The 42082-nt window shown below is 59.9% G+C and carries 38 protein-coding genes and 2 pseudogenes (1 of these 40 only partly in view); 20 read left to right on the top strand and 20 right to left on the bottom strand.

What is annotated here, in order from left to right; all coding sequences use genetic code 11:
* Positions 1–570: 570 nt before the first annotated feature.
* Complete coding sequence (locus QRM57_RS19970) at positions 571–1389, bottom strand: SDR family oxidoreductase (RefSeq protein WP_284987912.1); 819 nt, start codon at positions 1387–1389, stop codon at positions 571–573.
* 150 nt (positions 1390–1539) lie between these two features.
* Complete coding sequence (locus tag QRM57_RS19965) at positions 1540–4104, bottom strand: flavin-containing monooxygenase (RefSeq protein WP_284987911.1); 2565 nt, start codon at positions 4102–4104, stop codon at positions 1540–1542.
* A gap of 876 nt (positions 4105–4980) precedes the next feature.
* Here QRM57_RS19965 and QRM57_RS19955 point away from each other — a divergent pair.
* Entirely contained in the window at positions 4981–5847 is an 867-nt protein-coding gene (locus QRM57_RS19955) for an alpha/beta fold hydrolase (protein WP_284987910.1), read from the top strand.
* A gap of 110 nt (positions 5848–5957) precedes the next feature.
* Here the strand turns inward: QRM57_RS19955 and QRM57_RS19950 are convergent, their stop codons facing one another.
* Complete coding sequence (locus QRM57_RS19950) at positions 5958–6527, bottom strand: helix-turn-helix domain-containing protein (RefSeq protein ID WP_284987909.1); 570 nt, start codon at positions 6525–6527, stop codon at positions 5958–5960.
* Positions 6528–6674: 147 nt separating this feature from the next.
* Between QRM57_RS19950 and QRM57_RS19945 the strand changes: the two genes are divergently transcribed.
* The gene (locus QRM57_RS19945; RefSeq protein WP_284987908.1) at positions 6675–7487 is read left to right on the top strand and encodes an IclR family transcriptional regulator; all 813 of its coding nucleotides are present in this window, start codon (positions 6675–6677) and stop codon (positions 7485–7487) included.
* Between the two features lie 413 nt (positions 7488–7900).
* Positions 7901–8272 carry a DDE-type integrase/transposase/recombinase gene (locus QRM57_RS19940; protein ID WP_284987907.1) on the top strand — a complete coding sequence of 124 codons (372 nt, stop codon included), beginning with the start codon at positions 7901–7903 and terminating at the stop codon, positions 8270–8272.
* A gap of 102 nt (positions 8273–8374) precedes the next feature.
* Here the strand turns inward: QRM57_RS19940 and QRM57_RS19935 are convergent, their stop codons facing one another.
* Genes QRM57_RS19935 through QRM57_RS19905 form a run of 7 tightly spaced genes read right to left on the bottom strand, consistent with a single transcriptional unit; the run spans position 8375 to position 14871 of the window.
* Positions 8375–8836: a GNAT family protein gene (locus QRM57_RS19935; RefSeq protein ID WP_284987906.1), complete on the bottom strand. Its 462-nt coding sequence runs from the start codon at positions 8834–8836 to the stop codon at positions 8375–8377.
* 6 nt (positions 8837–8842) lie between these two features.
* On the bottom strand, positions 8843–10417 hold the full coding sequence (locus QRM57_RS19930) for an acyl-CoA synthetase (RefSeq protein WP_284987905.1): 1575 nt from the start codon (positions 10415–10417) through the stop codon (positions 8843–8845).
* On the bottom strand, positions 10414–11265 hold the full coding sequence (gene hcaB / locus QRM57_RS19925; protein WP_284987904.1) for a 3-(cis-5,6-dihydroxycyclohexa-1,3-dien-1-yl)propanoate dehydrogenase: 852 nt from the start codon (positions 11263–11265) through the stop codon (positions 10414–10416). Before hcaB ends, QRM57_RS19930 begins: the two co-directional genes overlap by 4 nt.
* Before the next feature lie 55 nt (positions 11266–11320).
* On the bottom strand, positions 11321–11890 hold the full coding sequence (locus tag QRM57_RS19920; RefSeq protein ID WP_284987903.1) for an aromatic-ring-hydroxylating dioxygenase subunit beta: 570 nt from the start codon (positions 11888–11890) through the stop codon (positions 11321–11323).
* Between the two features lie 37 nt (positions 11891–11927).
* A complete protein-coding gene (locus tag QRM57_RS19915) occupies positions 11928–13160 on the bottom strand; it encodes an NAD(P)/FAD-dependent oxidoreductase (protein WP_284987901.1) in 1233 nt (410 codons plus the stop codon).
* The gene (locus tag QRM57_RS19910; protein WP_284987900.1) at positions 13160–13501 is read right to left on the bottom strand and encodes a bifunctional 3-phenylpropionate/cinnamic acid dioxygenase ferredoxin subunit; all 342 of its coding nucleotides are present in this window, start codon (positions 13499–13501) and stop codon (positions 13160–13162) included. The genes QRM57_RS19915 and QRM57_RS19910 overlap by 1 nt, the downstream gene beginning before the upstream one ends.
* Positions 13498–14871: an aromatic ring-hydroxylating oxygenase subunit alpha gene (locus QRM57_RS19905; protein WP_284987899.1), complete on the bottom strand. Its 1374-nt coding sequence runs from the start codon at positions 14869–14871 to the stop codon at positions 13498–13500. The genes QRM57_RS19910 and QRM57_RS19905 overlap by 4 nt, the downstream gene beginning before the upstream one ends.
* A 584-nt stretch (positions 14872–15455) precedes the next feature.
* Here QRM57_RS19905 and QRM57_RS19900 point away from each other — a divergent pair.
* The 5 genes from QRM57_RS19900 to dmpG all read left to right on the top strand — a co-directional run bounded on the left by QRM57_RS19900 (position 15456) and on the right by dmpG (position 19793).
* Positions 15456–15908, top strand: a complete 453-nt coding sequence (locus tag QRM57_RS19900; RefSeq protein WP_284987898.1) for a PaaI family thioesterase — start codon at positions 15456–15458, stop codon at positions 15906–15908.
* Positions 15909–16025: 117 nt separating this feature from the next.
* Entirely contained in the window at positions 16026–16967 is a 942-nt protein-coding gene (locus tag QRM57_RS19895) for a 3-carboxyethylcatechol 2,3-dioxygenase (RefSeq protein ID WP_284987897.1), read from the top strand.
* Positions 16967–17812, top strand: a complete 846-nt coding sequence (locus QRM57_RS19890) for a 2-keto-4-pentenoate hydratase (protein ID WP_284987896.1) — start codon at positions 16967–16969, stop codon at positions 17810–17812. Before QRM57_RS19895 ends, QRM57_RS19890 begins: the two co-directional genes overlap by 1 nt.
* An 8-nt stretch (positions 17813–17820) precedes the next feature.
* Positions 17821–18759 (top strand): acetaldehyde dehydrogenase (acetylating), encoded by a 939-nt coding sequence (locus tag QRM57_RS19885; protein ID WP_284987895.1) that lies wholly within the window; start codon positions 17821–17823, stop codon positions 18757–18759.
* Positions 18760–18761: 2 nt separating this feature from the next.
* On the top strand, positions 18762–19793 hold the full coding sequence (gene dmpG, locus QRM57_RS19880) for a 4-hydroxy-2-oxovalerate aldolase (RefSeq protein WP_284987893.1): 1032 nt from the start codon (positions 18762–18764) through the stop codon (positions 19791–19793).
* Between the two features lie 344 nt (positions 19794–20137).
* Here dmpG and QRM57_RS19875 read toward each other — a convergent pair.
* The 4 genes and pseudogenes from QRM57_RS19875 to QRM57_RS19860 form a co-directional block, all read right to left on the bottom strand.
* Positions 20138–20364, bottom strand: a pseudogene (locus QRM57_RS19875) (helix-turn-helix domain-containing protein); the annotation flags it as partial.
* Positions 20357–20590: an amidohydrolase family protein gene (locus QRM57_RS19870; protein WP_284987916.1), complete on the bottom strand. Its 234-nt coding sequence runs from the start codon at positions 20588–20590 to the stop codon at positions 20357–20359. The gene QRM57_RS19870 and the pseudogene QRM57_RS19875, both read right to left, overlap by 8 nt.
* Before the next feature lie 92 nt (positions 20591–20682).
* Positions 20683–21909, bottom strand: coding sequence for a serine hydrolase domain-containing protein (locus tag QRM57_RS19865; protein WP_284987892.1), 1227 nt, complete (start codon positions 21907–21909; stop codon positions 20683–20685).
* Entirely contained in the window at positions 21906–23366 is a 1461-nt protein-coding gene (locus QRM57_RS19860) for a purine-cytosine permease family protein (protein WP_284987891.1), read from the bottom strand. Before QRM57_RS19860 ends, QRM57_RS19865 begins: the two co-directional genes overlap by 4 nt.
* 107 nt (positions 23367–23473) lie before the next feature.
* Between QRM57_RS19860 and QRM57_RS19855 the strand changes: the two genes are divergently transcribed.
* Complete coding sequence (locus QRM57_RS19855) at positions 23474–24121, top strand: TetR/AcrR family transcriptional regulator (RefSeq protein ID WP_284987890.1); 648 nt, start codon at positions 23474–23476, stop codon at positions 24119–24121.
* 73 nt (positions 24122–24194) lie between these two features.
* On the opposite strand, the gene QRM57_RS19850 is transcribed toward QRM57_RS19855, so the two are convergent.
* Both QRM57_RS19850 and QRM57_RS21085 read right to left on the bottom strand, forming a co-directional pair.
* Positions 24195–24599 carry an MBL fold metallo-hydrolase gene (locus QRM57_RS19850; RefSeq protein WP_502868672.1) on the bottom strand — a complete coding sequence of 135 codons (405 nt, stop codon included), beginning with the start codon at positions 24597–24599 and terminating at the stop codon, positions 24195–24197.
* An 80-nt stretch (positions 24600–24679) separates the two neighbouring features.
* A pseudogene (locus tag QRM57_RS21085) lies at positions 24680–24862 on the bottom strand (MBL fold metallo-hydrolase); the annotation flags it as partial.
* A gap of 56 nt (positions 24863–24918) precedes the next feature.
* On the opposite strand from QRM57_RS21085, the gene QRM57_RS19845 reads away from it, so the two are divergent.
* The 5 genes from QRM57_RS19845 to QRM57_RS19825 all read left to right on the top strand — a co-directional run bounded on the left by QRM57_RS19845 (position 24919) and on the right by QRM57_RS19825 (position 31802).
* A complete protein-coding gene (locus tag QRM57_RS19845; RefSeq protein ID WP_284987888.1) occupies positions 24919–25371 on the top strand; it encodes an Lrp/AsnC family transcriptional regulator in 453 nt (150 codons plus the stop codon).
* 52 nt (positions 25372–25423) lie between these two features.
* Complete coding sequence (locus QRM57_RS19840) at positions 25424–26068, top strand: TetR/AcrR family transcriptional regulator (RefSeq protein WP_284987887.1); 645 nt, start codon at positions 25424–25426, stop codon at positions 26066–26068.
* 196 nt (positions 26069–26264) lie between these two features.
* Positions 26265–27728 carry a purine-cytosine permease family protein gene (locus QRM57_RS19835; protein WP_284987886.1) on the top strand — a complete coding sequence of 488 codons (1464 nt, stop codon included), beginning with the start codon at positions 26265–26267 and terminating at the stop codon, positions 27726–27728.
* Positions 27725–28504 carry an MBL fold metallo-hydrolase gene (locus QRM57_RS19830; RefSeq protein ID WP_284987885.1) on the top strand — a complete coding sequence of 260 codons (780 nt, stop codon included), beginning with the start codon at positions 27725–27727 and terminating at the stop codon, positions 28502–28504. Before QRM57_RS19835 ends, QRM57_RS19830 begins: the two co-directional genes overlap by 4 nt.
* Positions 28505–30692: 2188 nt before the next feature.
* Complete coding sequence (locus QRM57_RS19825; RefSeq protein WP_284987884.1) at positions 30693–31802, top strand: ATP-binding protein; 1110 nt, start codon at positions 30693–30695, stop codon at positions 31800–31802.
* 247 nt (positions 31803–32049) lie between these two features.
* On the opposite strand, the gene QRM57_RS19820 is transcribed toward QRM57_RS19825, so the two are convergent.
* The 4 genes from QRM57_RS19820 to QRM57_RS19805 form a co-directional block, all read right to left on the bottom strand.
* Positions 32050–32748 (bottom strand): sensor histidine kinase, encoded by a 699-nt coding sequence (locus QRM57_RS19820; RefSeq protein ID WP_284987883.1) that lies wholly within the window; start codon positions 32746–32748, stop codon positions 32050–32052.
* A 70-nt stretch (positions 32749–32818) separates the two neighbouring features.
* Positions 32819–33115 carry a GAF domain-containing protein gene (locus tag QRM57_RS19815; RefSeq protein WP_284987882.1) on the bottom strand — a complete coding sequence of 99 codons (297 nt, stop codon included), beginning with the start codon at positions 33113–33115 and terminating at the stop codon, positions 32819–32821.
* Positions 33116–33470: 355 nt separating this feature from the next.
* A complete protein-coding gene (locus tag QRM57_RS19810; RefSeq protein WP_284987881.1) occupies positions 33471–34721 on the bottom strand; it encodes an IS256 family transposase in 1251 nt (416 codons plus the stop codon).
* Between the two features lie 143 nt (positions 34722–34864).
* Complete coding sequence (locus tag QRM57_RS19805) at positions 34865–35962, bottom strand: ATP-binding protein (protein WP_284987915.1); 1098 nt, start codon at positions 35960–35962, stop codon at positions 34865–34867.
* A gap of 531 nt (positions 35963–36493) precedes the next feature.
* On the opposite strand from QRM57_RS19805, the gene QRM57_RS19800 reads away from it, so the two are divergent.
* From QRM57_RS19800 to QRM57_RS19775, 6 genes are all read left to right on the top strand, one after another.
* Positions 36494–38983, top strand: coding sequence for a molybdopterin oxidoreductase family protein (locus QRM57_RS19800; protein ID WP_284987880.1), 2490 nt, complete (start codon positions 36494–36496; stop codon positions 38981–38983).
* Positions 38980–39441: a hypothetical protein gene (locus QRM57_RS19795; protein ID WP_284987879.1), complete on the top strand. Its 462-nt coding sequence runs from the start codon at positions 38980–38982 to the stop codon at positions 39439–39441. The genes QRM57_RS19800 and QRM57_RS19795 overlap by 4 nt, the downstream gene beginning before the upstream one ends.
* Positions 39442–39579: 138 nt before the next feature.
* Positions 39580–40125, top strand: a complete 546-nt coding sequence (locus tag QRM57_RS19790; RefSeq protein ID WP_284987878.1) for an HPP family protein — start codon at positions 39580–39582, stop codon at positions 40123–40125.
* A gap of 358 nt (positions 40126–40483) precedes the next feature.
* Positions 40484–40690, top strand: coding sequence for a ribbon-helix-helix protein, CopG family (locus tag QRM57_RS19785; protein ID WP_284987877.1), 207 nt, complete (start codon positions 40484–40486; stop codon positions 40688–40690).
* A complete protein-coding gene (locus tag QRM57_RS19780) occupies positions 40687–41055 on the top strand; it encodes a type II toxin-antitoxin system death-on-curing family toxin (protein WP_284987876.1) in 369 nt (122 codons plus the stop codon). The genes QRM57_RS19785 and QRM57_RS19780 overlap by 4 nt, the downstream gene beginning before the upstream one ends.
* A gap of 113 nt (positions 41056–41168) precedes the next feature.
* On the top strand, positions 41169–42082 hold the 5' portion of the coding sequence (locus QRM57_RS19775) for a tyrosine-type recombinase/integrase (protein ID WP_284987875.1). It continues 223 nt past the right edge of the window; the window shows 914 of its 1137 coding nt (coding positions 1–914); its start codon is at positions 41169–41171; the stop codon falls past the right edge of the window.

Genomic DNA, 42082 nt, shown 5'->3' with positions numbered 1-42082 from the left:
ACCTGAAGCGGCGGCGGTGGCCTGGGTTTCTACTGTCATGATGACTCCTTTGTCTCTGAACGTTTCAGCCATGCTTGCCCGGCCGCCGGTAAAAGCAGGCTCTTACGGGAAGGGTTACATCGCTGCTTATTGATCAAGGTAGAATTTGAGTTTTGTTTCACGGAAAGAATTATTGGACTCATATTGAAAGTTTTTCAATATGATTCTGTTAAACTTCGACCGTACGTTGCTCGAAAGCGGACGGATTCATGGCGAGCTTGTTGATGTAATGTCCGGCCTACTGCCGGCATCCGTATGGCATTAGGGCGGCTTCAGCTCTGTTGAGGGCTTGATCGAGTAAATCCCCGGTTAAACGACAACCTAAAAGCGTCGGGATCCGAGAGCACAATCAAATTTGTTCATTGCTGTCGTTCTGGTGAATGCGTCTTGGTCTTCCGGTGACTTTACGTTTGCCAATTCGAACGGCTTTTAGGTAGTAGCTGTCTTTTGCCGCTTTCGACGCCCGACGGACATTATTTCGTCGCGGAGGTTACTTTGCCAGGGTTGTACTTGGTCAACTAAACCAGGACATCAAACAGCATGAACGCTCGGTAAGGATGAAAAGGCTGCCTCGATAGACCGGTGTCTCGCCTGGACCATAGGAAGGGTTTCGGGATGGGTAACGATGTACAGCGAGCCACTGCGAATGGCGTCCACCACCATGTCACCGACGTCCTCGGGTTCAAGCCGCCGGAGGGGAGGAAGGCGCTTTTCATTGTTGCTTTCCGCCTCCGGGTCTTTGTTGCCGGGACGATTTACTGCGTTCTTGTTGATATCAGTATTGACTTGGGCGGGAACCAGTACAGATGCTCCAACGGCTGACCCCTCTTCGGCCAGCTCGCCCGCCAGCACTTCAGTGAGTGCCAAGACGGCGAATTTGGAGGGCGCATAGGCACCCATCCAAGGGCCCGTAATGATCCCCGCCATAGACGACACGTTGACTAGGTGACCGCCATCCAAGTTTGCCTTCAGTAAAGGAAGGAAAATTTTGGTTCCTAAAATTACGCCGAAGAGGTTAACCTCCAACACCCACCGGAAGTCTTCAATAGTCAACTCATCGATAGGAGCCATTGGCCCGACCCCCGCATTGTTAATCAGGATGTCCACCCGCCCACAGGTGTCTATGACATAATCCGCAAGAGCGCGAATGGAAGCTTCGTCAGTCACATCGGCACGGAACCAGAATGCTCCGATTTCTTCTGCCGATTCAACTAGCGGCCCTTCATCGGGGCCAGCGATCACCACCTGGCAACCAGCAGCGACAAGTCGTCGGGCCACGCCCTTGCCGATCCCCGAAGCACCGCCCGTTACTACTGCGACCCGACCAGTCAGGTTCTCCAACCCGCTCATGTTTCTCTCCTTATCAATACGAACTAGTTATGGTCCTACTTTGTGTAATTGTCTTTAGAAGGCCGAGACCTCTTGTTTTCGAGTGGGTTGGATACCCAATTGCGTCCCAATGACATCGGCGATTACGGCACGCCAGTCGGCTGAAAACGTCTAATGGGCGACGACGTTGGCGGTTATGAGACCGCGCTCCAGAAGCTGGTCAGATAGGAACTTCGCAACGATGTCCTGCATCTCGGTTGCCTGCGGGATGACCGCCGTAAGTGGGAAAACTGCGTGCATCTGCCCTGGAATACGGTGCGTCACAACCGGTACGCCGGAAGCTTCCATAGCGCGCCCGTAGTCTTCCGCCTCGTCGCGCGTGGGGTCACATTCGACGGTGATAATGATCGCCGGAGCAAGTCCTGCGAATGATTCTGCGCGCCCTGGGGCCGCATAGGCCGTTATTTCGGCCCCCGAAAGATAGGCCGCCCATATGGCATCACCCGCAGCAACTGTGAGGAACGGCCCATCGAAGAACTCATTCTTGGAAGCGGTCTGTGCCTCGGGGTCAATGGCAGGGTTGACGAGCACCTGGCCAAGCAGGTCGATGCCAGCGTCCCGTGCACGGAGTGCGGCAACGGCGGCGAGGGTAGCGCCGGCGCTTTCGCCCATGACCATGATCCGTTCCGGATTGCCCCGGAACGCACCGATATTTTCGACAGTCCATTGCAGTGCCGCGAACGTGTCGTCAGTAGCGGCAGGGAACGGGTGCTCGGGAGCTAGACGGTACGCAGCAGAGACGACGATGGCCCCAAGCTTGTCGGCCAGCTGTCGACAAGGAGCGTCCGCGACTTCAACAGACCCAGCCACCCACCCCCCACCGTGGTAAAACACCACCACAGGGAACGGACCATCGCCATCAGGAATATAGATCCGCGCATTCGGATCCTCTACTTCAATGACTTGGAGGTCAGGGCCGGGAACCTGCATTTTCGTCATAGCACCGACCAATGCACGCATCTCTTCCGGCGTGCAATTTTCGAGCGGTTTTACCCCCTGGTTCAACATGCCAGCCAGAACCGCCACAGCCGACGGGTGCAGGCGAACGAGCGGAGGGATCCTCAACGGTGCGCCACCGTCTAATGCGAAACCGGCGAATGTCCGGTCCTGGACCTGATTGAGGATCGCCCGATACATCGGTGTCCCGCCCGCAAAGTAGTAGGCCGCCCGTGCCTTACCTGGAATATTGTCGCCGTTGAACCACGAGTTGGTCGCCTTAGGCACAAGTGTCATGTTGAGCATCCCTGTAACCAGCGCATCCCAGGTCTGCTCTGCTTCCGCGGATGCCTCGATGGTCTTCGCCCCGGATTTTAGAGTGTGGGATATAGCCTTGGTAGCAAAATCGACATGATCCTCGATCGCCAGAGGGCTGTTGTACTGCGCTGCGGCGCTTTGGGGTCCGTTAATCATGAAGAGGTTTGGGAAGCCAGCTGTGCTAATACCGAGATAGGTGGCGGGACTTCCCCCCCACTTATCCTCAAGGCGAATCCCTTCCCGCCCGATCAATCCGAGGTTCAGCTGGGGGCGCGTAAATACGTCAAATCCGGTGGCGAGGATGATCAGATCAAACTCGTAGTGGGCAGCAGTGGTAGCGATCCCTTTGGGCGTGATTTCCTCAATGGGCGCCGAACGCAAATCGACAAGATCCACGTGCGGGAGATTAAAGGCTTCGTAATAGCCCGTTTCAAAAGGGGGCCGTTTCGTAGCGTACGGGTGGTCATCCGGGCACAGCAGTTCCGCCGTGGCCGGGTCGTTGACCCTCTCCCGTATGCGACCCCGGATGTAGTCGGCAATGGTGTCGTTGGCACGTTCATCGAAATACAGATCGGTGAATGTTGAGGCAAGCATGCGGAATCCGCCTTCAGCCCAGTTCTTGTCATAGACGGCTTTGCGTTCTTCCTCGGATACCTCGAGGGCCGATTGACGGGCCGGTTCGTAAGGAACGCCCAGAAGGCTCTGCCGCGAACCTGCGCGGAGCTCTGCGTGATTTTTTGCGTTCCATTCCTGCCGCTCCGGTTCAAGTTTTTCGTTGCCAAGGGGGGCAGCGAAATTGGCCGTCCTCTGGAAGACTGTCAGGTGCGCGGCCTGGCGTGCGACTTCCTGAATGACTTGGATGCCAGTCGAGCCTGTACCCACAACCGCAACGCGCTTGCCTGCCAAGTTGACCTCATGATGAGGCCAGCTGCTCGTGAAGTACAGTTCACCCTCGAAGCTGTCCGCGCCTGCAAACTCGGGCTCTTTGGGCACTGAAAGCCCACCGACGCCCGAAATGACGAACCGTGCGGTGCATGTGGAGCCGTCTTCGGCCGCGACTTGCCAACGCGAATTATCCTCGTCCCAGATTGTTGATGTGATCCGGGTTCCAAAGCGGAAGCTACGGCGGACGTCTAGCTTGTCCGCTACCCATTCTAGGTACGCGAGGATTTCGGGCTGGGACGCGAACTTCTCCGTCCACTTCCACTCACGCTGCAGCTCTTCAGAGAACGAATAAGAATAATGCACGGACTCGAAATCACAGCGTGCTCCCGGGTACCGGTTCCACCACCAGGTGCCTCCGACGCCGCCGGCAGCTTCGAACCCCTGAACGTCCAGCCCCAACTCATCGCGCAATTTGTGGACACTGTATAGTCCTGAAAATCCGGCTCCGATCACCACAACGTCGTGATGTTTGGTCATTTGCTAAATCCTCTCTGTCGTCGGCTGGGAGGTGCTCACACGAATACCTGGTGAGACGAGGGGCAAGACCCTCGAATGTGATCCCCGCCATGGACTACATTGACTGAGGGAACGCACGACGTCTTCGGACGTTTGACTGACAAGAACAGAAACAATTGACCATTTGGCGAATCGGAACGTGTCATTTCCATCAATGCCCAGAATCTGGCCGTGTTAAAAGGGGACGGCACCGTGGTGGTGCTCGTGGCGACGGGATAGCAACGCAACAGGGGAGGCTTTAGTAAGTACATGGCCGCAGGCGTATACCCGAGCTCTGCCGCCTCGGCGCCGTTGAACTCGCGAAAGCGACAGGAAGCATCAGATGGCCCCACTGAGTCATGCCCTGACACTGGTTCCCGTCGGGTTCCCCAATTAATTAACTGGCTCATCACATTTGAGGGTGTAGTTGTCGTATGAATCCGACGGTCTCGAGTAGCGATAAGCGATGTAGTTGGCAAGGCTTCGTAGGCCGACGACGGAGCCCCGGAGGTTTTGGAGCAAGCCATTGAGCGCTTCGGTGGGCCAATTACTGGTGCATAGATTCAGCGGCCGTAGCCGGGGCGACCCCGAAGCAATTAAGGTTCGATGCCAAAGCTTTTTGGGCCCACTACCCGATCCTCCACGTATCCATCTTGGACGTTCCCAGCAATAACTGGAACAGGAAAACCATCAGATAGGTTAGGTACGGACTTGCTGAGCACGTAAGGTGACGTGCCGCATGGCGGAACGCCGACTCCCAGCCCCGCGCGGATTGGCCTAGCTTGATAATGACGCCCATGCAGGGTTCTGCCCCCACCATTCCCGAACGCCGGGACGACCATTTTTGGAGCCTCAATTATGACCACACAGCTGCAAGTTCCGAGCTACACTACTGACGCATTTTTCGGACTGGAGGACAAATGGCTCGAGACCGCTGACGGCGAGCTTACCCACTATCACGAACTCGGCGAGGGTACTCCCATCCTTTTTCTTCACGGGTCCGGCACCGGAGTCACGGCAGCTGCTAACTGGTGGCTCAACCTTCCGCAGCTCGCGGAACAAGGGCGGTGCATCGCAATTGACTCCATCGGCTACGGCCAGTCCGTGGTTGCTGAAGGAACGCAGTATGGCATCCGGGAATGGGTGCGCCATGCCGTCCGCGTCCTTGATGCACTCGGCATCGAAAAGGCGTGGATCGTGGGCAACTCGCTGGGTGGGTGGCTGGCCCTTCAATTCGCCATCGATTTCCCCGAGCGCCTGTTGGGCGTCGTCTCGATGGGTACCGGCGGCGCCAAGCTGACGGGCGCTCTGGCTGGCCACTCCAAGCCAGACCTTTCGGAAACCGGCATCCGCAAGACCTTGGAATTGTTCGTTGTGGACACGTCTCTGGTCACCGATGAACTCGTCTCATTGCGCTACCAAGCGGCCATGAACGACACGGCCTCAGACCGCTTGGCGGAGGTGGTTGCCGCACGCGACCGCGATCGAGAGGAGCTGCCGCTCGACTTCGATGTGCTCTCCAGGCTGGAGATTCCTGTCCTGCTCATTCATGGTGTTCAGGACGTTGTCATTCCTGTTTCGCGTACCTGGGAGCTGCTGAATGTCATCCCCACCGCCGACGCGCACATCTTCAGCCGGTGCGGGCACTGGTCACAGGTCGAACGTGCCGAAGAATTCAACACGATCATCAAGCAGTATTTGGCCGCCCGCGGTGTAACCCCCTAAGCAGAAAACCTCTGATGAGCTGTGGCCGTCTCCCGGAGGAGGCGGCCACACGTCATTAGGTGGCATATGCGCCGACACGGGAAGGGCCGGGCTGCTAAACACTCATAGCCCTACTGGGCGGTTGTAAATTGTGGCACCTCGGGGGCAGTCGTTGTTAGGTGAAAGACAGCTCGACCACCCAGGCTCCGGAATCCGTGGTCCACGTCCCCAGGGAACCGGCCGAAGTCGCCCGTGCTAAGTACCAGCATCTCGTTCTCCGGCCCTGTCTCCAACCGCCCTTCGATGACATACACCTGGAACAGCGTTCCCGGGCTTCGGGCCGGAACAAGCTTTGCGCGATGGCTTCGTTCAACTGTGACGACCTGCGTGTGGACGTAGCCGGTTCCGTAGATCCTGTCGAGGCTTCTCTCTTCGCCCAACGCGGTCCGCACCCAGGCGGCGTCACTGGCGCGGGAGACAGTTGTCTTGGTTCCCCACTCGGTCACCAATTTACGGAAGCTAAGACCCAACGCTTCGCCAATGGCCTCCAGTGTCCCTACTGTGGGGTTTCCTTCGCCCTGTTCGATCTTGGATAACGTCTGCTTCGAAAGGGAAGCCTTCCGGGCCAGATCCCCAAGGGTGAGGTTCCGCTCTGCACGGAAGCGACGGATGTTGCGGGAAACAAGATCATTGATAGCCACATCACTATTGTCACTTATAAATGACGAAAAGTCATGTTTGACATACCCTGGGGGGAGTTGCACACTGGAATTGCCGGCTATAGAGGGACGGGCCCAATTCAAGGGGTTCTGCTCCCGGGACGGGCCGCCCCAGCGTTGGAGGAAACTATGGCATCCAGTGTTGCTGCCACAGCTCGTGATGATCGTGCCGCCGTAGATAAGGCCATGGCCCTATTGAGCGTGTTTGGGAATGATGCACTAACCGGCGTCGGTGTCAGTGAGCTTGCACGCCGGTCGGACATGTCCAAGTCGACAGCATTCCGGGTGCTGGCCATGCTGCAGCGCAGCGGTGCCGTCGAGAGGGCCGGAAACGCCTACCGGCTCGGCAAACTCATCCATGCTCTCGGAGCCAGCAATGAGACCGCTGCCCACGGCCGGATCCGGGATGCACTGACACCCTACTTGGCAGATCTTTACGAGATGAGTCGCCAAACTGTCCACCTCGCGGTGCTTGTAGGCACGGACGTGGTCTATCTGAACAAGCTCTATGGTCACCTTCAGGTCCGGAGTCCCTCACGCATCGGCGGCCGGGCTCCCGCGTATTGCACAGCAGTGGGGAAGGTTCTGCTGTCTCATAACCCGGACGCTACAGAACAGGTCCTGGGGTCGGAAATGGCAGCGTGGACTCCTGCGACGATCACTGATCCGGATGCCTTCCGGGCCGAACTCGCCACAATCAGGAAGGCTAATCTGGCGTTCGACCGCGAGGAAATTCTCACAGGGCTCAACTGTATTGCAGCACCCATCATGGGGTCCGATGGCCGGCCCGTGGCCGCGATGTCGGTTTCGGGACCGGCCGGAAAGTTTGCCCCGGAATCACAGGCTAGTGCACTGCGGAAGGTCTGCTACGCCGCGGGCCGTGCTGTCGCCGCAGCAAATGCACAGCGTCAGCACCAGCTCCGCTTGGTCCGGGGCGCCTAGGTGTACTGTCCCGGTACGTTGGTGACACGGGGTGGGAATTGACATAGTGAAGAGAGGACCTCCGGGTGTTGTGTGGAGCCTCGAGAGAAACACAGATACCAGGAGGCCCTCGTGTCCCACTTCAACGCGATCCTTGCCCCTGCCGGGCGGTTGAAGCTCGCTCAATGTTTGGCCCGGTGGTTCAAGCGTAACGTCGAGCTCGGAGCTGCTGAGATGCATTACCTGCCCAGCCGGCAGTTGAGATGCTCACACTGCAGTGCCCTACGGACAGAACAACCGGTCGATGGGCTGCGAACCCCCAGGCGCTTGGGGCCGGCAAAAATTGCATACCACCTGCACTTGAACATCTCCACAGTCCATCGCATCCTCCACTGCTACCACTGCCCGCGGCTGCGCTTCACGATCCTGCAACCGTGGCAAGGGTCCGGCAGGAACGAGTCCGCCGCTATGGATCGGCCTGGCCCGGTGAAGTGATCCACGTTGAGGTGAAGAAACGGGGCAGGACCCCGTACGGTGGAGGCCACCGCAGCCTGGGAAGAGTAGCCGGGGATGCGAACAAACGAGCGCGGAATCTGGTTGAAGGCGCCCGCAGGAACCGGGGGCTGCTTCGGGGTTTCACGTCTATTCACCATGCTGTCGATGACCACTCCCGCTACGTCTACTCAGAGATCCTGCCTGACGAGACCAAAGAAACCGCCGCCGCCTTCATGCGCAACGCGATCGCCGCGTTCTCTGCCAACGGGGTTGAAGATCCAGCGTTCTACCAGGACTTCATCGAGCACTAAAATCAGGCCGGGCCTCACGCTGCACTCAAAGGAGCCTCACCCGCCAGCCGCGCCACAAGCAACCGGGGTAGTACCCCTAAGGGCCACTGACCAGGGACGTGTCTACGAGGTGGGAATATCGTCCAGATGCCGGGAACTTTCCAAGACCGCGTCCGGCTCGGCAGCGAGCAACGATACGGAACCGTCCGGAAGATCAACGTCCAGAACGTACCGGAAGCCGGCCCTTTCACCGCGGGCAATTCCGGGAACATCCCCCGCCCTAACCGCCAGGACCAGGCGCCGGCAGGCGGGATCACTCGCCATGACTTGCTCGGAAACCAGCTGAAGGGCTGCGGCGCTTGTCTCTGCGTCAGGTATGAGGAGCCGGTCCCGCGCTCCTGCAGGGTATGCTGCCCCGATTGGATGTGCGACAGTAAAGACCACGCGCACCTCGCCCGCCAGCTTATTGTACTTTGTCACCTGGTAGGTGGATTCACGGCCCGCGGGCGCGTCGGTCCGGACGCACTGCCAGGACGACGGCAGTGGCTCGGGCCACTTCAGCATGTCGACTTCGTCTGTGGACATTTCCGTTTACCCTTCGTCCTTGACGAGCTGCCTGATGCTGTGTCTGTCCAGCTTGCCCGAGCCGTTGCGGGGGACGGACCCGGTGAGGACCAGCCGCTTCGGGAGCTTGTAGCGGGCGAGGTAGTTGCTGGTGAACTCCCGCACTTCTTCTACGGTGGGCACAAGGCCATCCTTGCAACTCATCACTGCAACTACACACTCGCCCCATTGGGAATCGTCGACTCCGACGACTGCCACGTCCAGGACGCCGGGGTATTCCATCAAGGCACGCTCCACCTCGGCGGGATAGACGTTCTCGCCGCCGGTGATGATCATGTCCTTAAGCCGGTCGACGATGAAGAAGTACCCTTCCTCGTCGACGTATCCAATGTCACCCGTGCGGAACCAGCCCTGGTGAAAGGCTGACGCTGTAGCTTCAGGGTTGTTCCAGTACCCGGGCGTAACGTTGGGGCCCCGAACCCACAATTCTCCCGTCTCACCCGGGTCACTGACGTCCTGAAGGGAAAAGGGATCAACGATACGAACATCGGAGTATGGCATGGGGATACCGCATGAACCGGCCTTGCGGTATGTCAATTCGGCAGGCAGATAAGTGGCGAAGGGGGATGTTTCCGTCAGGCCCCAAGCCTGCTGCACAGCTACGCCCTTTGACTCGTACTGTTTCAGTAGAACAGGCGGAACAGGGGCGCCCGCGCATATCAGTGCACGCAGGCTGGAGATGTCGTGCAGCTCGAATTCGTCCGTCTGGTGCATCGCCGAGAGTTGGGCAGGCACCAAGAAGGCCTGTGAGATGCCGTACGCCTCGATGTCTTTGAGTGTCCGTCTCGGGTCGAAGGTCCGGCGGACCACCGTTAGTCCGCCGCGGACCATCAGCCGAATGGTCAGAGCATTCAGAGCGCCGATGTGGAACAGCGGCGCAACCACCAGATTGGCATCCCCCCTCCGAGTGTCGACGAGTGAGTCTACGTTCACCGAGTTCCACCAGATGTTTCCGAAGGTCAGTTGGACGCCTTTAGGTTCACCAGTGGTGCCTGAAGTGAACATAAGGATGGCAAGGTCATCTTCATGCGCCGGGGCTGGGGTGACTGGTTCCACTGCCGCTCCAGAAGCCAACAAGGCACTCAGCGGAGTCCAATTGTTCGGGACCTCCCCGTGCAATGGGGCAGCGGCGTCGTTATCCACAAGAACAAGTTCGAGGGCGCTGCGGTCGATTCCGTCTGCTCGGTCGATGACTTCTTGGTGTGCGGGCTCAACGATGAGAAGTCGCGGGGTCGATTTGGCTATAAGACGTTCGACTTCGCGCGGTGCCAAACGGAAGTTGAAGGGCTCAAAAATGGCGCCCACCCACCAGGCCGCCATCATGGTTACCAAGAAGGTACTACTGTTCAGCCCGAGGTATGCGACGCGGTCACCGCGCCTGACGCCGCGGCCGACCAAGGCTCGGGCCTGTTCTTCGATCGAGGCGGCCAAAGCCGCATAATCGAAGCTCTCATCTTCGTATATCAGGGCAGTCTGACCAGGGAAATAGCGGGCCTGCCGGAGGACGCCGGTGACTGGATTGATGTCTACTTCGTTCGTCACAGGGTGTCTCCTCCTGCAGCCGTGGCTCCGAAGCCCCTGACGGCGATGCCACCGTCGGCCGGGATGATGGCGCCGGTGATGTTACTGGAATTAAGGCGTGACCCCAGCAGGACGTAGGATCCGGTGAAGTCACGGGGATCGACCGATGCGTCGTGCAACGGAATCAGGGGGTTGTTGCCGGTGACTTCTGAGCGGGCGAAAGAATCGGCGATGGAGCGCTCATTCAGGCCGATCGCCTCCGGCCCGCGGAGGTCAGTGTTCATTCCCCCTACAGCTACGCCGTTGACCCTGACTTTTGGCGCCAGCTCGTATGCGAGTTGTGTCACCAAGCCACGGCAGGCGAACTTGGACGCGGTGTAGATGGGACCGCCACCAGCTGAGTGGAAGGACGCGTTAGACAAGGTCATCACAATCGATCCGCGGGACTTGACCAGTTCGCGCCAGGCCGCTTCGACGGTCAGAAGATAGCCTTTGACGTTGATGGCGAACAGTTCATCGAATGCCTCGGACACTTCTGTGCCGCTGAGCCTCGTAATGGATCTGTTGTAGTCCCAGATGCCTGCGTTAGGAACCAGGACGTCAAGCTTGCCAAAATTATCGACGGTTTCCTGCACCGCCAAATGAAGTGAATCGGGATCTCGGACGTCGCCGGCTACTGGGAGAACCCTGTCTCCGGCGCCTGATTCTTCAGCTACGACTTTCAGCTTGTCATAATCCCGGCCGAACAGGGCAACAGACGCGCCTTCGGCCAGAAAACGTTCGGCCACGGCCCGGCCGATGCCGGATCCGCCGCCTGTAATAAGGGCGACGTCACCGTTGAGCCATCCCGCGGAGGCATTTCCGCTCATGTTTACCTCACTGTCATGTGGGGCAGCCAGCTAAGGGCTGCCCAGAATGGGTTGGTTAGAAGAATGTGGTGAGATTTTTCGCTTGGAGGACGTTGGCGTCAAAGAGTAATTCGCGTTGGGCCACGCGAAGGCTGCCGTCTGCTTTGACCCTGATGACGTCCGTGCGGCCGCCGGCGTAGATGTCCGTTTCCGTCTGGAGCCGGTTGCGGTATACCAGGAACGCTGAACGGACGGTGAGCTGGTCCGGTCCGCTGTGACGGACGGTCACGTTGGACACGAGGTGTCGTGTCCGGGAGGGCGGGTCCTCGGCCCAGGCCATGCCGGAGTCGTATCGCCGGATGCGCCAGGCCAAGGAGTCCTTGGTTTCATCAAAATATGCGGCTTCCCCGCGGGCTCCAATGGACAGGGCAGCCTGACGGCGAAGCCGGTTTGTCCGCAATGGCGCCCAATATGTAAGGTCCTCATCGAAGATTTCCAGCCAGTCCGCAAACCGGCCGTCGTCGAGAAGTTCAGCCTCGTAGAAGTAAAACTGTTGAACGCGGTAGGCAATCTCGGCATCGGCCAGCCTGCCCTGGATTTCGTCTACGGCCGTGGCGGCAGCCGCGGCTACAACATGTTCTGTCATGGTTCCTGTCTCGCTTCCTGCATTGGAGCGGGTGCTGCTACTTCGTGAGCTTTTTTAGGTCGACGGCAGGGTCAGCTAATTTCTGGGGGTCCACGAGAATCCTGCGGTCGATGAGGCGCCGTGCGGCCCGAACGGACATGCCTCCGTCGATGGCTGCGCAGCCGGCCAAATAGCCGTCGGGATCGAGCCGGAAGAACACGGAGGGCTTTCCATCCTTTTCCCTCACTACTGTGGTGCCCTCGCCTGTCATATTGCCGACGCCCTCGATGTGCACGCCGTGACGGTCGGACCAAAACCAGCTCGCGCCGTGCTTGGGCAGGTCCTGCCCCAGCAGCGCGGCAGCGGCCGTGGCGCCCGTGTTGAGGGCGTGCTCCCAATGCTCCGCACGGCGAAGCAACGTGCCATCCGAGCGGCGGATACGCGAACTGTCACCGACTGCGTAAACGTTCGGATGGGCGGTGCGCTGGGACTCGTCAACAATGACGCCATTGTCCGTCTCGAGCCCGGCTTCTTCGGCCAGCCCTGTTTCGGGAATGATGCCGATGCCGACCAGCACCGCGTCGGCATCGATCCTTTCGCCTGACTCCATGGCCACGTGGTGCCCGGCGCTGTCCCGCGTAATTGCGGTAGGGACCCCTGTTACGACACTTACACCGCGCTCCGGGTGCATGTCGTGCAGCAGTCGTGCCAATTCATGGCCGACCGCCGGGACGAGTGGCGGGTCCACGGGATCGATAAGGACAACTTCAACACCGAACGGCAGTGCGGAGGACGCAACTTCGGCGCCTATCAGGCCAGCCCCTATGATCGCCAGTCGGGCCCCGGGCTTCAGTACTGAGCGCAGGCGGTCGGCATCCTCGCGCGTCCTTAGTTCCAGCAGAGTCTCCAAGTCCCCGCCCGGTATGCCCAAGCGCCTGGCAGCGCCTCCGGTGGCAAGAACAACCCGGCTGCTGGTGATCTCGCTCCCGTCCTCCAGAACCACGGTCGCCTCATCCGGCCTCAGGGCCGCAGCGTGGCCTGTAACCACGTCCACCTGGTGCTCTGCAAACCAGTCCGCGTGCGCCAGCTGTATGTCCTGAGCGTCTCGGGAACCCAGCAAGTAGTCCTTGCTCAACGGTGGGCGGTCGTAAGGAAGCCCGGCGGGGTCGATAATGGTCAGATTGCCGGCAAACCCTCGCCCGCGAAGCTCCTTCGCCGCTGTGAAGCCTGACATGCCGCCTCCAACAATGGTCACGGATTCCACAGGGGCGCCCACGATATCTTGTGCCATCAGGCGTCCGCGCTGACGTTCGGGTAGAGCAGAACATTTCCGCCGTGGACCTCGATTCGGTGGGTCCGAGCGGCGATTGTTGCGGGCATGCACAGCGCAGCCCCGGTTTTGAGGCAAAACTTAGCGGAATGGACAGGGCATTCCACCTCAGTCCCCTCAATCCACCCGTCCGCAAGAGAAGCGGTTTCATGGGTGCAGTTATCGTTCAGGGCGTAGAAGTTGCCATCCTCGGCGTGGAAGACCGCGATGTCCTCCTCCGTGCCGTTTTGGGCTGCGGGAATTACCTTGGCTTCGCCCTCATCTATGTCATCGACGGCCCCGATGCTGATGGAATCGCTCACTGGGTATCTCCTGAAATGTTGTTCCGCGTTGTGTTTTCGTGCCATGCCGGTTCGTTCATCAAAGCGACCCAGTGGCGGTAGAACGCCCGGCCGGCCGCGTCCGAGTATAGTTCGCTGGTCTGGCCGGGGTAGGTTCCGTCTTCGCACTCGCTTCCAATGCCCATTTGGAAGTTCAGGGGGACCTTGTTGGTCACGAAGCCGCCGGCGATGGCCTGGATCTCGGACCAGTTTTCGCCATCATCGGCTTCGAAAATCCCGGACGGTCCGAAGGTTCGCAGGTTGTAGAGCCGTTGGGCGTCCTTGACATCGTCGGGCATGGACTTATCCACAAGGATCCAGGCCCATACCTCTATTTTGTTAGGGCCCTTGGGGTGCCAGACGCGGATGGAACCATTGACCGGAAGGTAAGAAAACGACGGGAAAACGGTGGCATGGCCGGTGGTCATTGGTCCTTCAACGGACGCGTCTCCCAGCCGCTCACGCAGGGCGGGATAGTCGTAGTACTCGTGAACTGCCTTGGCATCGAAGCGTGATTTGGGATGCGTGGGGAAGCCTGCACCATGACCGTTTGGGGAGAGGTACTGGCGCCCGGGCGTCTCCGCGATGTCCGGCTTGGGACCACGGCCGGTCGGGGACATGACCATAAGAGCGGATGCGTGGGACATGTTGACGTGGTACCAGTCGGTGGCGAACTGCTCCGCTGCGAGCTTCCAGTTGCCTTCCAATTCCCACTTCATGACGCCGCCGATGACTTCCGTGCCCTCGGGATCACGGTCCAGCATCGCGTCCATGTAGTAGCGCATGTCTCCGAGGGTCTCCTCCAGCGGTTCTGCGTTGGGGTCCCAGTTGCCGAAAACCAATCCTTTGTAGAAGGCCAGATTGGGAACCTCGATGAGGCCCCAGTCCTTCCGTTCAAAGTCTTCGGGGTAGGCCTTTTCATTCGGCACGGACTGCAGGGCGCCGGCCAGGTCAAAGGACCAGCCGTGGTACGAACAGGTAAACATCTTCGTTGCCCCCGCGTCGGCGCGGCAAAGACGCACGCCACGGTGCCGGCAGGCGTTCAAGTATGCCCGGATATTCCGGCTCTTATCCATGGTGACGATGACAGGGTCTTCCCCCATAAACGTCGTGAAAAAGTCCCCGGGCTTGCTGAACTGACTCGTGTGCGCCAGGAAAAGCCAGGTCCGGGCAAAAACCCGACGCAGTTCCTGCTGGTAAATGCCCGGGTGCGAGTAAATGGATCGGTCAATCAAGCCGCCCTCTCCATCGATCAGTGTGGAGACGTCCATGTTGGTCGTCATGGTCCCCGGACGAGCCATTTTGCCGATGGCGGGATTGGCGTTCGAGGGACAGGACTCCGTGGTGGTCATGCGGGGACCCTTCGTTCAATTAGGGGCGGCGAGGTTCTTGGATCAATAGGACACCGTTGCCGCAGGGCATATCTACCCGGCGTGCCGAACATCGGAACGGGCCGGACTGTCAATCATCGGAACTTTCTCGACATTTTCACCGGGACGAGTTGTTCCGCACCTCTGGTGCTCATCCCTGTTCACCCCCGTAACATCCAGGTGCTTGCCGTTGGCCGCGAGCGGGCCAGGGGCAACCCTTATTGCTGCAGAACACGTCAAGGAAAAACGGGGCTCCGTGGGTTCCATCGCAGCCAGGCGGTCCAGCCGGATCGATCGCCACCTTGGCCCTATGCCTCCTCGCCGGACCCGACACCGCTTTTCTTTGGTGAGGCGGGCACATCCGATGTTTGCTGTCCGCGGCCCTAGTGGTCATCGGGCTACAGACGCGCTACCGGGTTAGAATGCGGCCCCACCACGACACCACCGACCAGGCCCGGGCATCTAAGGGCATTTGTGTTCCGTCTACCGGCACCCGCCCTCACAGGACGGCCGCTGGCGTCGCTAGCCTGATTTCAAACCCTTCCCCAACTTTTAGGAGCGACCAGATGGCTCACCCCGCCTCCCTTGAGGAATTCACCGCGTTCGTCGACAAGTTCACTGCAAAGCGCGGATTCGATGACATTGCCACTACGTTGGGCATCGAGCCGCACGCTGTGACAGATTCCACCATCAGCATGTCCATGCCACTCCAAGACTCACTTGCCCAGGTCTCAGGCATGTTTTCCGCAGCAGCGCTCTTTGGCGCCGCGGACATCACCGGTACCTTGCTTGCCATGCAGAACTACGCCGGCAGCGGCCAGTTCCCGCTTGCCGTGCAGTCGAACATGAATTTCATGTCTAATTCCAAGGCATCCCCCGCGATCGCCACAGCCCGCATCCTGCGCGGCGGCAACACCGTAGCCGTAGCTGAAGTGTCGGTCAGTGACGCTGATGGCAAGCAGCTTCTGCACTCCACATTCACCTACGCCATCAAAGACCGCACGCTGGGCAACAAATAGCTACTCGTGATCTTCCGTCCCGCCCTGCGGAACGCTTGCCAGACGAACCACTAAGCGCAGGAGTGCAATGGGACTTAATCAATTCGGACGACTACACGCATCCAAAGGAGTTTCGTCATGACCCATGCCCTGGTGTGCATGTCACATACCCCTCTGCTCGAATACGCCAACCCGCCAGCGGACGTCAAAGCAGAAGTCGAATCAGCCTTCAACCAAGCGCGCGCTTTCGTAAAGGATTTCGACCCTGACCTCGTTGTTAACTTCGGCCCCGACCACTACAATGGATTTTTCTACGACCTAATGCCCCCGTTCTGCATCGGCTACGAAGCCCACGGAACGGGCGACTACGATTCCTTTTCAGGCAAACTGGTCGTCCCCACAGAGGTCGCTGAAGACCTCGCCCAATACGTTATCGACCAGGACGTCGATACGGCCATCTCCCGCCAGATGGAAGTCGACCACGGCGCAGTCCAACCCATGGAGATCCTGTACGACGGCGATGCTGCCGCTAAACCCCTGATTCCGATCTTTATCAACTCTGTCGCGCCGCCTTTCTCCAAGGTCCGCCGCGTGCGCCAGTTCGGCACCGCGGTCGGCGAGTACTTCAAAAACTCCGATAAGAAAATCCTGTTCATTGGTTCGGGTGGGCTTTCCCATGACCCGCCTGTTCCCCAGATCGCCACCGCCACCGCGGAACAGCGCCACCTCCTCACCAACGGCCGTCACCCCACTCCGGAAGCCCGCGCGGCGCGTCAGGAACGCACGATTGCCACAGCGAAAGCCTTCGCCCGTGGTGAAGCCGACATCATGGATCTGAACCCCGAATGGGACCGTGCGTTCCTTGACGTTTGCCGTTCCGGCGAAGTCTCCGGCTTCGACGCCTATGACCCGCATGAGATGAACCGCGTGGCAGGGCATTCCTCCCACGAAGTCCGCACCTGGGTAGCGGCCTACTCAGCCCTGCGGGCCTGCGGCGAATACGAGGTCACCTACGAGTTCTACAAACCCGTTAAGGAATACATCGCGGGCTTCGGCGTTACGACAGCGGTGCTGCGCTAATGACAAACCAATCCGCCCCCCTCAGCGATACGAACGCTCCTGCCACCGATCCGGTCCGGACCAGAAGGGAGCAGCTGGCCCACTTTGGGCAGGACCTGCTGGAAGCGACCGAATCCCTCACCCCGATAGCCCCCCTGCGAAACCGGCTGGAAGGAATGACACTGGCGGATGCCTATCACGTGCAAACCGTCCAGTTGGACCATCACACTGCAGGCGGACGCGTGCTGGCCGGCCGAAAGGTTGGGCTGACCTCCCTGGCCATGCAGAAACAGTTGGGTGTCGATTCGCCCGACTTTGGATTCTTCTTCGAGGACATGGTCTATGGCGATGGCGCGAACATTCCTGCATCCGCTTTTATTCAGCCCAAGGTGGAACCGGAATTCGGTTTCGTCCTCAAAGAAAAGCTACAGGGCCCCGGCGTTACCGTTGAGCAGGCTGCCGCTGCCATCGATGCCATCTACCCGGCCATCGAGATTATCGATTCACGCATCACCGATTGGGATATCAAGCTGGTGGACACCGTGGCAGACAACGCCTCCTGCGGCGCGATCGCTGTCGGTGCAAAACCGCTCGACCTTGATCCCTCGGCGCTGCTTGACACTCTGTGCTCGCTCGTGATCGACGGCGTTGTGACCGGCTCCGGAAACGGGGCGGACGTCATGGGTAACCCGGTTGCTCCGCTTGCCTGGCTGGCCAACGTCCTTGCCGACGAGGGCGTTGCCCTTGAAGCCGGTCAATTGATCCTCCCGGGCTCATTCACCAAGGCTGAGCCCGTCACTGCGGGCAGTACGGCCGTAGCGGACTTCGGACCACTCGGCTCACTGACCATTCACTTCACAGACTAAGGACCCCTATGGCAAAGAAAACAGCCGCCATTGTCGGCTCGGGAAACATTGGCACCGACCTGATGTTCAAAATTATGCGCCGCAGCAAGAACCTCGAGGTCAAGTACATGATCGGCGTCGACCCGGCCTCAGACGGGCTGGCCCGGGCCGATCGGCTGGGCATCACCACATCCGCAGAGGGTGTGGACTGGCTGCTGGCCCGGGACGAACTTCCTGACTTCGTCTTCGAGTGCACCTCAGCCAAAGCCCACGAAGCCAATGCCCCCAAATACAAAGCCGCGGGAATTCACGCGATCGATCTCACCCCTGCCGCCGTGGGACCGTACCTGTGCCCGATGGTGAACCTGGACTCGCTCGAAGATGTCCTGAACGTCAACATGATCACGTGCGCGGGCCAGGCGACCACACCGATCGTTGCCGCCGTGTCCTCCGTGGTCCCCGTCGAGTACGCAGAAATCGTTGCCTCCATTGCCTCCAAGTCGGCCGGTCCCGGAACTCGGGCAAACGTAGACGAGTTCACCGAAACCACCGCCAAGGCACTTCAGGAAGTTGGTGGCGCCAAGAAAGGCAAGGCCATCATCATCATCAACCCGGTCGAACCGCCCATGATCATGCGCAACACCATCTACGCCGCGATCCCGGCTGAAGCCGCCGAACCTGGGGAGCTGCAGGACAAGATCCGTGCAGCCATTGACAGTGCAGTCGCTGAAATCCAAGACTACGTTCCCGGCTACGCGCTTCGTGTTGAGCCGCAGTTCGACTCGGCGCGCGATGACTGGAACGGGAACGGCAGGGTGGGTGTCTGGGTTCAGGTCAAGGGTGCCGCTGACTACCTGCCCGAATACGCCGGCAACCTGGACATCATTACTGCTGCGGCCACCCGCACAGCTGACCTGCTGGCTGAGCGCATGGACGCAACCATTTCTTCAACACCTGTAGGAGCATAACCATGACCGTGACCCAGAACCTGAGCGTCCGGCTGACGGACACCACCCTTCGGGACGGCTCGCACGCGATGAGCCACAGATTCACCGAGCAGCACGTCCGTTCAGTGGTCCGTGCCCTTGATGACGCCAAAGTCGAAATCATCGAGGTTACGCACGGCGACGGCCTGGGCGGTTCTTCCTTCAACTACGGTTTCTCCCTCACACCGGAGCTGGACCTGGTGCGCACCGCCGTTGATGAAGCCCGGAATGCTAAAATCGCGGTGCTCATGCTCCCGGGCCTGGGCACCATCCACGACCTTAACCTCGCTCATGATGCCGGCGCTTCCGTTGCTCGCATCGCAACCCACAGCACCGAGGCTGACGTCTCTATACAGCACTTCCAGCACGCCCGCAAGCTGGGCATGGAAACCGTGGGCTTCTTGATGCTCTCCCACCGCACTACCCCGGAGAACCTGGCGAAGCAGGCCCGGATCATGGCTGATGCAGGCTGCCAGTGCGTCTACGTCGTGGACTCGGCCGGAGCCCTGATCCTTGAAGATGTCTCTGCCCGCGTCTCGGCACTTGTCGCCGAACTCGGAAACGACGCCCAGGTAGGCTTCCACGGCCACCAGAACCTCAGCTTCGGCGTTGCAAACTCCGTCTACGCCGCCCGCGCGGGAGCTAAACAGATCGACGGCACTTTGCTCGCCCTCGGTGCCGGCGCAGGAAACTCACCCACGGAAGTCCTCGCCGCAGCCTTCGAACGGCTCGATATCCACACCGGGGTAGACGTCCACGGCGTGATGTCTGCAGCCGAAGATGTGGTCAAGCCCATCATCATCCGCATGCCCATCATGGACCGCGCGTCCATCATGCAGGGCTATGCCGGCGTCTACTCATCCTTCCTCATCCACGCCGAACGCGCCGCGGAACGATACGGCGTCCCCGCCTGGCAAATCCTTGAAGAAATTGGCAAAGCCGGCTACGTCGGCGGCCAGGAAGACATGATCGTCGACGTCGCCGTACAGCTTGCATCCGGCGCCAGGGTCGCCTAGTCCCGTAAACGAGTGGCTGGCTCGATAGCAATTTTTTACGGGATGGTGTTGCCTCGGCCGCGGGCCCAAGCAGAGCGCTACCTCAGCGAACTGCGAACCGTCGTCGCTGAATTCGGCCTAGCGTTACTCGACTGACTGCATTTCAGCGACGAAGCGTCCAAGATGCTGACCAAAGATAATCCCAGACAGCGACCCACCCGCATCTTCGATCGCAATGCTGAGCTACAAAACGCTTGGACTCTGATCACGAGGCGGCGGTTCCCGGGGCTACTTCCACTCCCGTGGTTTGAACGCCGATAACCGTGATTCCGTAAAGCTACGGCCGAGGCCGGTAGGGGAGCGGGTCACTCCTGCTTGGCGTGGCGCAGGTTCTGGTAGACGGTTTCCCTGCTGATTCCATAGTTACGCGCAAGTAGGGCTTTCGGTACACCGCTGACGGCGCGCTGGAACAGTTCGGCGGCCCGTTCTGGTGTGAGGGTCTTTTTACGTCCTTTGTAGGCGCCGCGCTACTTGGCCAGGCGATACCTTCCCGCTGGCGTTCCCTGATGAGTGAGCGTTCGAATTCAGCGAAACACCAAGATTCTGGCGGACTCCGGCTGTTCGATGTCCCGTGCCTTGACTCGTTGCTGGATTTGATCGACGGTTCCTGCACCCCCGAGACTGACTTGCCCCAGGGCTTTGCCGGTGCCGATCACGTGTGCGTGACCGTCGACGAAACCGGGCACTACGAGCCGGTTCTCAAGGTCAATGATTTCGGCATTTGGGCGCAGCCGCTGTGCAGTGAAAGCGTCCCCCACGTAAAGGATCCGTTCGCCCTGGACAAGCAGGGCCTCCGCCCACCGCCGGGTGTCGGAGCTGAAGATGCGGGCGTTGATGTATAGCTGCGTGCTCACGCGGTGTGTTCCTTGCTGTTCGTTTGCTCGTTCCCCGCCTCGTCTAGGGCGTACCCCACGTCCAGCAGCAGTTTGTTGTCCCGCTCATGGCGTTGGTCGTTGTCAGGCTCTGGCCAGCTGGACAACTTCACAGTGACAGAGTCGGCACTCGGATCAACCCAGAGGTACTGCCCATGGATTCCGATACCGGTCACGATGCCGCGCTCGTGCCCTGTGCACCACCACTGTCTGGTATACGAACCGTGCGGATGGGTAGCAATAAAAGAGGCTCCGACCATCGCGTTCCGGTCTCCGCCTGCAAAGATCGCCTCGATCCAGTGCTTCGAAACGACCTTGCCGCCTGGCCCTTCGCCGTCCTCCAGCAACAACTGGCCCACACGGGCCAGGTCGCGTGCCGTACATGAAATCCCGCCGTTTGCGAAGCCGAAGCCCGAGGAATCGACGGTGATAGTGGCATCATGATCGGCATCGATCTTGGACCAGAGGTACTTCGATAGCGCTTCGGAGTAACGAAGCCCCGATACCCGTTCGATGATCCAGGCAAGGACGTCAGTGTTCGCTGAACAGTACTGGAACTTGCCCAGCTCACCGCCGCCCGTAAGCGTGGTCAAAAACGCGTATGTGTCATCCGGATCCTCTGCACGCGAACCGCGCCACCCGGAGGAGCGGTCGTGCGCCTGAACTTCGGAGGCTGGATCTTCGTAGTCTTCGTTGTAGATGATGCTGATGGACATGTCCAGCACATCCTGGACAGTTGGGCCGTCGAAGACGGAAGTGGAAAGTTCGGGAACATAGTCCACAACCTTGGCTGAAGGTTTTATGCTGCCCGCATCAATAAGCGCTCCAACAAGCAGGCCACACAAGGATTTGGACACGCTCATCAGCAAATGCCGGTCGTCAGGACCGAAGCCAGGACGGTAGTACTCGGCGATTACCTTCCCGCGTTGCAGGACAAGGAGAGCATCGGTGTAGGACTCTTCAAGGCGCTGCTGCAGATCGGGCATCACGGACGCCAGGTGGTTGAGTCGGACGGTTGGAGATTCGGGCGATGCCGGATGGCTGCGGGCGATCGTCGCCGTAGGGAGGATTTCGCCCAGATGGGAGAACGCCCACCTGTTGTTGGGAGCCTCCTGCCAGGTGTCCAGTGTTGGTTGGCCTGCCTGCGCCCCCGGGTAGCGGGCCGGGTGCGGTCCAGTGGCTGCGACGGCAACGGCATTGGTCACGCGGCCACCCCTTTCTGGACGGCACCTTCTGTGCACCGGCTAGCGAACGCCGAGCGCGTGCCCAGGACATATGTCACCGAGGTGACAACCAAGGAAACCGGCACCGAAAGGTCAACGTTGCCCATGGCCGTCGCCAAAGGACCGGTGTAGAGGCTGCTAGTCACAAACAATGAAGCTGCGGTGCCTCCGAGAACGACGGCAAATATGCCAGGAAGATTCCAGCCGCCCGTGTACCAGAACGGCGCCCCTGCTCGTTGGTCAAACAGTTCATGTCCGGCGTAGCGGTTACGGCGGAGGATGACATCAGTGGCAAAGATGGCCATGGTAGGCCCGGAAATCAGGACCAATAACTGCAGCATCAGGTTAACGGCTTCCAGCAGGCTCGTTGACATCACCAGGTAAATGGTTAGAGCGGTGCCAATTACACCCACGACCACCGCTGCCGGGATGCGTCGGATGGGGATTCCAATCGACTGAAATGCCATGCTCGCTGTGTAGGTGGTCATGCCATTGAGCGCGATGGTGTTAATAATGACGCCCACCACGAAAATCGGTCCGAGCCAGGACGGCAGCAGGGCCAGGAGCGCCGACTCGATACCCAGATCCATCGCTGCCGCGTCCACGCCAGTGGCCAGCAGGGCACCGACCGCTGTAAAGAACGTGGCCGGGAGAATTCCGCCCAGCGCGGTTGCCGCGATGATGTGGGATGGCTTGGTCGAGCGCGGCAAATAGCGTGCCATGTCAGGGCTGTTGGAAAACGAAAGGGGAGTGGAAGCAAGGATAGTGAAGCCAATGCTTATCGCTGCCCACAGCGGGATGCCCTGCAGTGGCTCGGATGGGGTGTAGCTCCAGTCGGCGTGAGGCAGAATGAAAGCAGTTGCCAGGAGGAAAATCACAAGCAGAATTACGGAGACCACGGCGTAGCTGCGGATGATCAGGCCATGGCCGAAAACCGCCACCAGGACGGTAACTGCAGCCACGATGATAGTGACGAGCACCGGTCCCAGGACTGGATCCGTGAAGCCAAGCTGTGTCAGGAGTTCTGCGCCCATGAATGACGATGCAAGCCAATTGAGCGCCAGGAAGACGGAAGAGAGAAACCAGCCGCAAAACGCGACAACAACCCTGTTTCCACGGATCCCATAGATCGCTCGGGTGATAACCGAACCGGAAGTCCCTGCTGCTGGGCCGCTGATGGCCACCAGGCCCGTGAGGATCCATGGAATGCCGCTGGCAACAATGACCAGGAAGGCCTGCCAAAGCTCCATTCCAAGCAGGATCATGGTCGCACCCATGGTGAAGCTCAGGAGACTGACGTTCGGCGCTGCCCAGACCGAGAAGAGGTCTCGGGCCCGTCCGCGGCGTTCAGCTGAGCCAATAAGTTCAATGCCCCGAGTCTCCGGCCGGTTCAATGCATCGTGGTGACTGACTAAATCAGTCCTAATGGGCTGGGACATGCTGTTCCTCTCAAGAAGTTGTGACACGACGATGCGGCCGCAATCATCAGCGCTGTTGGTCGTTTGACCAATGCGATATTGGTCACTTATCCAATAGACTGAATCCCATGATGTCAAGCTCCTCGGCCCAGCGCACTCGAAAGCTTCCAGAAGTACGCCGCGCGGAGATCGTCCACGAGGCCGCCTCCATTGCCTTATACGAGGGCCTCGAAGGGATCACTTTGCGTGCAGTAGCCGCCCGGCTGGGCGTACGACCCGGCCTGATCAGCCATTACTACCCCGTCGCAGAAGACTTGGTAATCGCCGCCTTCGTCGAAGCCGTGTCAGTAGAGCGGGAGGAACTTTTTCCCGAGCGGGGAGACCCGCTCTCCCGCATGGCGCACTTAATATCGCGTATCGAAAGCAATCAAGCCTTCGAGCTCTCACGCCTGTGGCTGAACGCTCGCCACCTCTGCCGATTCAGCCCCGCTTTGGCCGAGGCCCTGCAGGCTCAGGAATACCTGGACCGAATGCGGCTTACAACGCTCATCGAAGAGGGGGCCGCCGTTGGGAATTTCATAGTGGATGATCCCTTCGGTGCGAGCATCCGCATCCTTGTCGCTATCGACGGAGTTGGTGCTTATGCCAACAACCTAGGCGCCTTCGACTACGAAGCCTTTACCCGCTTTGTCACTGACGTCGCGGAGTGGTCACTGGGAGTCCCCGGAGGCGAGCTCCGCTCTACGGTGAATCGACAGCTGGAACGTCCGCAGTAGAGCACCGCGCACCGGGAGCGTGCCCGCGGACAGCCCATTTTGCAAATGCTTCGGAAGCGGGGTAGTGCTCGGCTTAGGTTCTCTCCAGGTATTGTTCCGCGATAGACCTTAGTGAATCCGGGCTCATCTCCGGTCCATGCCCTGGAAATACCGTTTCGACTTCCAGTTGTAACAGCCGCTCCATCGTTGCCCTGTAATCCGAGCGACTGGCGCCTCTGATGGTATCTAGCAGTGCTCCTTCGTAAACGGTATCGCCGGTAAAGAGCCATTTGCGGGTTGGGTCATAGAGGCAGATGCTGCCGGGCGAGTGGCCTGGGGTGGCCATAATTTCCAAGGGGAACTGCAAAGTGTTCAGGATGTCGCCATCTTGCAACAATTTGGTCGGTAAGGCTGGTTCGACTGAGTAGCTGTCGATGTCGTAGATAGGGTTGGGGAGTTTCCGTAGCATCGAGGCATCTTCCTCGGGACGGACTTCGATCCCGAGAATGTCGAGAGGACGCGTGTCCTCAGGGAAGTTGGGCCTGGCGCCGTTAGCGTTGTCGCTTCCGCGACATGGACGGCGATGTCCTCAAATTCGTGTGCCCCGCCGATGTGGTCCAAATGCGTGTGTGTAACGATGAGTTGTGGGTTTTGGTCAAACATTTCGGGTAATTGTGGCCGCAGGGGCGTTATACCGAGACCTGCGTCGATAACAACGTCGTGTTCATCCCCCTTAATCCACCAAATGTTTGATTGGAGCATGGGGTGAACGTGTGGCTCGGTGATCCGGCATCTACACCGAACTGCTCGTCGACATCATGCGTCCCGCTGAAATCGCCAATCTGGTTATTGACAAGCTCGACTTGGCCCTCATCGATCTTCTCCGCCAAGACGCCAGGGCTACCTACACGACCATGGCGGCAACGACGGGGGTGTCCACGGGAACCGCAAGGACAGGGGTCATGCGTATCCTCGCCAGGGGAATTGTCAGGATAGGGCTCAGTTTGCGCCCGGCATCCCAGGAGCGCGTGGTCAGGTTGGGTCTGGGCCTCAGGATTACCGGTCCGGCCACACGTCTCACGGAATCGTCGGAAAGGATTCCGGGATGCACCTTCCTGGCCTCAAGCATCGGCCAGCACGACGTCATTGCCACCGTTCACGGTGCTGACGGGAACTCGGTGCGCCGTGCGGCCGACCAGATCCGGGCCTTGCCTGAGGTTCGGAACGTGGAATCCTGGATCCATTTGAGAGTCCTCAAGGAGGAACATTGACTCTGCAGGCGGCAGCAAAGATGGACCGCGGCAGTGCCAATAGAGTGGACCCATGAGCCAGGCAGCACCCGCCCCAATAGCCCGTCGCAAGGACCCGGAGGACCGCAGGAGGGAGATCGTCAAGGCCGCGGCCGCCTTGGGACTGAAAGAGGGGCTGGGACGTGTGACAGCCCGGCGGGTCGCCGAACGCATTGGAGTGAGGTCCGGGCTCGTCATGCACTACTTCAGCACTGTCGACGCACTGATCACTGCGGCGTTCACGCAACTCGCAGAGGCGGAGCGCATTACATTGAACCGCGCAATGGAACAGCAACCAACCTGCACGGCGCAGGTTCTGACGGTCCTCCGCGCCTACACCGATTCGACCAGGGACGAGATGGGACTCCTCTGGTTGGACGCATGGAGGCAGGCGGCCGACCGGCCGATGCTGCGCCAGGCAGTGATCAACCAGATGGAGCGCGACGTCGAGACGCTCGAAGCGGCAATAACCGTAGGCGTTGACGCGGGAGAATTCAAAGTCGACGCCCCAGCGCGGGCAGCTATTCGCATCCTGGCATTGTTGGACGGCCAAGTGGCGGCCTCCGCCATCCGGACAGCTCTCTCAGAGTCCTCCCTTGACTACCCCGCGGTACAGGAAATGCTCTTCGCGACAGCCGAGCGCGAGCTGGGTGTCCGTCCGGGCACTTTTACTTCCTAAAGCAAGCAAAAGTGGACATCAGAGCCATCCGCTGCACACATCCTTCCGGTATCTAACTATGGTTCTTCACGGTCAGAGCCGGCACCTGCAATTGGGTACTTCATAGTACTTTCGTGAATACTATCGCTATTGACCTATGGGTCAATAGCTGGCTACTGTTCCTTTGACTCTTACAAGACTTGCAAGGGAGCAAGGGATGTCCGCACAAATTCAAGCAGTAGCGGCCGGCAACCGTGCAGGCCAGATCGAAACCCACGGAACGGACTACGTGCCAGAGGGCGAACGCCGCGGGTCACCGCGCTCACTCTTTGCTGTCTGGGCCGGATCAAACATCACGTACCTCTACTTTGTCCTTGGAGGCCTCATGGTCCTTCTGGGGCTTAATGTTTGGCAGGCGATACTGGTGATTCTCGCCGGGAACATCGCCTGGCTAGGGGTGGGCTATCTGTCCATCAGCGGACCGGCGTCCGGAAGTCCCAGCGAAGTCATCGCCCGGGCATTTTTCGGTGTTAATGGCAATAGGGTTGTCCAGTTTGTGGTGGGGTGGCTTGTCGGAGTGCTCTATGAGGCGATCAACCTATCGGTCGGCGCGATGGCCGGGTTCGCGCTGGTTGAGCAGTTCATGGGAGACGCACCAGTGCTGATCAAGATATTGATTGTTGTGGTGCTGGCGGCTATCACCTTCACTATCGGCGTCTTCGGCCACGCCACCATCCTCAAGCTTGGCCCCTGGTTCAGTTGGACCCTGCTCGCCGCTTTGGCGCTTTTGGCTTTCTTCGTCGTGAGCCGCGCCAACTTCAACTACGTCCCTGAAGCCGGTGTACTTTCGGGCGTGCCGCTGTGGGTCGTGGCTGCGGGGGGTTTTGCCATTATCGCCTCGGGACCGTTGTCCTGGCAGGTCGGCGCTGATTACTCGCGTTACTTGCCGGCAGCGACAAGTTCACGTGCCACGGCGCTGTGGACGGCCTTGGGGGGATTTATTCCGTCCTCGGGAATCGCGATCCTGGGTGTCCTGGCAGGCACCGTCATCGATATGAGCACCCCGGAAGTAGCGATGGCCCAAATTCTGCCTCCCTGGTTCTACTCGGTGTTCCTCCTCGTCATCGTCATAGGCTCCGTCGCCAACAACGCCCTCACCGCGTACAGCACAGGCTTGGCGCTGCTCGCCACCGGCGTCCCGTGGAAGCGATCGGTAACAGTCATTTTCGATGCAGTTGTTGCCGTCGGAACCACCCTTTACGCGGTGCTCGTAGTGAACTTCCTCGACGCGGTTTCCGGGATGCTCGAAGCAACGCTGGCCCTCTTGGCCCCGGCCATGGCAATCTACGCAGTGGATACATTCCTGCGCCGGAACCGATATGACGGACCAGCCCTGCAGGACACAAGCTCACGCAGCAAATACTGGTTCCATGGCGGTTTCAACCTTGGCGGGTGTGGCGCGCTGCTTATTGGCAGTTTCGGTACCTTTCTTTGCCTCAGCACTACCTTCTACACCGGACCGATCACCAACGCGCTGGGCGGAATGAACATCTCCATCTTTGTCGGAGCTATTCTTGGCGGTGGCATTTACGCAGCTGTTGAAGGCCCTCAGGCCCGCCGGGTATTGCACGAACGACAGAACCTCGTGACCGATCCCAATGGCGAACAGGTGGTCCTGTGAGCTGGAACCTGGAAGTCGCCCAAGCCTGGTATCGCACCGAGCACGTATCGGAGACGATCACCCGTATCGATGAACCCCACGTCCATGAACTCCTTCAAGCCAACATCTGGCACGTCCGGGGCCGGGATCGCGACCTTGTCATAGACGCAGGCCTCGGGGTTGCATCTCTGCAGCAAGCCCTTCCTGAACTCTTCGCCAACAACCCCATCCTCGTAGTAAGCCACGCCCACCTTGACCATGCCGGGGCCGCCCACGAATTCAAGGACCGCCGCGCTCACCCAGCAGAATCTATGGGCCAGGGAATCGTCGGTTCACTTCGCGGCCCGGTACTTGCCAAACAATTGGGACTGGACTGGCCAGACGCCGACGAATACCTGCTCGCCGCGCTGCCATTCGACGGGTACGATCCCGACAGCTACGCCATCAAGCCCGCCCCGATCACTCACCCTCTCACGGAGGGTGACCTCATCGACCTCGGGGATCGGCAGTTTCGGGTCCTTCATCTGCCCGGCCACACCCCAGGCAGCATTTGCCTCTTCGATGAAGCCAGCGGAGTTCTCTTCAGCGGTGATGTCCTGTACGACGACATCTTGCTCGATGAACTCCACGAATCGAATATCGAGGATTACATTAGCAGCATGATCCGCCTCAACTCCCTGCCCGTGCACGTTGTGCATCCCGGACATGGGGCAAGCTTCGGCGCCGTTAGAATGCGGGAACTCATTCATATCTATCTTCAAGACAGGGCACCACACCTGAGCATCCATCACCCTTAATAGCGGGGGTATGTTTCTTTCTCCATCGGATAGGGCAGTTCTCTATATGAACGTCAGTCAAGTATCTGGCGATACTCCCCAGCGTCTTGACGGCCGGACCAGATCCCATCCGGAAATTCCCCCACTTCAGATCGGTAGAAAGCCATTGATTGCGACCCATCGATTAACCCGGGAAGGGCAGCTGAGCCTAGCTTGTAGTCCAAGGACAAATCCAACCCCGGTTGAGTGCCACTTTCTCGTGTGAGAAGGATGTTAGTACCTATGACAGTTCTTGCCCCACTTCATACGTCATTAGACAGAGTTGAGGTAGAAGTTCAGAACTCATCCCAGCTGGACGATGCTCTCAATGGAGCAGTGGAGAACATCAAAGACGCGGCCATTGCTCAGCCCGTTGGAATCCTCGTGACGCGCACCCGCCCTGGTATATACACCGTGCAAATCCACCAAGCAGTCCCGTTCGGGCTCATTCGCCAACAGCACCAACCGCCGGGAGAGGGTCCTGATGCATAGATCGGCAAAGCGACAACTTGAACCGCTCACCTATGAAGACTGGGTTGACCTAGAGAACGGTGATCGTGTCGCTCTCAGGCGACCGGGCCGCCCTACTGAGCTGGCGACAGTAAACGGAATAGCGGACGACGCCCGCTTCTTCTGGATGCGGCCCGATGGACAGGAGCGACGGCTAATATTTGAAGGAGACGAAATAGAAGTATTTAGGCTCAACGCCTAAGCCTTGATCAAATTGTTGATCGGGAGCATTGGCGGCGGTCTAAACAGAGAATGCTCTTCCCCTTAGGGAAAGTGGAGCTTTTCTAGATCCTGCTGTCCGTTTTCAATATAGATATCGGCGTCGACGTGGGAACTGACAAGTTGGATGAGAGGAATCTGTCGGATTTTTCTCATTCAAATCGCCATTTCCGCAAATTGGCGAAGTGATTGCAGCATGCCTGGCTTCAGACCTTCTCCAGTCACCGAAAGGGCAAGATCGGGATGACAGGTTGGGTGAGAAACGTGTCCGGTGTCAGTGGATTTCGCAGTGCTGACATCGGAAAATGCCAGTCGCCTTGCGACGATCGGGCACTTTGATTGTCCCTGGATCTGTCATTTCCCTATACACGTAGAGTACGTCCTGGGTGGTTGAATTTGCTCCGAGGCTAAGCGCGTCCAGCAAAGTCCGCTGCCATATTCGTTGACACAAGAACCTCAAATCCGTAGAAACCGAAAGCAAATAACCAGAGATCAGAAAGCAAATTCTTTTGCCGCATCAAAGGCCAGGCCAATCTCCTCAAACCACTCATACGCCTTGCACCGGAACGGCGACGATCCGGTTTCGCCAAATTGCACCATCGCCAGAGCTCGCGGCGGCGAGTTCACACTGTCCGGAACCCCAGAAAACGGCACCACTGACACGATCAGCTTCCCAGCTGGCTCACCCAACACCCCGACGACTAAAACCCGAATCTGACGCCGCGGGCTGCCAAGCCGGCGGCCCGCGGCTGTCGGCGCCAGAACCCCGCAGCGACGCCTCACATCCGAGGAGGCGTCCCGATGTCGCATACCGTTCTGAAGGCGGACCTGTGGCGTGTGGGCGGAACCGGTAATAGCGGGGGTGGTTAGCGTTGCCGGTCCAGAGCCAGGACGGATCCAGATTGGGTTCCTGCCGCCGTCGGAGGTTGTTGAATAGGGCGATGAAGGGCAGCAGCAACAGTCGCAGTACATCGCCGGCGATGAGCAGGACGACGAGCAACACGATGACAGGCAAGAACAGGATGAACGCCGCTCCCGTAGCCGCAATGTATTCAGTCGCGTAGCTGAGGATGGTTCCTGTTTCGATGACGGGTTCCTCCCCCAGTCCATTTCGGGGCGCGCACCGATAACCGATGTTATGTCGTGTTGACGGAAACGTCCGCACAAAAGAGCCCGCGATTTTGGTGCGGCAAAGGCCAATTCCCCCGTCATCAACCAGACCGCGCCGCCTCGTCAGGGGCAGCCCGTCGGCACGAGCAGGACGGCCAGGACATGACCGGATAAACTCTCGGCGGATTGCCGCTTCAAACCCTCAAGCCAACGCGTTGTTAGTTCCGTTCAGGGGCGGTAGGTGCGCTAGCATGTGGGTATTCACCAAATTCACCCCTTTGCCTGAATTCACCAAATTCACCTAGATTCACCTGATCCTGGAGAGAGCTAAGTGCCCACGCCCGAGAACCCCTTCAGGCCCACCGCCGGGGCCACCCCTCCGGAAGTCATCGGCCGTTCCGGGCTTCTTGACGAGTTCGAATATGGCCTGGAGCTAGGTTCGGGTGCGCCGGGTTTGCTGTCCATCTTCACTGGCGCCCGGGGTATCGGGAAGACGGTCATGCTGGGGGCGGCCCACGACGTCGCACGCGAACACGGGTGGGCTGTCATTGCTGAGACTGCCACCGGCACGTTCATGGGTCGCATCGGGGAAAAGATGCGCCGGCTGACCCAGGAACTGGCCGACAACCCTGAATCCCGCCGTCGGATCACCGGGGTGTCAATCGCAGGTTTCAGCGTCACCTCCCAGCTGACGCCCGAACGCCAGGTCGACTGGCGAGAACTGGGAGAAGCCCTTCTCACCCTCCTTGATGAACGCGGAACGGGTCTGCTGATCACGGTTGATGAGATCCACGCCGCAGACCGCGCCGAGCTCGCCCAACTGGCCGCCAACGTACAACACTTCATCCAGGACCGGCTGCCCATCGCGTTGATCTTCGCGGGACTGCCCTCAGCAGTATCGGACCTACTCAACGAAGGTGTTGCGACATTCCTTCGCAGGGCCGACAAAATCGACCTGCACGCCGCGGCCATCCTCGACGTCGAGAAGTCCTACACCGACACGTTCGCCGCTGCAGACATCAACATCGCACCTGGACTGGTCCGTGCGGCAGCAGCAGCCACAGGCGGATACCCCTTCCTGATCCAACTCATCGGCTACTTCCTCTGGCGAGAAGCCGAGAAGAACAATGGACAGCTCTCAGCCGATGCGGTCGACAGAGCCATAACTGCCGGCATCCGACGCAACGAACGCGTCGTCATTGAAGCAGCCTTGGCGGCCGCCTCGGCCAAGGACCGGGAGTTCCTCCATGCCATGTCCATCGATGACGGCCCTTCAACGGCGGCCAACATCATAGAGCGCACAGGATCCCGACCAACCCTCGTTGCGAAATACAGGAACCGCCTCCTCGACGCAGGGCTCATTGAATCAACCGGACACGGCAGAGTTGACTACGCCATTCCCGGCCTCCGAGAGTACCTTCGCAAGAACCCCGACACCTAACGCCACAGTAAACCTCTTTCGGCGATGCGGGACTGCCCACACCCGACTCCCCCGGGACGTGACGCTGAGCCGCATAACGGACGTTCCGTCAGCCTACGAGTTTTACTGCTTTGTCCGGGCATCGGAACTCCGGCCAAGAGCGGTAGGCCGGAGTTCCTTATCCAAACGCTACATCCCGTTTTTGAAGTTCGCTAGGAGTGACCTCGCTAACTGACGCAAGGGCCAGCGAGGCAGAAGGAGTTCGGGGTCAGCTGCCGCTGCCGAGGCAGATGGTAATTCCCGTCCCGTGCCCGGTCGCAGAACCGATCTCCGGCCGGCCACCGGCGGCGGCCACCACCCGTGCACAGGTCGCCAAGCCTAGCCCGGTTCCTGGCGGGTCGCCTTTCCGGTGCAGGCGGACCAGGGGATCCAGAACGCGCTTCCGATCCGGCTCACGGATTCCTTTCCCGTTGTCAATCACTCGCAGGACTACACCCTCGTCAGACCGTTCACCTGTGACGCGGATGGCCGGGGGGACGCCGGGCCGGGCATACGCTACCGCGTTATGTATCAGGTTCTGGAGCAGCACTCTCATTTGGACGGGATCGGCGTTGAAGCTTAGTTCGTCGCAGTCCACCGAAGCTCTGCTTGCCTCAAGGCTCGCGTCAAGGTCTTTGACGACGTCGTCAACCAGGGCGCAGAGGGAGAGCCGGCCGGGCCGGACATCTCCGCCGATGGTGGCGTAGGCGAGGACGTCTTCGACCATGTCTAGCATCCTCTGCCCGGAACCGGTCACTACATCCAGGTACCGGGTTATCGCCACATCAGGAGTTTCCAGGGCTGCCGTCTGGCTGAGTTCAACGTAACCGAGGATGGAGGTTAGGGGGTTGCGCAGGTCGTGGCTGATACGGCCGGCGAACTCGGCAAGCAGGGTGTTGCTCCGCTGCGCCTCGGTCAGCGCTGGCAAGTTCTTTCGCCCGGTGCTCCAACGCGAGGGCCTCAACAACTTCTGCTGCAAGGATCTCCAGACCCTGGCGTTACCGGTCGCTGAGCGTGCCGGTTTCTCTTGCTCCTGCGCAGAGGGTACCGAGGACAAACCCATCGTGGCTGACCAGCGGCACGGGCGCGTAGAACCTGATCGCACCGCGGCGTCCATCGACAAACGGATTAGTGCTATACCGGGGATCGAGCGACGCATCCTCCACCACAGTGGAGGTCCCGTCCAAGAAACCAACGGCGCACATCGAATCCTCGCGGCTATACAGATAAGGTTCCAACCCGGCGCTGGCCACCTGGTACTGCAGGTCTTCCGTGATGATGTTAATCGCGGTCACCGGCTGACCGCACACTGTACGGGCTAACTCCACCAGATTCTGCAGCCGCTCCGAGGGCACCGGAACAGTTACCTCACGTCCCGGTACGGCAACCGGCAAACCCCTCTGGGCCAGCACCCGATCCCTAGCAAGCTCACCCGCTGTCACGACCGCCTCATCCGCAGCGAGGAATTGTTATCCGTCATGCACACAGCGCTAACTACTGGTATCTGGGCTTCCTTCATCCAGCCATCCTGTCAGAAGAAGGACACACCTCCTCGTCACAAAGCCGTCGCGTCCTGCAGCCCCTTCCACACGCCTCCAATTGCCGACTACAAGGGGAGTGTCCGTTTAACGGTGGATTCGGGTGTTGGCATTATGTGATTCTGCCTTCGAAGGTGATGGCGAAGGCGTTCAGTGCCGGTTTCCACCTTGCTATCCATCGTGCTCTGCTTCGGCCCGTAGGGTCCAGTGCCCTGGTGGCCAAATAGAGGCATTTAAGAGCGGCGGGGATGGTCGGGAAGTGTCCGCGTGCCCGGACCGCTCGGCGGTATCGTGCGTTGAGTGATTCGATGGCGTTGGTGCTGCAGATGACTTTCCTAATTTCAACGTCATAGTCCAGGAAGGGAACGAACTCGCTCCAAGCATTGAGCCAGAGCCGGGTGATGGCCGGGTATTGCCGGCCCCATTTGCCGGTGAACTCCTCGAGTCGTTCCTTGGCCGCAGCCTCTGATGGTGCCGTGTAGACCGGGCGAAGGTCTCTGGCCATTTCGGTCCAACTCTTCCGGGAGGCATACCGGAAGGTGTTCCGAACCAGATGCACGATGCAGGTTTGCACCACGGCCTGGGGCCAGACGGTGTTGATTGCATCCGGCAGGCCTTTGAGCCCGTCGCAGACGGTGATGCAAACATCTTCCACGCCTCGGTTTTTGATCTCGGTAAGTACCGCAAGCCAGAACTTAGCTCCCTCACCTCCATCGCCGGCCCACAATCCCAGGACGTCCCGTTCACCGTTGGTAGTGACGCCTATGGCCACGTAGATGGGCCGGTTGCCGACCTGCCCATCACGGACTTTGACGTGGATCGCGTCGATGAACATCGCCGGGAGCACCCGGTCCAGAGGACGGTTCTGCCACTCGGTCATTTCCCCGACGACCTTCTCTGTGATTCGGGAGATGGTGTCCTTGGAGACTTTCGCGCCGAACACGTCGGCGAAGTGCGCCGCAATCTCCCCGGTCGTGAGCCCTTTCGCGCTCAAGGACAGAACGATTTCATCGACACCGGTCAGCCGACGCTGGCGCTTCTTCACCGTTTGGGGATCAAATGTGGACCCGGTGTCCCGGGGCACATCGATCTCCACCGGGCCAATCTCGGTGAGCACTGTCTTCGAACGGGTACCGTTACGGGAATTGCCACTCCCACGCCCGGCCACGTCATGCTTTCCGTACCCCAAATGCTCGTCCATTTCCGCTTCCAGCGCGGTCTCCAGGACGTTCTTGGTCAGCTTGTTCAACAGCCCTCCCGGGCCAACAAGTTCCAACCCCTGTTCCTTGGCTTGGGACAGGAGCTGCCGCGCCAACTCTTGCTGATCCACATCAGTCGCCATGGGATCCATGGTGTCGCTCATGATCAGTCCTCCCCGCCAGGCAAGCCCGGCGTGTCAGGCCAACCCCGGATCCACCGTTATTCCGACAGTCCCACTACAAGCATGCCGCGGCGGAGCAGATAGGCGTCCGCTAGACCGTGCTTTGGGCTTGGGTGGCGGGCTGGCTACTGAATGCTTGTTTTGCGCAGGTACTCGCGCAAGCCGGGGATGGCGAAGTCGACTTTGCCGTAAGCGGGGGCTTCGATGAGTCCCGCTGCGATGAGACGGGCGCGGTAGTTGGCGACGACGTTGCTCTTGGCGTTGAGTCGTTTTCCTATGTCGCCGGCGATGACGGGGCCCTCGTCTTCAGCCATGGCGCGGAGGAAGTCTTTGTCTTTGTCTGATGCGGTGGAGAGCGCTGCTTCGATGACTGTCGCCTCGTGGCGGCGGGTAGCGGCGTCGATGGCTTGGCTGACGTTCGTCTTTTCAAGTGCCCTGTTGTTGATTTCGGCTTGTCGCCAGAGTTGGTAGCCGATGAGCTGGATCAGGAAAGGGTACCCTCCGGTCGCCTTCGCCGCGTACCGGACCAGGTCATCGGGGACCCTGATGCCGGCGTCATGGAAGGTGCTGGCATAAGAGCGTTCAACTTCGGTGATCGTGGCGGCGTGCAGGTCGATGCGCTCAGCCCGGCGCAAGAAAGTTGCCACTCCCTCGTTGAGCAAGTCCGAGACCGCGGCCGGCAGCCCGGCGAAGATCAGTCCTATCGGAAGCCCCTCGCGGATGAAATGCTGGACGTCGGCAGCGAGCTGGGACAGCTCTGTGCGATCGGCGGAATGAATCTCGTCAACGGTGAACAGCAGCCCGGTCTTTTTCTCCGCGAGAAGGTTGAGCAGTTGGTTTCCCAGCCGCCTCCAATCAACCTGACGCTCCGGCGGCAACTGGGTGGTGAGGGTAAAACCTGCCACGCCAAGGGCCGTGATCTTTCGCCCCGACGGGCCGGATCCGAGTTCGTCCAAGTGCAGCCGCATGGTCTCGCCGATCCGGCCAACGAACCCGGAGGTCGCGGTTTCAGCAACCACAACCCACCCTTGTTGTGTTGCCTTGTCTTGGGCCACGCTGAGCAAGGCAGTCTTGCCGATGCCCCGCGCCCCGGTGATGATGGTCAACAGCCCGGGTGCCCCGGATCCAATCTGCAATCCATATTCAAATTCATCGAGCGTTCCTTGACGTCCGATGAGTTCAGGGGGAGTGGCGCCGGCTGTTGGGCGGAACGGGTTCATCATCGCCATCTGTGAGTCCTTGTGAGTCTTGTGAGTCCTTGTGAGTCTAACTCCTCCAAAGCCGTTGTCGGCAGCCTCGCTCGGCATCAGATGGTTCATGCTCAGGGACCTTCGTCGTTTCCGCACCTTGAGGAGACAACTTCGCGGAGCCTGGACCTACCGCCGACAGCTGTCCTCAAGGGCTGCCCTCATGACCCTGCCTTCACCGATGTACGTGGCGAGCCAAGTGCCGCGGAGGTTGCCGAGGGTGACGCCAGTACGGCCGCGACCGCAAAGGACTGGTCTGTCTCGGTAGCGGAGACCCAGGCACGTCGGTGACTTCCGACAAAACGCTCGCACCACCTCATTAGCCAGTTTCCCCGAGCCACTGTCGCGGAACGGAATTTGCCTCTGGTGACGTTATGGACGGAGCCGTGTGGGTAGGTCTAGTTTGACATCAGTGGTGGTAGCCCGCGGCAACCACTCACCCGGGGTTGGCTCACTCCTTGCAGCCGGAACGCTGTGGCTTGGGCCCTTGTGCGATGGAGGATGGTCATGGTTGATCGTATAGCCCAGATTTGGGGAACCCGAACGCCGTTCGGCCGGGGTGAGCGGTGGCCGGTGCGGGTAGACCAGGTTCTGGCCCAGGGAGTCGCGGAATCGGATGTGCAGGTATGGGTCCAGTCCGCGTGTGTGCTGTGTAGCAACGGGTGCGGCATCGACATCGGCGTCAGGGACGGGGTGATGGTCGGGGTCCGCGGCCGCGCCGCGGACATCGTCAATCACGGCCGGCTAGGACCCAAAGGGCTTTTCGCGAGCTGGCAGGGAGTGCAGAACAAGGACCGGCTGACCCGTCCTCTGGTGCGGGAGAACGGCGAACTGGTCGAGACCGACTGGGACACGGCCATGGAACGCATCGTCTCACGAAGCCGGAGCCTTCTGGACACGAAGGGCCCGTTGTCGCACGGGTTTTACACCAGTGGACAGTTGTTCCTTGAGGAGTATTACGCCCAGGCGATCGTGGGAAAGGCCGGTATCGGCACTCCGCACATGGACGGGAACACGCGTCTGTGTACGGCGACGGCGGCAGCGGCGATGAAGGAGTCGTTTGGCTCCGATGGCCAGCCCGGCAGCTACGTGGATATTGACGAGTGCGATGCGATGTTCTTGTTCGGGCACAACATGGCCGAAACCCAAACGGTTCTTTGGTCGCGGGTGCTGGACCGGATCGCCGGTCCGGACCGGCCCAGGATCGTGTGCGTTGACCCGCGGGAGACCGAGGTTGCCCGGCACGCAGAAGTACATTTGCCGGTCCGGCCCGGGACCAATCTGGCCCTGATGCACGGCCTGGTCCGCGAGTTGTTCGTCAATGGCTGGATTGATCAGGACTACATTGACCGCCACACGATGAATGTTGATGAGCTGAGGTCCACGGTCGAGCCGTGGACCCCGGAAGCGGTGGCGGACACCTGCGGCGTGGAAGCTGAGGATGTGCGTCGCGCCGCGGAAATCTTCGGAACCTCGGAGCGGGTTCTCTCAACGGTGTTGCAAGGGTTTTATCAGTCGTCCCAGGCGACGGCGGCATCATGCGCAGTCAACAACCTGCACCTGCTCCGCGGCATGATCGGCAAACCAGGATGCGGCATCCTGCAGATGAACGGGCAACCGACAGCCCAGAACAACCGAGAATGCGGTGCCGACGGCGATTTGTCCGGCTTCCGGAACTGGGAAAACCCTGACCACGTCCAGGAACTCGCGGAGCTGTGGAACGTGGACCCGGCGATCATCCCGCATTGGGCCCCGCCCACCCATGCGATGCAGATCTTCCGATACGTCGAACAGGGATCCATCGAATTCCTCTGGATCTCTGCCACGAACCCCGCCGTGTCGATGCCACAACTACCCCGAATCCGCGACATTCTGGCCAGTGACTCCCTGTTCCTGGTAGTGCAGGACCTGTACCTGACAGAGACGGCCCAGTTCGCCGACGTCGTCCTGCCCGCCGCGGCGTGGGGAGAGAAAACCGGCACGTTCACCAACGTGAACCGCACCGTCCACCTGTCTGAAAAGGCCGTTGAACCGCCCGGGGAAGCCCGCAGCGACCTTCGCACCTTCCTGGACTACTCCGCGCGGATGGGCTTCCAACAACTCGACGGATCACCCCTGCTGGACTGGAACCAACCCGAGGACGCATTCAACGCGTGGAAGGAATGCACCCGCGGGCGACCCTGTGATTACACGGGCCTCACCTACGACAAGCTCCGCGGCGGCAGCGGCGTGCCCTGGCCATGCAACGAGAACCACCCCGACGGTACGGTGCGCCTCTACCATGACGGCGTGTTCCCCACAGACCCCGAGTATTGCGAAACCTACGGCCACGACCTGCTCACCGGGGCAACGGTAGGCCCCGAAGCCTACAAAGCAATGAACCCGGCAGGACGGGCCATTTTCAAAACCGCCCCCTACCATCCCGCCCATGAAACACCGGATGAGGAATTCCCCCTCTTATACACGACCGGGCGCACCGTCTATCACTTCCACACCCGCACCAAGACCGGCAGGTCCCCCCAACTCAACCACGCAGCACGAGATGCATGGGTCGAAATGTCAGTGAAGGACGCCGAAAGCTACGGGGTGACCGAAGGCAACATCGTGCGCGTGGAATCCCGGCGAGGACACATCACCGCACCGGTACGGGTCAGCGATATCCGCGACGGCACCATTTTCGCCCCCTTCCACTACGGGTACTGGGACCAAGACGGTGCACAAGGCACCAGTCCCCGGGCAGCGAACGAACTCACCCTCACCGAATGGGACCCGGTCTCCAAACAACCCGTTCTGAAGAACGCAGCAGTCCGGGTCACGAAAATCGCCGAAGGTACCGGCCCGTCACCGGCACCCACCACGACAGCCTCCCGCCCCGCCACACGCGGAAAGGCACGCAGACACCTGCTCCCCACAGCCGGCGGACCGGCAGCACAATCCACCGAAAGGATCGCCCCTGCCGCGGCGCCCGCAGTAGCCACTAAGGAGGAACAGCCATGAAACTCCCGGTCTATCTCGGCCTGCTGTACAAAGCCGAAGGCACCCTCGCCCAATCATTCCGTCAGGTCTCTGAAGGGCACGGGCATGAACCCGACGTTCAATTCCTCTGCCAGGCCCTCGCGGACCAATGCGATCAACACCAACAAGCGCTTCAACCCATCATCGAACGGTACGGGGAAGTCGACGATGAGGACGAGCCCGAAAGGCTCCACGCTGACGGTCTACAGAACTCCCGGTCAGGCCCGGTAGGTCTCCTACGGGACCTGCAGGACCTCTACCTCCTCGCAAGTCTGGTCGATATCACCTGGACAATGATCAAGCAAGCAGCCCAAGGGCTAAGGGACAAAGAACTTCTCGGTATCGTCAACGACTGCGACGGCCAAACCAGTACCCAGCTCAAATGGCTGCAAACACGGATGAAACAAGCAGCCCCGCAAGCCCTCATCGCAGCAAAATAAAGTCCTTGATCGCCGTGGACCCTCGTGCAGGTCATCAATCGCTAGCGGCCATGGAGGCTTACATCCCCGGAACTATACCGGACACGGTCGGTTCCTTGCCTGCACCCAACAGGACTCTGACGATCGGCAGGAGACCTTATGTCGAAGCAATCGATCCACGCCCGGCTGACAGAATCGGGCGGGCGTCCAGGTCCAGCCCTGTACGCAGCGATACTGTCACTGGTTGTTCTCTCAGCCAGCGGCGCCGTCGGGCTGGCTTTGCATAGCCCGTGGCTGTTCCCCAGCCTGGGTCCAACGGTAATGTTGTTCTTCGAATCCCCGCAGGAGGATTCCTCCCGGCCATCCAACGCACTCATAGGGCACGGAGTCGGGCTTCTGGCCGGCACCGCGTGCCTCTACGGCTTCGGGTTGCAGGACGACCCATCGGTTCCCGCCGCTGGCCTGACCCCACCACACCTCCTGGCCGGGGCCCTCTCGGTGGCCTTGACCACCCTGGTATTGACGTGGGTCCGCAAGCCCCATCCACCGGCTGGCGCAACAACCCTTATCGTCAGCCTCGGCATACTGACGAACCCCGCACAGCTGGTCTCCATGGCCGCAGCAATCATCTTCATCACCATCCTCGGCTGGGGCCTGAACACACTCCTGGGAACGAAACCGGCGCCCATCCCAGGGCAGGAATAGCCCGGACACCTTCGATGCCGCATCTACAAGGCTGCGTTCCAGTCCCCTTGGCACTCTTTTGTGTGCCACCCTCAAGGGTTCGCTCTTAGGGCAAGCTCACGACAATGAGAATTCAACTCGGCCGGCAGGTGGGTGCCCTTGCTCCACGTGCGCCTGCCGATAACGAACCTTATGTAAAGTAAAGTAGTGATTGTTGCATCTGATGCACGATCACGCCTCCTCCACCCACCGCCGGCTCCTCTTGAAGCAAAGGGGTGACCGGGCCTGGGAAGCGTGGCGCCGGGTTTCCGCCGTCTCGCGCTTGACGCGATAATCCCAACGGCATTCCCAGGAGGTACCGTTTTGGTACCATTGGGCCATGGCAATGAATCTGCGCGTCCCTGAAGAGCTTGACCGCAAGCTGGAAAGGTTGGCCGCCGAGGAACACACCTCCAAGTCCGCGCTCCTGCTCCAAGGCGCAGAGCTGGTCCTGCAGCGCCATACCCGCCGACGTGAAATCAGCGAAGGCCTTGATTTCGTCATGAGCCACGACGCTGAACTGCTGACCCGGCTTGAGGATGCGTGACAGCATACCTGGACATAGAAGACGCCCTTCAAGTCGTTGACAGGTACGGCTTCCACATCCGCGACGTCGGCCTGCTGGCCTCGGCGCTGGCCAGGCCGGCCACAACCGTCATGGGCGCGGAAGCTTATCCAGATCTTGCCTTGAAGGCCGCTGCGCTGCTTGAATCCGTCGCCAGGTTCCATCCACTTATCGACGGAAACAAACGGACTGCGTGGACGCTCATGGTGCTGCTGCTGTGGGTCAACGGCTACAGGCACGACTTCACCACAGACAAGGGCTTCGAACTTGTCGTTGGTGTCGCCGCAGGCACCATCGAACTGCGGGAGTCTGCCGCCGAGATTTCCCGGCATCTGGTGCCACGCTGATCTTGCCTCGATTCGCCACGCGGGATCGGCCAGCGCCACACCAAGTGGTGTGAAGACGTTCCTTCGGTTGCGGAAGCCTTGGAAGCCTGAACAGCCGGGCGTAGCCTGTCCTCGTGGTCAGCATCAGCACACGCATCCGCTGGGATTGGTCGATCGCATACTCGGTGCGTTGGCGTGAACTCGGGACGCGGCGCCAACGCCGCCTGACCGTGCGGACCGAGATTGAGGCCAACCGTCTGACTGAGCATCTCCAAAAGTACGGCCGGCCTCCGGACCCAGAGTTACTTAAGGCCCGGCCCGGAACCCCTACTGTTGCAGAGGTTGTCCAGGAACACATCGATCTCCTGGTTCGACCCTCCCCCGGGACGGTTGCAACTTACCAGCGGATACTCGATCTGCACATCCGCAACGCCATAGGCCCCATAGCAATCCACGATTTTGGCTACCGCGACATTATGCAGTGGATCAAGAGCCTCACAGCAGAGGGCGTCGCCCCAAAGAGTGTCCACAACATGCACGGGCTGTTATCAGCGGCCATGAAAACCGCCGAACTACTCCAGTACATACCCCGCAACCCATGCCGCGGCATACAGCTGCCCACCCTTGAACGCGCAGAAGACGAGGCAAATTTCCTCACCCCAGCAGAATTCCGATTGCTCCTCGACGGCATGGACGAGCGCTACAAAACTTTTGTGCAGTTCCTCGTCATGACAGGCACCAGATTTGGCGAAGCAACCGCCATCCAAGTCGCCGATATCGATCTGGCCTCCCGTGTGCAGACAGCGAGAATCAACAAGGCATGGAGACGCGATGCCCAGTCAAGCTATTACATAGGCCCCACCAAGACCGGGGCGGGCAAACGCACGATTGGGATCAACAAGACCCTCGCAAACCTACTTCACCCCCTGATGCTCGGCAGGGCTGACAATGATCTACTTTTCACCGCCACCCAAAGCACACGCATCGCCCACAAACCGTTCTGGCAACATCACTGGGTCCCAGCCGTCCAAACCGCCCAGAGCAACGG

Origin of the sequence: Arthrobacter sp. fls2-241-R2A-172 (assembly GCF_030208885.1) — a bacterium.
Taxonomy (GTDB): domain Bacteria; phylum Actinomycetota; class Actinomycetes; order Actinomycetales; family Micrococcaceae; genus Arthrobacter.
The sequence above is the reverse complement of the archived record's forward strand: the minus strand, read 5'-3'. Positions and strand labels throughout refer to the sequence as shown.

Excerpts from the sequence above, each read along its gene's own strand:
- QRM57_RS19945 (WP_284987908.1), top strand. The coding sequence starts at position 6,675 with ATGGCATCCAGTGTTGCTGCCACAGCTCGTGATGATCGTGCCGCCGTA.
- QRM57_RS19920 (WP_284987903.1), bottom strand. The coding sequence starts at position 11,890 with ATGACAGAACATGTTGTAGCCGCGGCTGCCGCCACGGCCGTAGACGAA.
- QRM57_RS19890 (WP_284987896.1), top strand. The coding sequence starts at position 16,967 with ATGACAAACCAATCCGCCCCCCTCAGCGATACGAACGCTCCTGCCACC.
- QRM57_RS19900 (WP_284987898.1), top strand. The coding sequence starts at position 15,456 with ATGGCTCACCCCGCCTCCCTTGAGGAATTCACCGCGTTCGTCGACAAG.
- QRM57_RS19905 (WP_284987899.1), bottom strand. The coding sequence starts at position 14,871 with ATGACCACCACGGAGTCCTGTCCCTCGAACGCCAATCCCGCCATCGGC.
- QRM57_RS19790 (WP_284987878.1), top strand. The coding sequence starts at position 39,580 with ATGTCGAAGCAATCGATCCACGCCCGGCTGACAGAATCGGGCGGGCGT.
- QRM57_RS19855 (WP_284987890.1), top strand. The coding sequence starts at position 23,474 with ATGATGTCAAGCTCCTCGGCCCAGCGCACTCGAAAGCTTCCAGAAGTA.
- QRM57_RS19885 (WP_284987895.1), top strand. The coding sequence starts at position 17,821 with ATGGCAAAGAAAACAGCCGCCATTGTCGGCTCGGGAAACATTGGCACC.
- QRM57_RS19840 (WP_284987887.1), top strand. The coding sequence starts at position 25,424 with ATGAGCCAGGCAGCACCCGCCCCAATAGCCCGTCGCAAGGACCCGGAG.
- QRM57_RS19800 (WP_284987880.1), top strand. The coding sequence starts at position 36,494 with ATGGTTGATCGTATAGCCCAGATTTGGGGAACCCGAACGCCGTTCGGC.
- QRM57_RS19965 (WP_284987911.1), bottom strand. The coding sequence starts at position 4,104 with ATGACCAAACATCACGACGTTGTGGTGATCGGAGCCGGATTTTCAGGA.
- QRM57_RS19785 (WP_284987877.1), top strand. The coding sequence starts at position 40,484 with ATGGCAATGAATCTGCGCGTCCCTGAAGAGCTTGACCGCAAGCTGGAA.
- QRM57_RS19895 (WP_284987897.1), top strand. The coding sequence starts at position 16,026 with ATGACCCATGCCCTGGTGTGCATGTCACATACCCCTCTGCTCGAATAC.
- QRM57_RS19845 (WP_284987888.1), top strand. The coding sequence starts at position 24,919 with ATGCGTCCCGCTGAAATCGCCAATCTGGTTATTGACAAGCTCGACTTG.
- QRM57_RS19795 (WP_284987879.1), top strand. The coding sequence starts at position 38,980 with ATGAAACTCCCGGTCTATCTCGGCCTGCTGTACAAAGCCGAAGGCACC.
- QRM57_RS19805 (WP_284987915.1), bottom strand. The coding sequence starts at position 35,962 with ATGATGAACCCGTTCCGCCCAACAGCCGGCGCCACTCCCCCTGAACTC.
- dmpG (WP_284987893.1), top strand. The coding sequence starts at position 18,762 with ATGACCGTGACCCAGAACCTGAGCGTCCGGCTGACGGACACCACCCTT.
- QRM57_RS19955 (WP_284987910.1), top strand. The coding sequence starts at position 4,981 with ATGACCACACAGCTGCAAGTTCCGAGCTACACTACTGACGCATTTTTC.
- QRM57_RS19970 (WP_284987912.1), bottom strand. The coding sequence starts at position 1,389 with ATGAGCGGGTTGGAGAACCTGACTGGTCGGGTCGCAGTAGTAACGGGC.
- hcaB (WP_284987904.1), bottom strand. The coding sequence starts at position 11,265 with ATGAGCGGAAATGCCTCCGCGGGATGGCTCAACGGTGACGTCGCCCTT.
- QRM57_RS19915 (WP_284987901.1), bottom strand. The coding sequence starts at position 13,160 with ATGGCACAAGATATCGTGGGCGCCCCTGTGGAATCCGTGACCATTGTT.
- QRM57_RS19810 (WP_284987881.1), bottom strand. The coding sequence starts at position 34,721 with ATGAGCGACACCATGGATCCCATGGCGACTGATGTGGATCAGCAAGAG.
- QRM57_RS19835 (WP_284987886.1), top strand. The coding sequence starts at position 26,265 with ATGTCCGCACAAATTCAAGCAGTAGCGGCCGGCAACCGTGCAGGCCAG.
- QRM57_RS19935 (WP_284987906.1), bottom strand. The coding sequence starts at position 8,836 with ATGTCCACAGACGAAGTCGACATGCTGAAGTGGCCCGAGCCACTGCCG.
- QRM57_RS19860 (WP_284987891.1), bottom strand. The coding sequence starts at position 23,366 with ATGTCCCAGCCCATTAGGACTGATTTAGTCAGTCACCACGATGCATTG.